Annotated in this window: 54 protein-coding genes and 1 CRISPR repeat array (2 of these 55 only partly in view); of the genes, 20 read left to right on the top strand and 34 right to left on the bottom strand. The window is 68.2% G+C overall.

From position 1 onward, the window contains the following. The 13 genes from HNR67_RS16855 to HNR67_RS16795 all read right to left on the bottom strand — a co-directional run. Positions 1–72: the beginning of a glutaminyl-peptide cyclotransferase gene (locus HNR67_RS16855; protein ID WP_312987433.1), read on the bottom strand. Its footprint begins 684 nt before the window's first position; the window shows 72 of its 756 coding nt (coding positions 1–72); it begins with the start codon at positions 70–72; the stop codon falls past the left edge of the window. A gap of 212 nt (positions 73–284) precedes the next feature. Continuing rightward, complete coding sequence (locus tag HNR67_RS16850) at positions 285–743, bottom strand: hypothetical protein (RefSeq protein ID WP_185003194.1); 459 nt, start codon at positions 741–743, stop codon at positions 285–287. A gap of 264 nt (positions 744–1,007) precedes the next feature. After that, on the bottom strand, positions 1,008–4,505 hold the full coding sequence (locus tag HNR67_RS16845; protein WP_246493258.1) for a sugar transferase: 3,498 nt from the start codon (positions 4,503–4,505) through the stop codon (positions 1,008–1,010). Between the two features lie 290 nt (positions 4,506–4,795). After that, positions 4,796–8,566 carry a serine-rich protein gene (locus HNR67_RS16840; protein WP_185003191.1) on the bottom strand — a complete coding sequence of 1,257 codons (3,771 nt, stop codon included), beginning with the start codon at positions 8,564–8,566 and terminating at the stop codon, positions 4,796–4,798. 11 nt (positions 8,567–8,577) lie between these two features. Beyond that, positions 8,578–9,138: a hypothetical protein gene (locus HNR67_RS16835; protein WP_185003189.1), complete on the bottom strand. Its 561-nt coding sequence runs from the start codon at positions 9,136–9,138 to the stop codon at positions 8,578–8,580. After that, positions 9,135–9,311, bottom strand: a complete 177-nt coding sequence (locus HNR67_RS16830) for a hypothetical protein (RefSeq protein ID WP_185003188.1) — start codon at positions 9,309–9,311, stop codon at positions 9,135–9,137. The genes HNR67_RS16835 and HNR67_RS16830 overlap by 4 nt, the downstream gene beginning before the upstream one ends. A 51-nt stretch (positions 9,312–9,362) precedes the next feature. Continuing rightward, entirely contained in the window at positions 9,363–10,475 is a 1,113-nt protein-coding gene (locus HNR67_RS16825; RefSeq protein WP_185003186.1) for a hypothetical protein, read from the bottom strand. 224 nt (positions 10,476–10,699) lie between these two features. Then, the gene (locus tag HNR67_RS16820) at positions 10,700–11,269 is read right to left on the bottom strand and encodes a hypothetical protein (RefSeq protein ID WP_185003185.1); all 570 of its coding nucleotides are present in this window, start codon (positions 11,267–11,269) and stop codon (positions 10,700–10,702) included. A 126-nt stretch (positions 11,270–11,395) separates the two neighbouring features. Continuing rightward, positions 11,396–12,109: a Crp/Fnr family transcriptional regulator gene (locus HNR67_RS16815; protein WP_185003184.1), complete on the bottom strand. Its 714-nt coding sequence runs from the start codon at positions 12,107–12,109 to the stop codon at positions 11,396–11,398. Positions 12,110–12,122: 13 nt separating this feature from the next. After that, positions 12,123–12,860 (bottom strand): Crp/Fnr family transcriptional regulator, encoded by a 738-nt coding sequence (locus HNR67_RS16810; RefSeq protein WP_185003182.1) that lies wholly within the window; start codon positions 12,858–12,860, stop codon positions 12,123–12,125. 174 nt (positions 12,861–13,034) lie between these two features. After that, a complete protein-coding gene (locus tag HNR67_RS16805; RefSeq protein ID WP_185003181.1) occupies positions 13,035–13,259 on the bottom strand; it encodes a hypothetical protein in 225 nt (74 codons plus the stop codon). A 36-nt stretch (positions 13,260–13,295) separates the two neighbouring features. Further along, complete coding sequence (locus HNR67_RS16800) at positions 13,296–14,288, bottom strand: ParB/RepB/Spo0J family partition protein (protein ID WP_185003179.1); 993 nt, start codon at positions 14,286–14,288, stop codon at positions 13,296–13,298. Positions 14,289–14,293: 5 nt separating this feature from the next. Next, complete coding sequence (locus HNR67_RS16795; RefSeq protein ID WP_185003178.1) at positions 14,294–15,034, bottom strand: ParA family protein; 741 nt, start codon at positions 15,032–15,034, stop codon at positions 14,294–14,296. An 86-nt stretch (positions 15,035–15,120) separates the two neighbouring features. On the opposite strand from HNR67_RS16795, the gene HNR67_RS16790 reads away from it, so the two are divergent. Next, entirely contained in the window at positions 15,121–16,206 is a 1,086-nt protein-coding gene (locus tag HNR67_RS16790; protein ID WP_185003176.1) for a hypothetical protein, read from the top strand. A 352-nt stretch (positions 16,207–16,558) separates the two neighbouring features. On the opposite strand, the gene HNR67_RS46680 is transcribed toward HNR67_RS16790, so the two are convergent. From HNR67_RS46680 to HNR67_RS16720, 14 genes are all read right to left on the bottom strand, one after another. Then, positions 16,559–17,008 (bottom strand): LppA family lipoprotein, encoded by a 450-nt coding sequence (locus HNR67_RS46680; RefSeq protein ID WP_185003175.1) that lies wholly within the window; start codon positions 17,006–17,008, stop codon positions 16,559–16,561. A 41-nt stretch (positions 17,009–17,049) separates the two neighbouring features. After that, on the bottom strand, positions 17,050–17,622 hold the full coding sequence (locus HNR67_RS16780) for an LppA family lipoprotein (protein ID WP_221489930.1): 573 nt from the start codon (positions 17,620–17,622) through the stop codon (positions 17,050–17,052). After that, positions 17,615–19,222, bottom strand: a complete 1,608-nt coding sequence (locus HNR67_RS16775) for an alpha/beta hydrolase (protein ID WP_185010737.1) — start codon at positions 19,220–19,222, stop codon at positions 17,615–17,617. The genes HNR67_RS16780 and HNR67_RS16775 overlap by 8 nt, the downstream gene beginning before the upstream one ends. Next, on the bottom strand, positions 19,222–19,518 hold the full coding sequence (locus tag HNR67_RS16770) for a hypothetical protein (protein WP_185003171.1): 297 nt from the start codon (positions 19,516–19,518) through the stop codon (positions 19,222–19,224). Before HNR67_RS16770 ends, HNR67_RS16775 begins: the two co-directional genes overlap by 1 nt. Positions 19,519–19,541: 23 nt before the next feature. After that, entirely contained in the window at positions 19,542–20,303 is a 762-nt protein-coding gene (locus tag HNR67_RS16765) for an ESX secretion-associated protein EspG (protein WP_185003170.1), read from the bottom strand. Next, entirely contained in the window at positions 20,300–21,499 is a 1,200-nt protein-coding gene (locus HNR67_RS16760; protein ID WP_185003168.1) for a hypothetical protein, read from the bottom strand. Before HNR67_RS16760 ends, HNR67_RS16765 begins: the two co-directional genes overlap by 4 nt. A gap of 29 nt (positions 21,500–21,528) precedes the next feature. After that, a complete protein-coding gene (locus HNR67_RS16755) occupies positions 21,529–22,077 on the bottom strand; it encodes a DUF3558 family protein (protein ID WP_185003166.1) in 549 nt (182 codons plus the stop codon). A gap of 37 nt (positions 22,078–22,114) precedes the next feature. Beyond that, on the bottom strand, positions 22,115–22,498 hold the full coding sequence (locus tag HNR67_RS16750) for a hypothetical protein (RefSeq protein ID WP_185003164.1): 384 nt from the start codon (positions 22,496–22,498) through the stop codon (positions 22,115–22,117). Between the two features lie 100 nt (positions 22,499–22,598). After that, positions 22,599–22,892, bottom strand: a complete 294-nt coding sequence (locus tag HNR67_RS16745) for a hypothetical protein (protein ID WP_185003163.1) — start codon at positions 22,890–22,892, stop codon at positions 22,599–22,601. A gap of 401 nt (positions 22,893–23,293) precedes the next feature. Next, positions 23,294–23,761: a hypothetical protein gene (locus HNR67_RS16740; RefSeq protein ID WP_185003161.1), complete on the bottom strand. Its 468-nt coding sequence runs from the start codon at positions 23,759–23,761 to the stop codon at positions 23,294–23,296. A gap of 463 nt (positions 23,762–24,224) precedes the next feature. Next, positions 24,225–24,515 carry a hypothetical protein gene (locus HNR67_RS16735; RefSeq protein WP_185003160.1) on the bottom strand — a complete coding sequence of 97 codons (291 nt, stop codon included), beginning with the start codon at positions 24,513–24,515 and terminating at the stop codon, positions 24,225–24,227. Then, entirely contained in the window at positions 24,512–24,991 is a 480-nt protein-coding gene (locus tag HNR67_RS16730; protein WP_185003159.1) for a hypothetical protein, read from the bottom strand. The genes HNR67_RS16735 and HNR67_RS16730 overlap by 4 nt, the downstream gene beginning before the upstream one ends. 5 nt (positions 24,992–24,996) lie before the next feature. Continuing rightward, entirely contained in the window at positions 24,997–25,323 is a 327-nt protein-coding gene (locus HNR67_RS16725; RefSeq protein ID WP_185003158.1) for a sigma factor, read from the bottom strand. Positions 25,324–25,348: 25 nt separating this feature from the next. Next, a complete protein-coding gene (locus tag HNR67_RS16720) occupies positions 25,349–25,537 on the bottom strand; it encodes a hypothetical protein (protein WP_185003157.1) in 189 nt (62 codons plus the stop codon). A 391-nt stretch (positions 25,538–25,928) separates the two neighbouring features. Between HNR67_RS16720 and HNR67_RS16715 the strand changes: the two genes are divergently transcribed. Both HNR67_RS16715 and HNR67_RS16710 read left to right on the top strand, forming a co-directional pair. Then, on the top strand, positions 25,929–27,263 hold the full coding sequence (locus tag HNR67_RS16715) for a hypothetical protein (RefSeq protein ID WP_185003155.1): 1,335 nt from the start codon (positions 25,929–25,931) through the stop codon (positions 27,261–27,263). Between the two features lie 16 nt (positions 27,264–27,279). Beyond that, positions 27,280–27,906 (top strand): 2'-5' RNA ligase family protein, encoded by a 627-nt coding sequence (locus tag HNR67_RS16710; RefSeq protein ID WP_221489929.1) that lies wholly within the window; start codon positions 27,280–27,282, stop codon positions 27,904–27,906. 13 nt (positions 27,907–27,919) lie between these two features. Here HNR67_RS16710 and HNR67_RS16705 read toward each other — a convergent pair whose 3' ends face one another. Together HNR67_RS16705 and HNR67_RS16700 are read right to left on the bottom strand one after the other, a co-directional pair. Beyond that, positions 27,920–28,552 carry a hypothetical protein gene (locus HNR67_RS16705; protein ID WP_185003153.1) on the bottom strand — a complete coding sequence of 211 codons (633 nt, stop codon included), beginning with the start codon at positions 28,550–28,552 and terminating at the stop codon, positions 27,920–27,922. 47 nt (positions 28,553–28,599) lie between these two features. Then, entirely contained in the window at positions 28,600–28,896 is a 297-nt protein-coding gene (locus HNR67_RS16700) for a hypothetical protein (RefSeq protein ID WP_185003152.1), read from the bottom strand. A gap of 87 nt (positions 28,897–28,983) precedes the next feature. On the opposite strand from HNR67_RS16700, the gene HNR67_RS16695 reads away from it, so the two are divergent. The 4 genes from HNR67_RS16695 to HNR67_RS16680 all read left to right on the top strand — a co-directional run bounded on the left by HNR67_RS16695 (position 28,984) and on the right by HNR67_RS16680 (position 32,874). Continuing rightward, positions 28,984–29,241, top strand: a complete 258-nt coding sequence (locus HNR67_RS16695) for a hypothetical protein (RefSeq protein ID WP_185003150.1) — start codon at positions 28,984–28,986, stop codon at positions 29,239–29,241. Between the two features lie 78 nt (positions 29,242–29,319). Further along, entirely contained in the window at positions 29,320–29,676 is a 357-nt protein-coding gene (locus HNR67_RS16690) for a hypothetical protein (RefSeq protein ID WP_185003149.1), read from the top strand. 67 nt (positions 29,677–29,743) lie between these two features. Next, positions 29,744–31,060: a toprim domain-containing protein gene (locus HNR67_RS16685; protein ID WP_185003147.1), complete on the top strand. Its 1,317-nt coding sequence runs from the start codon at positions 29,744–29,746 to the stop codon at positions 31,058–31,060. A 185-nt stretch (positions 31,061–31,245) separates the two neighbouring features. Further along, a complete protein-coding gene (locus tag HNR67_RS16680; RefSeq protein WP_185003145.1) occupies positions 31,246–32,874 on the top strand; it encodes a DNA polymerase in 1,629 nt (542 codons plus the stop codon). Positions 32,875–32,938: 64 nt separating this feature from the next. Here the strand turns inward: HNR67_RS16680 and HNR67_RS16675 are convergent, their stop codons facing one another. The 4 genes from HNR67_RS16675 to HNR67_RS16660 form a co-directional block, all read right to left on the bottom strand. Further along, complete coding sequence (locus tag HNR67_RS16675; RefSeq protein ID WP_185003144.1) at positions 32,939–33,661, bottom strand: sigma-70 family RNA polymerase sigma factor; 723 nt, start codon at positions 33,659–33,661, stop codon at positions 32,939–32,941. Next, positions 33,658–33,969 (bottom strand): hypothetical protein, encoded by a 312-nt coding sequence (locus HNR67_RS16670; protein ID WP_185003142.1) that lies wholly within the window; start codon positions 33,967–33,969, stop codon positions 33,658–33,660. Before HNR67_RS16670 ends, HNR67_RS16675 begins: the two co-directional genes overlap by 4 nt. Before the next feature lie 127 nt (positions 33,970–34,096). Then, the gene (locus HNR67_RS16665; protein WP_185003140.1) at positions 34,097–35,848 is read right to left on the bottom strand and encodes a hypothetical protein; all 1,752 of its coding nucleotides are present in this window, start codon (positions 35,846–35,848) and stop codon (positions 34,097–34,099) included. Beyond that, positions 35,845–36,474: a hypothetical protein gene (locus HNR67_RS16660; protein WP_185003138.1), complete on the bottom strand. Its 630-nt coding sequence runs from the start codon at positions 36,472–36,474 to the stop codon at positions 35,845–35,847. The genes HNR67_RS16665 and HNR67_RS16660 overlap by 4 nt, the downstream gene beginning before the upstream one ends. A 263-nt stretch (positions 36,475–36,737) precedes the next feature. Here HNR67_RS16660 and HNR67_RS16655 point away from each other — a divergent pair, with 263 nt between their 5' ends. Next, positions 36,738–38,387 (top strand): DnaB-like helicase C-terminal domain-containing protein, encoded by a 1,650-nt coding sequence (locus tag HNR67_RS16655; RefSeq protein ID WP_185003137.1) that lies wholly within the window; start codon positions 36,738–36,740, stop codon positions 38,385–38,387. 487 nt (positions 38,388–38,874) lie between these two features. Here HNR67_RS16655 and HNR67_RS16650 read toward each other — a convergent pair whose 3' ends face one another. Then, a complete protein-coding gene (locus HNR67_RS16650) occupies positions 38,875–40,245 on the bottom strand; it encodes an FG-GAP-like repeat-containing protein (RefSeq protein ID WP_246493252.1) in 1,371 nt (456 codons plus the stop codon). Positions 40,246–41,591: 1,346 nt separating this feature from the next. Here HNR67_RS16650 and HNR67_RS16645 point away from each other — a divergent pair. The 12 genes from HNR67_RS16645 to cas2e all read left to right on the top strand — a co-directional run bounded on the left by HNR67_RS16645 (position 41,592) and on the right by cas2e (position 57,020). After that, positions 41,592–41,906 (top strand): hypothetical protein, encoded by a 315-nt coding sequence (locus HNR67_RS16645; RefSeq protein WP_185003134.1) that lies wholly within the window; start codon positions 41,592–41,594, stop codon positions 41,904–41,906. Positions 41,907–42,131: 225 nt separating this feature from the next. Then, entirely contained in the window at positions 42,132–42,521 is a 390-nt protein-coding gene (locus tag HNR67_RS16640) for a hypothetical protein (protein ID WP_185003133.1), read from the top strand. A 222-nt stretch (positions 42,522–42,743) separates the two neighbouring features. Then, complete coding sequence (locus HNR67_RS46250) at positions 42,744–44,240, top strand: AAA family ATPase (RefSeq protein ID WP_185003131.1); 1,497 nt, start codon at positions 42,744–42,746, stop codon at positions 44,238–44,240. Beyond that, complete coding sequence (locus tag HNR67_RS16630) at positions 44,237–45,991, top strand: vWA domain-containing protein (RefSeq protein WP_185003129.1); 1,755 nt, start codon at positions 44,237–44,239, stop codon at positions 45,989–45,991. Before HNR67_RS46250 ends, HNR67_RS16630 begins: the two co-directional genes overlap by 4 nt. Before the next feature lie 2,113 nt (positions 45,992–48,104). Continuing rightward, positions 48,105–50,888, top strand: a complete 2,784-nt coding sequence (cas3, locus tag HNR67_RS16625; RefSeq protein WP_312987419.1) for a CRISPR-associated helicase Cas3' — start codon at positions 48,105–48,107, stop codon at positions 50,886–50,888. After that, a complete protein-coding gene (gene casA / locus HNR67_RS16620) occupies positions 50,875–52,509 on the top strand; it encodes a type I-E CRISPR-associated protein Cse1/CasA (RefSeq protein ID WP_185003127.1) in 1,635 nt (544 codons plus the stop codon). The genes cas3 and casA overlap by 14 nt, the downstream gene beginning before the upstream one ends. Beyond that, the gene (gene casB / locus HNR67_RS16615) at positions 52,506–53,150 is read left to right on the top strand and encodes a type I-E CRISPR-associated protein Cse2/CasB (RefSeq protein WP_185003125.1); all 645 of its coding nucleotides are present in this window, start codon (positions 52,506–52,508) and stop codon (positions 53,148–53,150) included. Before casA ends, casB begins: the two co-directional genes overlap by 4 nt. Before the next feature lie 17 nt (positions 53,151–53,167). After that, a complete protein-coding gene (cas7e, locus tag HNR67_RS16610; RefSeq protein ID WP_185003123.1) occupies positions 53,168–54,307 on the top strand; it encodes a type I-E CRISPR-associated protein Cas7/Cse4/CasC in 1,140 nt (379 codons plus the stop codon). Continuing rightward, complete coding sequence (gene cas5e / locus HNR67_RS16605) at positions 54,304–55,032, top strand: type I-E CRISPR-associated protein Cas5/CasD (RefSeq protein WP_185003122.1); 729 nt, start codon at positions 54,304–54,306, stop codon at positions 55,030–55,032. The genes cas7e and cas5e overlap by 4 nt, the downstream gene beginning before the upstream one ends. Further along, on the top strand, positions 55,032–55,700 hold the full coding sequence (cas6e, locus tag HNR67_RS16600; RefSeq protein ID WP_185003120.1) for a type I-E CRISPR-associated protein Cas6/Cse3/CasE: 669 nt from the start codon (positions 55,032–55,034) through the stop codon (positions 55,698–55,700). Before cas5e ends, cas6e begins: the two co-directional genes overlap by 1 nt. Then, positions 55,693–56,664, top strand: coding sequence for a type I-E CRISPR-associated endonuclease Cas1e (gene cas1e / locus HNR67_RS16595; protein WP_185003118.1), 972 nt, complete (start codon positions 55,693–55,695; stop codon positions 56,662–56,664). Before cas6e ends, cas1e begins: the two co-directional genes overlap by 8 nt. Further along, positions 56,661–57,020 carry a type I-E CRISPR-associated endoribonuclease Cas2e gene (gene cas2e / locus HNR67_RS16590; protein WP_185003116.1) on the top strand — a complete coding sequence of 120 codons (360 nt, stop codon included), beginning with the start codon at positions 56,661–56,663 and terminating at the stop codon, positions 57,018–57,020. The genes cas1e and cas2e overlap by 4 nt, the downstream gene beginning before the upstream one ends. 66 nt (positions 57,021–57,086) lie before the next feature. Beyond that, positions 57,087–57,438: a CRISPR direct-repeat array (repeat unit 28 nt; unit sequence GTCGTCCCCGCGCGAGCGGGGATGGTCC) (it continues 1,445 nt past the right edge of the window).

The raw sequence follows: 57,438 nt of genomic DNA, 5'->3' as shown, positions 1-57,438 counted from the left end.
GATCTCCGGTTCGAGTTGCTCGGGATCGCGGGCCGGCGGAGATGTTGTTGGTGTCGCGGGCTTCGCGGTCACCGTCAGCTCGCCAGGCGACGTGTCGTCCGGGATACCGCAGCCCGCCGCGAGTAGAACGCCTGCGGCCAGGATCACGACTCGGTGGCGTGGGCGCGATCGGGTGTGGGGCAGCGCGAAATTGGTCTTGTCCATGCCGAGCCAGATAACGCGCGCCGTGGCCGCTGGGGGTGGGTGCGTGCCGCAGATGCCTGCAGCACGCACCCGATGGTGCATCAGGATTTCGCGGTCGACGGACCAACCGGGCCCTGCGGCGGCGGTGCCGGGGCGGGCCTCGGCGGCGTCGGAGTGCGGACCGTGGCGCCTGCGGCCAGAACCAACGCCCGGCTCAGCTGGGTCTGCATCTCGTCGAGCTGACGTGCCAGCCGATGTTGCTGGTCGCTGAGGTGCCGTCCCAGCTGGTTGATCGCGTCCACGACCCTGCCGACGGGGAACTGGTGGTCATCGTGTGGGCGTTCGCGCTCCATCCGACCGGTTGCCAGTCCCCGCTCGTAGGCGTCCCGGGCCACCTGCATGTCGATCTGCTCCCGGGTTCGGCGAGCAGCTCGATCCGAATGCACGGCCCGCCAGAGCAGCACCGCCGCGGCAGCGAGCAGGACCAAGCCGATCATGGTGCCGATCAGCACGGCCGCGATCGATCCTGGCGACATGGGCGGGTACAGCGGGTTGTCCATGACCTTCTCCTCCGCGTAAGGCGTGTGGCTCTCCGGTGTGGAACGCCGTGGCGGAGCAGGTAACGCGGTTCTTGTCCCCGAGAGACCCCGTACACAGTACGCTTACCATGCGTAATTACATCTAATACAAATTACCTCCACTGGATGCGTTGATCAAAGATGAAGGCAGCAATCTCTAGGAATAACCTATTGACTATCAGCACTATATGCACTGACGACCAGCGTCGAGACCATGTCAGCTACGTTAGCCGTGACTCTGGCCGATCAATATGCACCCCTGCCGACGACGATCGCCCTAACAGTCATCCAGGCGATCGCCAGATCTAAACCGAAGGATACGTCCTCAACGTACCTAAGCTCCAGCCTAATCGACTCTTCCCAGGACAGGTCGCTTCGACCACTCACTTGCCACAACCCGGTGACTCCCGGTTTGACGAGGAGCGTGCGCGCGGCGTCTTGGCCGTACTGTTCGACCTCCTGCGGCAACATGGCACGCGGTCCGACGATGGACATGTGACCTACGAGCACATTGAACAGTTGCGGCAGCCCATCCAGGCTGTACCTGCGAAGGACCCTACCGACGCGGGTGACCCGCGGGTCCGTGCGCATTTTGAACAGAGGGGTAGCCCTGTCGTTTACGCCCTCCTGTTGCATCCGGATCGCGTCCGAATTGACGTACATCGTTCGAAACTTAATTACACTAAAGGTCTTACCTTTTCGACCATAGCAACGCTGGACACAGAAAGCGGGCCCACTGGAGTCAAGTACGACAAAAACGGTGATCATGAAAAACAATGGGGTAATTAGCAGCAGCAATGCGAGGGCCATAATCCGATCAACAAACGGCTTCAGATAGTGCCAAGGGGTGCGCTTCAGAGTGTGCCCAATCTCAGCCAGGTAGTGACGAACGGAGGTGACCCCGCCCTCATGCTGACCGACACGGACATAGCGGAATGATTCGAGCGGTGGGATCGCGCCTGTGACCCTAGCTTCATGCAGGAGCAACTGAAGATATAAGGCTCGCAGGTAATCATGCAACAGCGAAATCGCCATTATGCCAATCAGCTGCCGATCTTCCTCGCGGTTCGGCTCCAAACGGCGTAGGACGCGAGTCGGGTCGGTGAATTTGTTACCAACCCAACGATTTCGTAGCGCGGCCGCCACGTTCGCCATCGCCACTACCATAATTCGCGCGGCTTGCCGCGCCTGCCGTGCATTGAAGTCTTGTCGAGCCCGGCGTGACTCGCGATCGAAAGCTTGCCCGGCCACTTCAACTAGCCCGGCACCCATGCGGGCGAGCTCCCCGCTGATGTCCGCATTCAGGTCACCGGGGTACACAAGGTCGGCGTACGCATCCGCAATTCTGGCCACCTCGGCCACTTTTCTTGTGACCTGCCGCAGGTCGCAGTTGGTCGGCAACGGAGTAGTCGAATCTATCTCGCTAGGAAGCAGTTCATCACCAATGAGCGTAACAGCGAAACTTCCACTTCCGGGCACATCGATCGACAGCGTCAGACCGTCGGCAAGTTCGTCCACCCGCACCAAGTCCTCATTCGCGATTCGCAAAAATTCACCACGCCAGCGCTCGTAGTCTGCGCTCGGATACGGCACGCGTTCACGTTGTTCATTGTAGGCGCGAAAGAGGCGCGAGACTCGACGGTCGCTGTGTGCACCGAACGCGTTTGCGCTCCAGTAGATGGTGCTACTCTCGTTGTTGCCGAGAATGACGTCCAGCTCACGGGTCGACGGCAGCCGGTACTTGTGCTCGGCCCCCAGTTCCGTGGTCAACCACGTGCAGAATGCCAGGGCATCGTCGTGACGCATGCCAGTCGCCGCCTCGTTCTGGGCCCCTTCTGGGAATACTGGGGCGGCCCAGTGGTCAGGAACCCGGCAGTCATCGATGGAATCGAGGAAGTGTTGGTACTCCAGCCAGGTGACGGGGGGCCCGATGTAAGAATCGCGCGATACTCGTTGTTCGCGGGTGGCCCGCAATAATAGGCGCGCCCGGGCAGCGTTTCGTCTGCTCGCCGGGTTGGCTCGGAGGCCGGGCGGGTTAAGTCGTTGTTCAACCAAGCTCCGGGTCTCCGGCGAAAGCTCCCGAGCCTCCTCAACACACTGCACGGCCAGCGCCAGCAGCTCTGCTTCACGCTCACCTTCAGCGCGCAAGCATGCTGATATAATTTCGGTGGCATCCGCGTTCGCCGCGTACAATAACGTCGTCTCGCGCCACCAGTCGTGCTCCACGAAACCGATCAGCTCGCGCCCCAGCTTGTTCTCCCTGATGTGCTCAGCAGCCAGGAATTCCTGCAATGTCAAGTGCGCGAACATCAGCAGGCCACGTTCGCGTTCTAGCAACAGGCCGCTGGACTCCTCAACCCGTCGTAGGAAGTCGGCCGGACTGATCCTGGTTGCTACCCTGGTCAACGCTGGTTCAACCAGTTCGGCCGCATCGGCTACAGAGAGGTCTCGCACTCCGCGCAGCATCATGGCGAACGCCAATTCCTGCAGAACCATCTTCTTGCGCGCTGCGGGCATATCGAGCACGACCCCGCGCGCCTCATGGCGCTTGCCGAGGAACACATCGCAGATCTCTCGGTACAACTCGGCCCGACTTCCTGGCAGTGCGTCCCGGTAGTGGTGGACCGTAGCGATCATGGTTAGCAGTAGAGGATTGGAGGCCAGGTCATGCAGCGCGCGGGTTTGACCAAGGCGCGTGGACAACTCTGCAGCGCCGCGAGCCGCGGCGATGCGAGCCGACTCGTTGTCGCCGCCATAGGACCGGATGGAGGTAGCACGGTACCACTGGGTGATGAAGGCATCGATCTGTCCAGCGGTGAACGCCTGAACATTGACCACCGTGGCACCAATGATCTCGTTGTCACGGTAGCCGAATGGCCGGCTGGTGATCAGCAACAGGTTGCCCGCCTGCGCGCTGGCCTGCGTCTCGATCCACGAGGTCATCGCTCTCCTAGTAGCAGCGTCCGGAATCTCGTCCAGACCGTCGATCAAGAGCAGAAAACGACCCCGGCGTAGGTTCTTCTCGATCCATTGCGGTGGCCGGGGCCTGCCGCCGATGGATGGCAGGGCCCGCATTATCAGGTCGACGAGGTCTGCAGGCGTCGAGAAGGTCCAGTCCTTGTGATCACGCAGGTACACGATCACAGGAATCTTCTGCGGCGCCTTGAGCCTGGATGCGGTACGCCCACCGCTCGCGATGACGAACGCTATATGTCTAAGCAACGTAGTCTTTCCCCGCCCCGGCGGGCCGAGGATCACAATGACGGAGCCGGTCCCCTGTCCGTCGCGTAGCCATTCCCAAACTTCCGCACCGTTCCCAGTTCGCCACGGAGCGTAGTCGACCGGATTGGCGCTGGATTTCCAGGCCGGGTCGGCGTCCAATGCAAGGCGGACGTAGATATCCTTCATCTCCAGCGTAAACTCTGCCCTGGATGCGACCCCCTTAAGATCAATGTAGCGGGTATCCGCTGCCACGTAGCGCAGATAGAAACGCGTGTAGCCGGAAAACTGCCGTTGCACGGCCCCATCGAAGGCATCGGCAATGCGAACGCTCCATCTGCTGTGGAGCTGAGCCAGCACGGCGGATCCGACCCCTGCGAGCAGCACACCGAATTCATAAGCAAAGATGAGCGCCACGGTGATCAACGGGTTGTCACGCAACGCAGGGATGGAGGCGACGCAGCCGACTGGGATGCCCACGGCCGCAAGCACCGACAGGACAGCTCTAGGCAGACTGGAGAACATCAACTATGTCTCCTTACGGCGGTACCCGATTACCACCCAGTATCGCGAACCACGTTGTATCCGTTACTGTCAGACGATGAGGTGCCCGAAATCGGCGAGGATCGTCGGGAGGGATGCAGATCCCCTGCCTAGAAGCGGCCTACTCGAATTCTCCAGGTAAATCAGATAGTCCGCCTAGTCGCAACCGCTTGCACTCCCCGCTCGCGACCGACAGCAAGTTTCGTGACAACATGAGATTCCCCTGTAGCTCGGACCAAACCCTCCGCGTTGTCAGGGGAACCTCAACAAGTTTAGTAGGTCAGTCCAAGCTCGGCGTCGCTTGGCTGCGAGAAGTCCACTGGGTCGATCGCGATGAGCACGGGTGCGCCGTCGATCCAGTCACGGGTAGGGCGAGGTTTGATGACTGCCCAGCCGGTGGGGATTTCGGAGAGGAACTGGGAGAGGTCGCGGTGGTCGTAGCGGCCGTCTTTGCCGAGCTTGGCCATCATGCGTTGTTTGGATTCGTAGCTGTCGGCGGAGTGCACGGCGACCAGGCCGGCGCAGTTGATGGCCTGCTGGGACAGTTTTTCCGGGCTCTGCACCACCAGCATCAGCGCCAGCCGCAACGAGCGCCCCATGGACAGGGTCTGGTCGAAGACGGTCTGGGTGACCCCAGAAACGTCCTGTTGGTCGCGGGCATCCGGCAGGTAGTCGTTGGCCTCCTCCAGCACCACCAGGGTTTCGGAGAGTTTGCCGATGTTGTCGCGGGCGTAGGCGAAGGCGGCGGTGAACACCGCAGCCAGCACCAGCGCGCCGGATTGGGCGTCGAGGTGGGCGGCTTCCAGCACGACGCAGTCGCCGCGGCCCATCAGGTCGCTGACCTCGATGGTGGCGCTGGTGGCGGAGCCGGGTGGGTCGGGTAGGTAGATGCCGGAGCCGTAGACGTCGCGGTGAAAAAATTGCAACCTGTTCTGGATAACGTTGTAGCCGGTGACCAGCTCTTTGCTGGTGGTAGCCCGGCGGGAGATAGCCTCCAGGTGGGCGTCGACCCACTCGGCAAGGTCGACCATGCCGACGAAGCGGGACAGTGCGGGGCGTTCGTAGACGGTGGCGGTGTCACCGCGCTCTGGGTCGGGGCGAGCAGTGGACCAGAGGGTGTGCAGGGCTTGCCAGAGGATGCCGCGGCCGCGGGGCCCGAGGGAGCCGACTTTGGCCATGGTGTCGCAGATGGCGTCGCGGTAGACGTTGGGGCGCACGCCGGGTGGGATGCGCAGCAGGTTGTAGCGCAGGTACGGACCGGTGCCGGTGATGGGCGGGCGGTGGCCAGGAGGTGGTTCGCTGCTGAGGTCGTAGAAGCGGAACCGGCCGGTTTGCTCGGGTGGGAGGCTGTGGGCCAGGCGGCGCCAGTCGCTTTTGCGGTCCAGGGCGAGGACACCACGCGGGACTTGGCGGTGGGTGGGCAGGCCGGTGGTGGCCTCGATGTCGCGGATGCTTTGGGTGGTCTGCAGCCACTCGTGGGCCAGGCGTAGGCCGGTTTCGGTTTTGCCGCGGCCGGTGGAGCCGGTGATCAGCGGGTGCAACAGGTCGTTGTGCACGTCGTCGACGAGGAGGGAGAACTTTTCGCGGGAGACCACGGCGCGTTGGGTGTCCACGACGTGGCCGAGGTGGATGGGGCCGTTGCGGGCTTGGGGGAAGACCAGGGTGGGCAGGCGGGTGGCGGAGGCGGCCACGATGCCGGGCACGTCGATGCGGGGCGGGGTGCTGAGTACGGCGACCTCGTTGGAGAGCAAGGCCGTGCCGTAGTAGTGGGGTTCGATGACCTGTGGCCGGCGGTCGGCGTGGGCGCAGGGACTGAAGGCGCGGGCGTGTTCGATGAGGTGGTCGGTCTGGGTGGTGGTGAGGGTGGTGGAGACGCAGAAGGGTTGTGGCACTGGGGTTTTCTTGCCGGTGCCCCAGAAGCTGGAGGTGAGCAGGCCCGCTGCGGCTGCGGCGGTGGCGGCGTCGGGGACGAGCATGTAGCCCTGGGATAGCCACATTCCTTCTTCCAGGCCGAGGGCGAGGCGGTGGAGTTGGGCGGTGTAGATCTTGCTGACCTGGTCGGCCATGGCGTCCAGGGTTTGGCGGGAGGCGCCCATGCCGAGGGTAGGGACGAACGAAAGGCTTCCGGCGACTTGGGAGTTGCGGGCGGCGGAGGCGGAGAGGGCGTCGGAGCGGCCGTAGGTGTCGCCGAGGCTGCGGCCCTGGCTGTCGCTGGTGCCGTTGGCGATGCTGTGGTTGCGGCCGGCCTGGTGGGAGGTTGATTCCTGGTTGGCCACGCTGTGGGTTCGGGAGGCGGCGGTGGACTGCTGGGTGCCGGTGTTCTGGCCAACACCTTCGGACCAGCCGCGGTTCGTGCCGGTGGTGGCGCTCTGCCCGGCCGAGGTGGTGTCCGAAGTGGACAGGCTCTGGCCGGTGGTGGTGCCTTGGGTGCGGCCGACGGTGTTGCCGATCTGCTGGCTGGTGCCCTCGGAGACGCCAGTGTTCCAGCCCTGACTGGCGGCCAGGGAATTCCCGCCGGTGTAGGAGGTGTTGGTGCCGTGGGATGTGCTGGTACCGCGGTTCTGCGATTCCGACGCGGTGACTCCCTGGCTGCCGCCGAGGGCGGTGGACGTGCCGTGGCTCTGGTTCGCGGCGTGGCTGATGGTGTCACTCGTGCCGGAGTTGGTGCCCACGCTGGCAATTAGGGATCCTCCCAGGGAGCGTGAGGAGTTCTCGCCGTGCGCGGCCGTGGTGCTGGAACCGGTCTGCTGGCTGGTGCCCTCGGCCCAGTTGCGGGAGCGGGATTCGGCAGTGCCAATGGTGTGGCCGGTGGACTCGCCGTAGGAGTCGTTAGTACCTACGGAGGTGGAGTCGCTGCGGGTGCCGGTGAGGCTTCCGGTGCTGCCGACGCTGTGTTGCTGGGACTGGCCGATGGTGTTGCTCTGGCTGTGGGAGAGCTGGTCGCTGGTGCCGGTGGAGACGCCGCGGGTGGTGCCCTGGGACTGCTGGGTGGACACGCCCTGGGTGTCGGACTGACCGCCGGAAAGCCCCTTGCTGAGCGTGGTGCCCTCGCTGGTGCCGCGGGTGTCGGTGAGTCCGGTGCCCTCGGTATGGGTGGTGCCGCGGGTGTTGGTCACCGCCTCGGAGACCCCGGCGGTGGTGGAGGCGGTGGTGCCCTGGGTTGCGGAGAGGCTGTCGGTGCTGCCGGAGTTGACGCCGAAGCTGTGCGCGTTGCCGTAGGCGTCCCCGGTGGCGGTGGAGAACATCATCGGCAGCCCGACCCCGGCGGAGATGCTGCGCTGCCCGTGCACCTGGGAAGCCACCGTGGACAGTTGCTCGGCGGCGGAGGAGAGTCGGGAGGTGATCTGGTCGAGGGAAACGGGGCTGGCCATGAGGACCAGGAGGTAGCCGGGGCCGCCGAGCAGGCCGCGGATCAGTTCCTCGATGCCCTCCTCGAACTCGCCACCGGACTCGTGGGTGCCGGCCAGTGGCATCCGCAGGTCCTCGCCCACATCGCGGCGCGGCATGGGGATGCCGCGGATGGGCAGCACGTGTGACCACTGCTGTTGCTTGTGCAGCAACCATTCCGCTTCCGGCGGAGTGAGTGCACGGAATCGGATCTGCGGATAGGCGCCGACCAGTTGCGCGGACAGGGCGGCGAAGTGCTGGTCGGCTTGCGCGCGGGCTTCGGCGTGAGTCGCGCCGACGCCTTGCACACCCATGAGGTTGAGCACGCCGTGGCCTTCGGTGCCGGTGTCGCCGAGCACGCAGACGTAGTGGATCTGTTGGGACCACAGGGCGCGGACGAGATCGCGTTGGTCGTCGTACTCGTTGGCGCGTTTGCGTAGCATCGGGTTGAGGACCGGCATGCGCACGATGCGCAGGAACCGCACCGACTTGATCAGCGGTTGCCAGTCGGGGTCGCCGTGATCGCAGACGCTGAGCCGGTAGTCGAGGTAGTGGATCGCGTTCGGGTCGCCGCGGTCGGGGACGGCATCGGCGGAGTGCAGTTGCATGTCGGGGAACTCGGCGAGCGCGTCGCCGGAACGGACTGCGTGTGTCACGGGCTTCTCCTTCAGGGTTGGAAGTGGTCTTGTCGTCGGGCGTGCCGGACAAGGGATTCGTAGCGGTGGGTTCGGCCGTAGAGGCGCCACTTCTGCACCAGCCAGAGGCTCCAGCCGAAGGGCACGGCGATGACCGCGTAGACGAACAGCGAGGGCAGGTGGCCGCCGAGCAGGTTCCCCGCGGTGGTGGAGAACTCCGCGCCGAAGGCTTCGCTGACGCCGCGCGGGCCGGATCCGGCGATCACGGCCAGGGTGAGCTTGACCGCGGTGGTTCCGGCGCAGAGCACGGCGACCCAGCAGCGGGTTTCGTGCCGGATTTCCGCCGCGGCGTTGACCAGCAGGCAGGACGCGGCGATGCCGGTGATCAGCAGGTACAACGCGACGTGTAGCACGGCCGGCGAGCTGGTGAACGCGGAGACCGCCCACACCACCGTGCCCAGCACGATGTGCTTGCACCATGTCGATGGAGCGTTGATCGCAGGTTTGGCCGGGGTGCTCGGATGCTCGATGCGACGCAATGCGCGGCCGAGCAGGCGAAGGGGTAGCTCGGCGCGGCGGCGCGGGCTGTTCATCTCCGTCCCGCCGTGATCTTGGTGGCCGCGCGGCGAGCGGCTCGGAGTTCCAGCAGCGCCAGGCCGACGCAGCACCCGGCCAGCACGACGACCGTGATGTGGCTGAGGGCCAGGAGCAGGGCGGCGAGCAGCCCGTTGATGATCAGCACACCGAGGGTGTGTACGGCCTGCATAGCTGCCTCCCGGTCTGAGCCGTGTAGTCGGCAGGCCAGGTAACGCGGCGGTCAGCCGTTCGGTGACAGCCAGAGCCGTTTGACCTCTGCGGGGTCGTACCCGGCGGCTCGGACGAGCGGCCCCCATTGCGCGTCATCGCCGCCGTCCTCGTGCTGCTGTACCGCGACTATCAGGCCGACGCTGTTGTCCTTGCTCTGTCCGCGATTGAGCAGGTTGGTCACCAGTTCGGGTTGGTCCGCCAGCCAGGGAAGCAGCCACCGTGCCGGCAGTCTGGGGCCGGTGAGCGGCCGGACGCTGATCAGCGGCAGTTCGCGTGGTTTTCCGGGGTGGACGTGGAAGTGGTTGTCTCGTCCTGCCCTGGAGAGGGCACGGAGCACGGCGGTTCGGATGCCCGGCTCGGCCGTGTTCATCGTGTCGAGGACTCGTTTGGCCACCGACTGCCGCCGGGCCCCGAGCCTGGCTCCGACGGCGACGGCGAAGTCGCCCAGCTCGTCGTGAACGGTCAGCACATCGGCGTGTCCAGGGTCGTGGACGGCAAGAAGCCGGTGTTCGATGAGCTTGTCCAGCAATGTTCTGCGCTCGGCTGCTGTTGAGCTTCGACCGAGGTGGGCCAGCGCCCAAAGTTTGCCGTGCCACAGGTCCTGAAGAACTGTTTCACCCCAACGGTCCTGGTAGCTGTGGCTCAGGTCCGGCCAGCGTTCGGGCTTCGGCGCGGATGTGGGTGTGGGTTTCGGCTTGTCCGGCGGAACGGCTACCGGCTTCTTCGGCGGCTTGGTTGGGCCGGTCTCGGCCCAGCGGCGGTACCAGTCCGGACGCCGAAGCAGGGTGGGCAAGTTGCCGCCACCCGCGGTGATGTGGCTGGTGAGCCGGACTACACCGCACGAGAGTTCGCGGCGATCGTTGGCACACTCGCTGAACTGGTCAGTCAGTTTCTGCACCTGCTCCTCATAGTGGTGCAGCCGGTCGAGGTAGACGGCCTGGTCGGCGTTGCGCTGTTCGGTGTGCTTGGCCAGGTGGGTTTCCAGTTCGGCGTTGCGGGCTCGCAACGCGTGCAACTCGTCCTGGACGACGCGCTCGGCGCGCTGCCTGGTTTCGCCATCGCGCATCTGATCCCACTGAGCCATGGCGGCCAGCAGGGTTTGCTCCGGGGTGTTGGGGCCCAACGGAACTCCGTCCTTCTTGAGCCGTTCGGTACGCAGTGGGTGGCGGCTCTTGAGGTAGCCGATGACGCCGTGGCGGAAGGCGGCCAGCGCGTCGGCGTGGGAGACGCCGGCCTCGTAGAAGGCACGGCGGGCGAGGACCTCGCGATTGAGCAGCAGGGCGTAGTCACGACACCCGACGCATTCGGGATTGTGCCGGAAGGTGGCCGGGGGGTCGGGGACTGTGTTCACCGGGGTGTCTTGTCCAGGCGGAAGCCCGCGGAGAGGAGGCGTTGCTGGTAGTCGCGGAGGTAGTCCATGAGCAGCTCGGCGTACCGGGTGTCCAGGGTGCGGGCGGCCAGCAAAGCCTGCTGCTGGTCGGTGGCGTTGGTGGCGGCGATGGCGCGCTGCATCGCCTCGTAGTGCTGGTTGAGCGTGGCCACGACGGTGACCAGCTTGCCGTGGCTGGAGCCGAACGGTTCAGGAACCCGCTTGTCCTCGCGCATCCGGGCGAGTTCGGAGCTGGTCGCGCCGAGCAGTTGCCGCATCGTCGCAAGCGACCGTCGAACCGGGTCCACGGCCAGGTTGCGGGTGTTCTGGCTGAGCACGGCGCGCATGGCGGTGTCGTTGCCCAGCAGCTCCTCGGCGACCGCGTCGATTCGCTTGACGTAGTCGGCACTGCCGGACTGCGGCGAGGTGAGCACGAGCGCCTGGCCGTTGAGATCGCGGGTGACCACCGCGCCGGTGGCGGCGGCGATGGCCATGACGAAGGCGGCGGCACGGACGGCGAGCCAGCGCCGTCGTTGGCGGGTTGGCACCCGGATCACCTCCGCGCGGTTGGGTTGCTGATCACCACGACCTGCCAGCTAACGCGCTCATGGGGAGGGACACCGGAGCCGCAGGTCGCGAACTCCGATGTCCCTGGAAACACTCGTACCGATCGGTCAGCGTGCCCTTCGCAGGAGCAGGTCCGGCTTCAACAACCACACCCCGCCTTCGGTCGGCTGGATCCAGCCCCGGGTGGTGAACTGCTGGATCGATTTGCAGACGGTTTCCCGACTGCTGCCGATCAGGTGGGCCAGCTCATCCTGGGTGAGATGGTGCTCGACCCGGACCACTCCCTTCTCGGTGACGCCGAAGCGCTTCGCCAAAGCCAGTAGCAGGCCGGCCAACCTGGCCGACGCGTCCAGCAACGCCAGGTGCAACGCTCGCGTCTCGAACTCCCGGGCGCGGGCGTGTCGTTCGCGGGCGAGGTCGAGACCGATCGCCGGGACTTGGTCACACCAGGTCCGCAGCTGCTCCCAGGTGATGCTTGCCGTGGTGACCTTCGTGACGGCCACCGCGGTCAAGTCCCGCGGCCCTGAATCCAGGAAGGACGCCACGCCGACGAGGTCGCCGGGCCCCAGGAGAGCACGCAGGTAACGCGGCCGGTCGATGATCGCCCGGCTGGTCTTCACCGTGCCGCTGCAGATGAAGTGCGCCCGGTCGCCGTGTTCGCCTTCGAGAAACATCAGTTCGTCCGGCTGGTAGGTCGCCAACCGCAGCTCCCGCTGGAGCTTGACGGCCTGAGCGGGACTGAGGCTGCGAAACAGCCAGGAGGAGGCCAACCTGTGGTGCAGCGGGGCCGCGACCACTCCGCCGTTGTCGATGATCTGCATGGCGTGATCGCCTTCAGTCAGCCAGGTGGGCAAGCACCTGTGGGTCGAGCAGGTTGACTCCGCGGCGTTTCCGCGAGATCACCCCGAAGCGGATCAGCTCGGCAATGGCTCCGTGCACCGCCTGGCGGTCGGCACCGATCAGGTCACCGAGTTCGGAGTGGTCCAGGTGGTGTTTGAGGCTGATCGCGCCGCCGACCTCCCGGCCGAATCGTTGTCCCAGAAGGAGAAACAGCTTCACCAGCCTGGACCTGACGCTGAGCATGTGCCGCTCGTCGCGCCGAGCATGAAACTCGATCGCACGTCCGGACAACTCGATCAGGATCTCCCGCTCTATGTTCGGCGCCACGACGAGCCACTCGTTCAATCGCGAATATCGGATATGTGCGGCGGTGATACCCGTCGTCGCGGTTGCCGTGGCGGTGTGCAGGCCGCTTTCAAGCTCGAACGCGGCACCGAACAGGTCGCCTGGCCCCAGGAGGTGCTTCAGCCGCTGGGCATCGGTACCCACCGACTGACTGATCTTGACCTTGCCAGTGCAGATCACGTACAGGTGGCCGCCGAGGGTGCCTTCGCCGAAGATTCTCATCCCGGGGAGGAACTCGACCATCGTCAGCTCTGCTGCCAGTGCCTGCGCCTGGCCCTCCGTGAGTCCGCGGAGAAGGGAAGAGGACACCAGGGCCGGATGGATCTGGTTGACGGTTGACGTGTTGTTGTTGTCCTGCATGGTTTCCCTGGCGAGCCAGGGCTCCACTGCACCGGCTTCAAGGCCGGAGCGGTAGAGCCGCCAGGGGTTTCCACCACCTTCGTGACAAGATCGTGGACGCTCCCTGGCCCGGAGCTGGCTGGAGGTGCGGTCCTGCCAGGACCGCCGAGCACGCTGTGGACGTGTCGAGGTACGTGTTCTCGGGGTGCCGGGAACAGCCGCTCAGGTAACGCTTCTGCCGCGCGCAGGCTGCCGGTCGAGGTGCCACACCCATTGCTCGATCAAGGCGAGCACGGGCACCAGCAGCAGGGTTGGCCACCCGAACCGTGGATAGGTGAACAGCCCGACGGTCACCGCACAGCCGAGGAAGATGAGTCCGGCCCAGAACCGGTGGGCGTGCCACTGGGCACCACCCGGAATGATCAGTCCAATGAGGACACCAAACACGGAATTCTCCTTACACGCAACGGGTTAGGTTGGTCGTCACTCCGGTGCCATCAACCTCGAAGCGGCGTCCGCGAGTGCGGCTCTGATCTCCTCCCTCAGCTCAGGCGGCAGGTCGGCCGCAACGTTGTGCAGCTCGGCAAGCAGGCGCCGGAGCCGTTGCAGCAGTCGCCGGCCACGCGCGGCGGAACTCTCGGCGCGTTCGGTCGGCGGTGTGGGCGCGGGAGTAACTCCCCGCGTGGTCGCTGGCGGCGGCTGTGGGGCGGGTGCGTTATGGGGGGCCATTTGGGTCCCCCGTTCGGGTGACCCAGGCGTCGTGGCCGAGACCGGTTCCGCGGAGGGCCGCGCCTCGGTTGTGGGATCAGCCGGTGCCAGGTCGGGCAGTTCGCCGGTGGCGGCGAACACGCGTTCCAGGCCCCGGTCGGCGGCGAAGGCGGCGGCCACCGCCCAGGTGGCGTTCGGCGTGTTGAGCCACGACCGGACCTGCGGCAGCCAGGGCAGGCCCCGGTCCCGGAGGGTGCGGTGGACCTTCCAGTAGCGCTTCAGCGTGGTCTCGGGCAGGCGCATGATCCGGCCGACCTGGTTGCGCCCGCAGGAGCACGGCGGCTCGGTGAGCCGGTTGATGGTGTTCAGCGTTTCCAGGATCGTCAGGTGTTTGCGGTGGGCGTTCTCCGACGCCTGGGCGCGGATGAACTCGGCCAGCAGCTCCTCGCTGGAGGGCCGCGGGTCGACGAACGCCGGGATGGTCTCCCGCTTGAGCTGGAGGAAGGCCAGGCGGCGGCTGTTGCCTTTGATCAGGGTGTAGGTGCCGTCGCCGTTCGGGTTGACCTCGATCGGGTGCAGCAGCCCGACGTCGTCGATGTTGGCCGCCAGCTCGGCGATGTCCTCGGGCTTGGCGTCGACCCCGCACACCTGGATGCAGCGAGTGATGGCTGCCAGAGGGATCGGGACGGCGACCCGGTCATCGTCGGCGGCGTCGGCGAAGTCGCCGAGTGCGGTACTGGTGTCTGTGGCGTCCAAGTTGATCGGCATCGGGTTCATGCCAGTCTGCCCTGCACCCAGTCGGCGAGTGCGGCGGAGGCCCGGTGGGTGGCCTGCGCGTTGCCGACGGCGAAGGGACTGCGGCTGTGGCGCACCGCGTGCGCGACCCAGCCGTCGTGTCCGATGTGGACGGGACAGATCCGGAACCGCTCCGCGTCGTCGTGCTCGATCAGGCTGTCGAGCAACATCATCTCGCTGCGGTCCTTGCGGATCCGGTTGACCAGGGTGTGCAGGGCATCAGGTCGCGCGCGCCGGGCCAGCTGTGCCTGGGTGTGCGCGAGGGTGCGGATGCCGAAGGCGTTGGCGACGACACACAGCACCAGGTCGGCCTCGGCCAGCACGGCCAGGGTCCGCGTATCGGGCAGCTTGACGGTGTCCACGACCACCCAGGTAATTCCCGCCTCGGCGGCGGCTCGGCGGAGCCGACCCGGGTCGTAGAGCGGCGCTCCGGTCGGGCGGTTGAGTTCCGGGTCGGGTGCGAGGTAGTAGCCGCGGGCGGCGGTGGGGATCTCGCGCAGCACTTCGGCGTGCGGGCGGGTGTCGAACAGGAAGTCCTTGACGGTGCCGGTGGCGCGCATGGGAACGGCCAGGATCTGCGCACCGTCGCCCTGGGGCTCCAGGTCGGCGAACAGGGTGGGCTCGGTGGCGGCCAGGCCGTGTGCCAACAGCGCGCACACGTGAGTGGCGCCGACGCCACCCTTCGGCTTCGTCACCAGGATGATCTTCGGGGTGTCCACTGTGGCTCCTCGGCGTTGGTCGAGCGGGTACGCCGGGAAAGGTCGGGACTGCCGCGGCGTCCGCGGCAGTCCCGACTACAGAGGAGGTGAACGATGCGCTCCGGCCAGGCAAGGCGCTGCACACCGCCGTCCGGATCGGGCTGGTGGAGGCGGGGCCGCAACCGGCGATCAGTCGCACCTGGCGGCCGGTGTGGTGGGCGTTGCGCGAGTTCGGCTGGCTCGACGAGACGCTGTTGGGCTGCTTGGATCGACTGCCGGACGCCTTCTCGCCGGTGCCGTGTCGTCGGCTGGTGCGGAGATTGAGGGAGATCGACTGGCTGGTCCGCGACCGTGCGCCGGGTCGGCCGGCGCGGCTGTTCCGGATCACGCCGAGGGGCGCCGCGGCGATCAGTGGGATCTCGGGCGAGGCCCCGTTGTGGACGGCGTCGAGCAGGGAGGTTGCTCGCCGTGCTGTGGCCAGGGCACTGCCGATCCGTGGGCAGCACGAGGTTTCGTCGGTGTGCAGGTCGGTCTCCGAGGTTGCCGCAGTCTGGAGCCGTCTGGTCCGGGATGGGGACGTGCGGATGGTGCTGCGGGACTGGCGCCGTACCGGTTGGATCGCCGACGTCGCCGAGTTACCCGGGCGGTGGGTGCTGACCGAACTTGGTCACCGATGCGGCCGTGCGATCGGGATCGCCACCGCAACGGCCCACCCACGTCGGCCTCGGCAGCAGGACCTGGAACATGATCGACTACTGATCGAAGGCATCCGGCGGCTGCTGGTGGCGCGGCCGGGGTTGGTCGGGCCCCTCCGGGTCGCTCGCCGCTGCCGACTCGGTGACCTGGGCGGCCCGAGGTGGATCCTCCCTGACGCCCTGGTCGGCTTCCAGGCCGCGGACCGCCGGTTTCTGCTGGCGATCGAGGCCGAGCGTCGCGGGCGGTACGAGGCCCTTGCCCGCCACCTCCGGCGGTACCGACAGCTGGCTGAACTACTGCCCGCTGACACCGTCCATGTCGCCGTGCTGTGCACACGCCGCAGCCCAGGACGGCTGAATGCCCTGACGGACGCGCTGGCGGAATCGGGCAGCCCAGCGGTGTTCCGCGCTGCGATGACGACGCCGTCGACGCTCGTGCGTCAGCTGGTCACGTGGGGAATCGACGGCCACGCCGAGCCGATTCCGCCCCCGTGGTGAGAGTGCAGAACTGTCCTGGCATGGAAGCCGGATACAACGTTCGGACCTGCACACAAGCACGAATTCGCAGCTGGCGCTTTCATCCTGATATGGGCCTTTGGCCCATATCTTCTCTTCGGCGGCCTTTGGCCGTCGTGCTGTTCGGGGGCGCGGCATTTTGCCGCGCCCCCGCCGCCGATCACAGTCAGTTACCGGTGAGCCTGGTCTCCTGTCGAGTTCGACATTTCCCTGCCTGCCACGGCTCGCTGGCCATTGAGGTCAGCGAGCCCTGCTGGAGAGCACCGTCCAGTGGCGCCGAAGCCAGGTAGACCGCGTTCCGAGTCAGCCGTCAGCGTTGGGCATCCGGTTCCCGCTATCGAACAAGGCGACCTCGCCGATGACCTCGACCCTCAGCGGCAAGGCGCTGCCGTTCAGGAGGTGGTCGTGGCGGGAGTGCCTTGGCGGTGAGGTGGCACCCGGTCCGTAGGGTCAGCAGGGTGTTGGCCGCGGTGCCGAAGGAAAACTTGGCGTCGTAGCCATCCTTGAAGATCGCCTTGTGATCCCCTGGGCGGTCCACAATGGACACGCGGCCCTCAAACCCGTACCCCGTGGCCACTTCACCCACGGCCTTGAGCGCTCGGCCCCAGTCGGTGTCCGCGAGGTATCCCTTGGCCATCGAGCCTGGCAAGCCCCGGTTCTCCCCGTCTGTGACACCCAGGCCGGGAAAGTCGAACCCGCAGGCCGAGGCTCCCTTGCTGCCGTCGTATTCCTTCCACACCAAGGTGGGGATCTCGTCGGCGAGGCGCTCACCCGTCCCCGCCAATCCGGCACGCCAGCTGACGCGGCACTCAGCAGAACTCTCGCCTATGGGGTGCTAGTGGCGGCTGGAGTGCCACGACGATGGGCTTCGGCAGTGAGGTGGCATCCGGTATCCAGGGTGAGCAACGTGTTGACCGCGGTGCCGAAGGACAGCTCAGCCGCGTAGCCATCCTTGAAGATCACCTTATGATCCCCGGGGCGGTCCACGATCGTTGCTGGGCCCTCAAAGCCGTAGCCCTTGGCGATCTCGCCCACCGGCACCAGTGCCCTTTTCCACTCCGGGTCGGGCAGGTTGCCCTTGGCCTCCCATGCCTCAAGGCCCCGCTTTTCACCGTCGGCGGTGTTCAGACCTGGAAAGTCGAAGCCGCACGCCGAAGCGCCGGCCCGGTCTTTGGACCGTTGCCAGCCCATGGCAGGGAAATCCGCGGCGAGCCGCTCGTACAGCTTGGACAGCATCTCCTCGTAACGTGCGACGGCCTGCCCGATGTCCGGGCGCTGGCGGAGCTGCTGGTACACCTCGTTCACGTTGTTCCTCCCTGGCCCTGCCGAACAACCGACGACGAACAGGTAGCAGGCGACGATCGCCACGAGCAGCCTTGGTTTCCTGGCTTCAGCCATGTGGCACCCGCCGATCCGCCAACCCGGCGATGACCACGGCCATGTTGTACTGGCTGGTCGAGTTCGGCTTCATGTAGTCACTGTGCCCAGTCACCCGTTCCAACCGCCGTCCGTCCGACAATGTCGCCTCGTCGCTGGACATCCGGTTCAGCCCCGCCATGTCAGAGGGATCCCCGCCGAAGCGGCCGAAGTCGGCGACGATGTCCCGGTCGGCCTCGACCATGTACGCGTGTCCGCCGGGCACCTTCATGTCGTTGATGTTGTCAGTGCCCAGACCGGGCGAGCCGTAGAAGACCACGTCGTCGACCCCGGTGTCCTTCTGCAGCGCCAGTCCGGTGGTCAGCGAGCCGTAGGAGTGCCCGAGCGCGGTCAGATGGGGATCGTCCTTGCGGGAGGCGTCGATGCCGTTGAGGAACGAGGACAGCTTCTCCGCGCCCCGGGTCGCCGAGCCCTCCAGCGCGACCGAGTTGCCGCTGAGGATCTCGCTGGTCTGGGGAGCCTCGTACCCGATCCAGGTCACCATCGCCACCGAACCGCCGTCCCCGTACCGCTTGGACTCGTCTCGGGTAACCCTGCGCAGTTCTTCCATCTGGTCGTCGTAGCCGCTGATGCTGTCCTTGACGTTACTGGTCATCCCCGGTGTGAACACCGCGACATGGTTGGCGGTGTCGACATTGCCGGTGGCGATGGCGGCCTTAAGTCGGTTGCCGCCCGTGTCCAGCACCAGTAGCTGCCGGTCCCCCTTGGCCAGGGTCTTCTCGACCTCGTCCAGCTCCTCCAGCTTGGCCCGGTAGCCCGCGGTTGCGACGTCGGCACCCGGGGCCATGGACAGATCCTTGATCTTGGCCTCCAACGCGGCCCGCTCCAGCGGGATCCGCGCCCGGTTGGCCTGGTCCCGCACCGTGGCGGGCAGTCCGTCGAGATTGCCCAGCAGGTCTGGGCGGTTCTTCAACAGCCCGGTGCGCTCGGCTTCGGACAGCGAGGCCCACCACCCGGCGTTGTCTCCCGGGGTACCGCCCTTGGGTGGCTCCAGGGTGCTCAACCCACCGGCGGTCTCACCCGCGGTAGCGGCGGCCGCCAGGCTGGTGGCGTTTCCGTCGCCGATCTCGCCGCGAGCCGCCTTGCGCAGCACCGCGGCCAGGTCGTTGTCGATGTCCTCGGCGCGCCGCAGGACTTGCTCGACGCGGTCGATGATCTCCAGCCGGGCGCGTTCCCGGTCGCGGGGGTCCGGGTCCTTCGGAGTGCAGACGACGCGGTTGTCGGTGAGGCTGCCGTCGTCGTTGATGCGGAACAGGTAGGTGCCCGCCAGCGTCTCGGCTTCGCCAAGCGCGCGGTGCAGCGCCAGGATGGCGTCGGAGGTCTCACCGACCGCCCGGCGCACGGCGCTGACCCCGGCCACGATGTGTTCCATCCGATCGGCCAGCTGCCGGTGCGCGACGGTCGCGCGCTCGGCGGCCTCACCGGTCCAGTCCGGCGGGGACTTGGCCGCCTCCAGGCCGTCGTTGAGCCCGAGCAGGCTGTCCCGGCGTTTACCCAGGGCGTCGAAGGCGGCGTCCAGTTCACTGGGGCGCCAGCGCCGGATATTGGCGAGCGCGACCATCACCGCGGCCTGTTCCGGTTCAACGAGCCCTCCGCGCTGTCCTCGGCCGCGTTGTAGGCGCCGTGGCTGTCGGCCAGTTTCCGGCCGTGCTCGGCGGCGTCGCCGGCCCAGGTCCGTTGGCTCGTTCGCCACGCGGTTCCCAGTTCGGTGGCGGCTCCGGCTGAGATTGCCCCCGGCAGCGCTTTGCCGATCATTTCCGTGACTCCGGCGAGGTCGATCGCCGAGGCGTTCTCCCCGACCTTTCCCGCAGCCTTGCCCGCGGCCTTCAGCGCCTCTGGGCTGTATCCGTATCCCACTCACCCTCCCCGGTGCTCGTGGTTCATCGGTGTGCCAGCAACCGGCGAAGCTGCCCGGCCAGCTGGGCCGACCCGCCCGGCGTGATGGTCACCCAGCCGTCGTTGCGGAGCTGGAGAAACTGCCCCGCCTCGGCGAGATGCCAGCCGAGCGCGTTCTCGCTGCCGCGACGGGCGCCATCCTGGTCGACGGTGACCACGCTGAACTGCCCCATCGCCACGATCCCGGTACAGGCATGGGCCAGGGCTCGGGCCTGATCAGCCGGTTCGCCGAGGTCAACCAACTGCTGAGTCATCTGCCGCAGGTCGTCGCCGGCAGACCGGAGCGCGGCATCCAGCACCCCGGCGCGCACATTGGCCGAAGCGACCCGCGGAGTGGGTGCATCGCCGGTGAGCGCGACCAGCTGACCCACCAACGCGTGGTCAGGCAACTGCCACAGCTCGACCTGGTTGTCCTGGTCGAGCAGGGCCAGCACGGCGCGTTCCCCGGCCACCGCACCCCGGACGCGGAGGGGCCGCTCACCGAACACGCGGCCGTCGATCGCCCACCGGAACCGGCTGAGCATGGAGATTGCTTCCACCAGCTCGGGCTCCAGCCCGCCCCGGTCGGCCAACCCACGTCCGGTGAGGTCCTCGATCACCCGGCGGAGCAGCTGACGGCGTTCCTCCCAGGTCCGCCCGGGGCTGGGCAGGTCGAGCACGTACGGCAGCTCACCGAGCTGCAGGTGCTCCCAGCACGCCTCGAACTCCACACCGGACAGCCGCAGAACGGAGCCGATCCGGCTCACTCCGGCCCCTCACCGATAACCGGCGGCATCACCTTGCGGTCGTCGGCGAACAGGCTGTCGTCCTTGACCCACAACGTGTTGGAGTGCTCGGTGTCCTCCTCACCGCGCCCAGCACCAGGCGCCGCGGACTGCATGAAGCCCTGCCCCGCGGCACCGGCCCGACTGGAAACACCGGCCGCCCCAGCGACAGGCCGAACACCGCCAGGCTGCTGGTTACCCACCCCGGCTGCGCCACCACCGCGGCCTCCCACACCACCGGTCCCGCCACCAGGTCCACCGCTGGCGCTGAAGCCGCCAAGCGGACCGCCTGCGACACCAGCCCCACCACCGGGAGGCACCGCAGTGGCGCCGCCGGGCGGCGGAAGCTGTCCGGGCTGCTGACCGAGGTTGGGCGGCGGGTTCGGATTGTCGAAGCTGCTGATGACCTGGTCGATTGGCTCTCGCTGACCGCCCGGCGGCGTCACCGGCCCGGGACGCACCGGGTCGTTCGACTGGGGCACACCGGGTTCGTTGCCCTGGTTGGAAGTCCGCGGAGGCTGGGAGCGAGAGCCGTCCCGGCCGCGCGGTCCCGGCGGCCGGGTTCCCGGCGGCGGAACGATCGGCGGTCCCGGCGGTGTGCCCGGTTCGGTCGGCGCGGCCGACCCGGTGAGCTTGGGCGGCTCGGGCAGCAGCTGGACCAGTGCGACGTGGGACTGCGAGCTGGACTGGTAGGCATACAGCGCCCGGTTGGCCGCGTCGTCGGCCGCGCGCTGCTTCTCCACCTCGCGGTCGAGGTTGCTGCTCATCCCGAACACCCGCAACGGGGTGCTGAACGCATCCGCCAAACCGTCGCCGAAGCTGTAGGTGACCGGCGGCTGCGCAGGAACCGCCGAACTTACGACGGACACCGCATCCGCCTGGGCCACCACTCGGCCCTGGGTGGTCGTGGCCGCCGACCCGGACTCCCCGGCCCATCCCGCGGCCTGCTGCATCTGCGCGCCGGCCTGTGCCCCGGCGACGGAGTTCCATTCCCCGCCAAGATCGCCGACCACCTTGCGCAGCTTGGCGTCGGTCTCGGCGAGGGCCTTGCCGAGCCGGGTCACCGCGGCCTGCGCCGCCACGAACTCGGCGGGGCCTTTGCCCTGCTGCATCCAGCCGTGCTTCTCAGGCAGCTCGTACCCCTCGAACCGGTAGCTGCCAACCGTTCCACTGCTCATCCCCGAACCCCCTGTTGACCTTGTGCAGCTCAGCTCCGCGCGGACAACGTCTGCATGATCAGCTCGGCGCCCTCCCGCGCCTTGCCGCAGACCTGGTCCGTGGTCATCGCGCCCACTGTCTTCAGCCCGAACTGCACGTCCAGGCTCTGCCCCGGGGCGACGTCGATGACGACGTTGCACGAACTGGTGGCGGTGTCGCCGATCCGCGTCTCGACCGCGCCGAAACCAGCCGCGGCGACCTGCTTGACCAGGACGTTGCGCTCCCCTTTGAGCCAGACCTCGGCACCTTCCTGCGGTACCGGGGTGACCAGGTAGGTGAAGCGAGGACTGGAGCCGACCTTGAAGAAGGTGCAGCCCCGGTTCCCGTTCTTGTCGGCCTGGCCGGGCCCGTTGCGCTCCGGTTGCTGGTCAAGTTGGAGCTGCTGTTGTTGACCTGTGGTCAGCACGGTGCAGGGATCGAGCGTGTCGATGGAGATCGCTTTCGGTCGCGCGGGAAGCGCCGCGGTTGAAGCGGGGCTCGTAGCCGGCGAACTCGACGGAGTTGCCGTACCACCCACGCCGCAGCCAGTCAGCACCACTGTCCCGATGACAAGCGCCAGAGGTAGAAGTCGGCGTTCAGACACGGGGACTCACCGGGCCGTTCAGCGCCGTGGTGATGTCCTGGTCAGTGAATCCGTAGGTCTTGGCCGCGGCCTTCATCTGCTCTACCGCCTGAGACAGCTCTTCGGCATAGGCGATCGCCCGGTTGATGTAGGAGTCCGGGTCATCAACCAGCTTCCGGTTCAGCGCCTTGGCCACGTCCTTGCTGACCGGGTCCTGCCGGGCCGGTTCGGTTTGCATGTCCCGCGAACACGCATCGATCTCGGCATACAACCATTTCGCCTGGTCCTGGACGGCCCTGGCGATCTGCAGGACGTTGTCCTCGTTGACCTTGAATCCGGCACTGCCTCCGGCTGCCGAAGGCAGACTGGTGCCCCCGGTCCCGTTCCCCTCGTGCACGACCCATCCCCTCGTACGCGTCCCCGTACAGCGAGTCACCGTACATGGGACCGTCCGAGCCGATGAAATGTTCCGTCCAAATGGAGGACAGCCAATTAGGTCACCCGATTGGGGGTATCGGGGTGTCCTGTCCTGGCCAGTTGCCGAACGACTCCCGAACCGCCAGGTGGCGCGCACACGCGTCGAAATAGACCTGGGCCGCTTCGTGCAAGATCGCTGCCTTGTCCAGATCGACGCGAGTGACGGTGGTCGCGTCAACCGGGTGGAAGGTCAGTTCCAACCCGGCGGTGGTGATCATCAGAGTGGGCACGCCGTTGGCCACCTGCACGGTGATCGTGACTTCGGGGGTGAGCGGGACGGAACGGGTGTTCTCAGAGCCTGGAGTGTTGGTCATCCGTGAAACCAGTCCTTGTTCTCGTCGGGTACTGGATACCGGGCGAATTCATTGCCATCGCGGCGGAAGAGCCGCTTAGGCAACCGGTTCACGCAACTCCCGCAAGTGCGGCGGAGCCCCCGCCTGGTTCCCTCGTCGAGCGACGAAGCTCGATTACGGTCCGATGTGGACAGTTCCGCACCTCGGGTGGCGAACACCGACACGCGTGCCGCTGGCTGGATTGATTCGCAGCAGCTTGAGGATCCGGCTGGTCGGTGGTCGCCAGGTGGACCGCAACTGTGCGAGCCTCACTGGCCTCGCCGGTGACTGAGGCAGCCCGGTCCCGCCACAGGCCGCAGACGACAATGCCGACGATCATGCCTGCGACGAACACCATGGCATGGTGGACAAACAGCATTGGATCAGCTCCTCCTGTCGCATGTGGACAAGATCGCGGCTCGACGACCGAACAATGCCACGGTGACCAACACGACGAGCACGAGAAGTACCCCGACGGTCCACTGTGTCTCCCGGCGCATTCGCCTGCGCATCTGGCTGGTACGCAGTAGTTCCCGAGCCAGCAGCCACCGGGCCCGCGGGGTGAGCATCGAGTGCAGTCCGAGCAGGCGCGCGAACTTCGTCGAGCCGGAGTCATCCGGCTGCCGGCCGGTCGGCTGGGCGTCGAGGTGCAGGCGAAGAACTCGCCCTGCGCCACAGTCGCAGCGTAGGCACTGGCAGCTGATCGAGATGAACCCGTTGGTGGGCAAGCGATGTTCGGCCACCTGCCAGTGGTGCGAGTCAGCCCGGCAGGGGCCGCACAGGAAGGGGCCGCCGAAAGGGCGCCGCTGGCCGAGTGTTCGCAGTGCTGCCCGGATCTTGTTGTTTCGCATGGCTAACCTGCCTTGTGCTCTTCAGTTCCACCGGCTCTCTCCTCGTCGGCGGAGCCGGGAGGTGCGACAGCCAGGTGTCGTAGCGGGCTGGTGGGGCGGGGTGTCGGCTGACCAGAACCCTTAGACGGACATTGCGAGTCCGGGCATGGCCTCGTGTACGGCGGGAAGTTGCAGTTGGCCATGACGAAACCCTTGTTGTTGCAGGTGAAACAGCGACGCGGGTCAGCCATCGTCCTCACCTCACTGGATTTCCGACCATTGTTTCTCGTTGCCGGACAAGAGAAACTGGGGCATCGCCGAACCTTCGACTCCTGCAGTCGTCGGTCATGCCTACTGCTCCTCGCGGTCAGGGACCGCGGCAGTGAAAGGGTTGGGATATCGGCGCAGGGCTTTGGCGATCGCGTCTGCCGTCCACGGCATCGGGTCATGGTGCTGTGCGAGAACATCAGGAACGGCTTGCCGTTCAGTCATTGCCGCCCGTCCGTTCTGCGAGGAAGCGGCGCACCTCCTGGGCAACGGACTCCTCCGCCGCGGTGAGCGCGGTGTCCATCGCGTCGAGCAATCGGGCCAGTTCGCGCTGCTTGATCTCGGCCATGCCAGGAACCGCGAGATCGCGGATGAGTTCTACCGCGTCTTCCGTGGACAGCAGCACAGCCGACATCGACTTCGTCCGGCTTGTCGATGAGCCAGCTCGGCCAGTCTTGGCGCCGTCGACCACATGCAAGCCCCGCCCGTCCCGACTGTTCCCGGTCATGGCGTTTCCTTGGCTGGCAAGGGGAACTGGTTCACGGGTCCGTGCTCCAGCTCGGCAACCCTCAGCCAGGCTTGCTGTTCTTCAGGCCCAGGCCCGGCGGTGAAGAACGGATCGGGATACTGGCGTAGCGCCTCGGCGATCTCGTCCTCGCTCCACGAGCTGAGATCAACTGCCAGGAACGACCGCACGGTCCGGTCCTGCCGTCTGACAAGCTGAGCCACCTCGGCCACGGAATAGCCTTGGTCATGGCGTAGCCGGTGGCAATGGGCCACCGCAGCGATGCGCTGGACTCCCTTAAAGCGCGGCGATCGGGGGTGGTGCAGCGGAACTTTCAGCTCTGCCAGCCGCAGATACACCATCCTGACTGAACAGCCGACCTGCTGGGCGATGGCCTGCGCGCCCACGCGCTCCTCGACATACAGCTGCCTGAGTTTGTCCTCCGGCAGCCGCTCGTCGAATGCCGCGCGGTTCGCCACGCCGATCACGACATGCCGCCAAGGCTCGCCTCGGCGGCAGCATGGTGCCGCCGGGCCGCGGCTTGGTCTGCCCGCCGCTGCTCGGCTCGGCGCCAGGCCCGGTCGGTCGCGACCCGGCGAACCATCGGCTTCAGGTAGAAGGCGAACGCCGTGCTGTTCTGTGGCCCTGAACCGTTCTTGACATCGCGGAACAGCCGCAGGAACGTCTCCGCCACGATCTGGTCCTGTTCGCCGGAGCATTGGCTGAAGTGGCGCGCGAACCCCCTGGCAACGCGGCGATACCTGTTCATCAGGGTCACTTCGGCCGCCTGCCAGCCCAATCGCACCAGCATGAACAGGTCGATCCCTGGTGGCACACTAGTCATTCCAGCTCCCGCCGCCGACGAATTGGCCAGCAACCGGCAGGGTCGGTGCCTCTCGACCTCGCTCGTCGCCGCGGAGAGTCGAGCGCGGTGGCTCGGCGGCCGGCGTGCCTGGGCACAGCAGGTGCACCGCGGCGACCGCCAGCGACATCGTGCCGGTGGTCAGCGCGATCGTCCGCTGCACGACGTGCCACCCGTCCATGTCCGTCCCGTCCGTTGCTGGGTGCGGCGGGGCACGTGGTTCGCGCCTCTCGTGCCCCGCCGCAGGTTCAGGCGAGTGGACGGGGCTGTGTGAAGCCGGATTCCCGCCCCGTCCACCCTGGCCAGGCACAACCAGCACCGCGGCAACTTGTCCGCCGACGCTTCCTGCGAAGCGCCGTCCGGTTGATGCGGTTGAGCCCGGTCAGGTCGGCGAACCCCTGGAGCGCCAGGGGCGGTGTTCGCCGCCATGGGTTCAGGGTCGACATCCGGTGCGATCGGCAATAGGGCAGGTGGCGGGGCTGCCTCGGGCAGATTGATCAGCGGTCGGTGACGTCGCGGCTACACTGCGAAGTGACCCGGCCAAGGTGGTGCTCATGACCGAGAGGCAGCCGAACCTGCTGCTCTGCGCTGCCCGCGAGCGCACCCCGTCGACGATGAACCCGGACGAGCCAATGTCCCGGCGAGAGCTGGCGGATGAGGTGAACCGCCACCTGCGGAAGGTCACGGGCAAAGTCTTCGGGCTCGATACCCACGCGGTGGCCCGCCTCGAACGCGGAGCCGTGCGCTGGCCCTGTGACGCCTACCGCCTCGGCTTCCGGCACGTGCTTGGCGTGGCCACGGACGCCGAACTGGGATTCCAGCGTCCTCGGCCGCGGGCTTCGGGCGCCCGGCCTGGCACGGTGTCGATGACCACACGCGCGGCCGTGCCCCAGGTCGAGGAGGTGCTGATGAGTGCAGCTGACGAGTCCGCGCGGTTCCTGTCCTGGGCGGAGTCGACCAACGTCGGCCAGTTCACCATCCAGGATCTGCACTCCGACGTCCGCAAGGTGGCCCGCGCGTACCTGAAGGAACCCACGCTGCCGCTGTTCGCCCGCACGAAGGCGTTGCGGGACCGGGCATTCACCTTGCTGACCGGCCACCAGACGCCGCAGCAGAGCCAGGAGCTGTACGCCGCCGCGGGATGGTCGCTGACCATGCTGGCGTGGATGTCGGTGGACCTGGGCGAGGTCGACGCCGCCGAGACACACGCCCGGGTGGCGTGGGTGTGCGCCGAGCGCGCCGACTACAACCCGCTGCGGGCGTGGGTGCTGGCCACCAAACACACCGCCGCGTTCTGGCAGCAGGACTACCTCGGCGCCGCGGGCTATGCCGCCGAAGGCCTGCAGTACACCGAGATCGGGACCGCCCGCCTCTACCTGTACAGCGCGCTGGCGATGGACCTGGCCCGCGCCGGTGACCGCGACGGTGCCGTTGCCGCGCTCCGGCGCGCCGAGCAGGCCGCCGAGGTGGCCACGCGCGCCGAGAACGAGTTGGCCGGCCCGTTCACCTGCTCGGTGGACCGGGCCGGTTCGCTGTGGTCAGACACCGAACTGGCACTGGGCCAGGCGAGCACGGCGCTGGCGAACGCCGACCGGGCGGTCGCCGTCTTCGAAGCCACGCCGGACGGGCAGCGCAACCGCGGCTCCGAACGCATGGTCCGGCTCCAGCAGGTCAAGGCCCACCTGGTGCTCGGTGACCTGGGCAGCGCGGAGAACGCGCTCGCCCCGGTGCTGGAGACGGCGCCGGAGCACCGCATCCACCCGCTGCTCAATCGCGTCCGAGAGGTGGACGAGATGGTGACCGGGGTCGGCGGGGCGGTGGCCGGCCGGGTGCGGGATTCCATCACCGCCTTCGGCCGTGAGACGGTGCTCAAGGAACTGACGGCATAGCCCGGGAGGCGAGCAGGTGCCCGAACTGGAGCCGATGCGGAACCACTGGTGGTGGCGACCTGGCTGGCGGGTCGGCCGTTCCTTCTACACCTGGCACGTGACCTTCGCCGACCAGCCCGAAGCGCAGCGTCTGGTCGGTGACTACGAGCCGGTGCTCTCCGCGCTGCCGACGCTCGACCCGATCCCGGTGCGCTGGTTGCACCTGACGTTGCAGGGCATCGGGTTCACCGACGAGGTGGCCCGCGGCGACGTCGACCGGATCGTCGCCGCGGCACAGCAACGGTGCGCCGGCCTGGCGCCGATCGCCGCGACCATCGGCCCGGCTCTGACAGATCCCGAAGGCGTCCAGATGCCGGTGCGGCCGTTGGCCTCGCTCGCCGAGCTGCGGCTGGCGATCCGCGCGGCGATCGGCGACGTCTGGGGTCAGGACAACGTTCCCGAGCCCCAGGAAGGGTTCCGCGCGCACGTCTCGCTGGGCTACTCCAACGCGGCGGGGCCTGCCGAACCGGTGGCGCGGGCGCTCGACGAGCACGGCGCGCACACCGCGGCCGTGACCATCTCCTCGGTGTCGCTGATCGACCTCAATCGCGACCGGCAGGCCTACGAGTGGACGGACGTGGCAACCACCCGGCTGGGCGGGTGAGGAACCCGGAGGCTCAGCGCCCGCCGTGTGCCAGCGACCGAAGGCGCCGGGACAGCACCTGAAGCTGGGCGGCACCCAGCAACATCCCGTACGGCAGCTCGGTGTCGCGGAGGCGACGAAGCACCGCCGCCGCGCCGACGTAGACGAGGTCCGGCCCACACACCAGCGCCGCCTGGCCCTGCCTGGCCGGGCGGGCCGACCTAGTCGGCCAGGCGAACGCGGCCGCGGCTGGTCCCGGGCTGCACCGCAACCGGGCGAAGTGCTCCTGCCCGTCGAGCCGGACCTCCTGGAGGGCGGCGCGCCCGAGAGCGCGGTGCCCCAACCGGTGTTCAACCGCGGCCGTGGTCAACGGGCCCGGGTTCCAGCCAACCCAGTGCCGCCCGCGGCGAACCGTGAGCTGCCAGCGCGGCTCACCGGCCTCGCCCCAGGTCAGGACCGGCAGCGCGTACTCGGCCGCCTCCGGGTCGGACACCGGGACGTAGTCCACCCACATCTCCAGCGTCGCCTCCACCACGGTGGCCGCGACAGCGGTGCCGGAGATCGCGTTCAGCGGGACCCGCACGAACCGCTCGTCGTGGTCGATCAGCAGGATCGGGTCGGCACCGTCCGGGTCGACGAGTTCGGCGTGCCAACCTCGGTCCCGCATGGCGGGGATCCATCGGGTGCGCAAGGCCCGTACAAACTGGTGCGTACTCATAGTTCCTCCTTCAATGCCGAGGCCAGCTCGGGGACCAACCCGGCGAGGCTGGCCAGCAGCTGTTGTTCGGCGACGGTCAGGCGAACCTCGATCAGATCGAGGTGGAGCAGCGGGTAAGGCCGGGAACGCACGCGGGCGAGCCCCAGTGCGGCGAGTAGTCCGTTCCAGGCCGGATGAGCGGTGGTCGGCGTGGGTGGGAGGCCGCGGCACACCTCGTGCGCGAGGCGGACCAGGTCGGCGGAGAGCCAGTAGCTGAGCGCGTGCTCCGGCGTAGTGGTGGCGCGGATGTTCATGCCTGGAGAGGTCGCGACTTCACCTGGCCGCGCGGCACCGGCCCGGTGTTACCGTGGAGGTTCACCTCGGACAGCGTTCCGAAGGAGATGAGCACCGTGGACCGCCCGCACGTCCCGCACGAGTTCCAGCCCTTCGACGATGCCTACTTCGGCATCGACCGCGGGCACCTCCGCGCGGGCGAGGAGTTCCTCCGGCTCGACCGCGAGCGGGATTGGTCGGACACGCGCCAGCGGGACGAGGAGATCACCGGCAGCATCGCCGAGGCCGGCGACCGGCAGTTCACCGAGTACGCGCAGCAGGATCTCACCGACCTCTCCGGTGGCTTCGACCCCGGCGGTTACTGACCAGCCACCAGCCCTTCCGCAGTGCGTTACCAGGACTCAGGTCCGAGTAACCACTGTCCATTTCGGAAGGACTGGAACATGCGTAGGTCGAGACTCATCCCGCTGGTCATCGCGTCCACCACGATCGTGGCCACCGGGATCCCGGGTGCCGCCGCGTCAACCCATGCGCCGAATCGCACCTTCGAGCAGGTGATCGCCTGCGAGTACGTGGTGCGGTGGCCCGGCACCCACAAGTTCGCCACATCGCAGTTCGACGTCGACGAGTCCATCGAGTACCTCCGCAGCGACGCGTTGGTCTGGGCCGACCCGCGCAACTTCGTCAACCGCCGACACCCGCGGGAGCACTTCACCGTCCGTGAACTCGCCGGGTCCGGCGGCGGATGGGTCATGGCCGCCAGCCTGGCGAAGACCTCGGCCAAGTGCCTGCCGCTCTAGCCCGGCACCGGCAGAGCGACTGCGTTACCTGAATCAGTGACCGGCAAAGCCAAGGAGGTGAACCACCGTGTCAACCGACCCGCCCCTGCGACAGGCCCTGAGCCGCCTGGGCATCATCGCCGCCGCGCGGCACATCGGCCGCTTCGAGCAGCCGATGCGCGTTGGTTGCCCGCGCTGCGGAGACCGTCTTCCGGCTGGTTGGTCCGGCCGGTGGAACTGCACGTCCTGCGCGTGTGGCGGCGACCAGGTCGACTACCTCACCTCGACCGGACTGTCCTTTCCCGCTGCTCGAAACCTGTTGCTGGACAACGCGACATCCTGGTCGAGCTGGGAGAAGGAGGCCCTGCGCAGAGCACTGCCGATGCCGTACCTGCTGGGACGGCTCGGGATCCCGTTGCGGCACGGTCGAATCCGCTGTCCGGACGGCTCGATGCATCGACGGGGCGACGTGACCCCGTCGTGCGCGGTGTACCCGGACGCGGTGCACTGCTTCGCCTGTGGGTTCCACACCGACATCTTCGGTGTGTGGGCACGGATGCGGTCCGTCGAGTTCCGGATCTCCTGGCTGGAGCTGCTCGCGCTCGCGCAGGAGCTGGACGGCCCGGTCACCGTGAACCCCGGGCTGGTGCGCGGTGGCGGGACTCAGGACGGCTCGGCGTACGCCGAGCTGTACGGGGCCGTGCTGGACTGCTGCGAGCCGCTCCCGGACACGCCCGTGGCCGGATACCTGGCAGGCCGGGCGATCAACCCGGTGCTGGCCGGGGAGTTCGGGGTTCGCTGGGTGTCCAACCCGGGGCTCGGCCGGATCCAGCGACTGCTCGGCCAGTACCCGGCCGAGTTCGTCGCCGCGGCCGGTCTGGTCGAGGGCGACGGATTGTTCGTGCTCCGGCAACACCGGTTGATCTTCCCTGCCCACCAGGACGGGAAGATCGTGTGGCTCCAGGGCCGGTCCACCCGGGAGGGTGTGGCCAAGCGGTGGCGGTGGCGGTCGCTGACCGGCATCACCCCGTGTCCGCTGGGACTGCCCCAGCTCCTGGACGCCACTGCCGAGGAACCGGTCCACGTAGCTGAAGGTCCGACCGACTGGCTGGCCATGGCCAGCACCGGGCGGACCGTGATCGGGGTGCCCTGGGCACAGGCGATCGCCACCTGGTGGCTTCGCCTGCTCGCCGGACGGCGCGTCGTGCTCTGTCACGACGCAGACGATGCCGGCGAACTGGGCGCGCAGCTGTGGCGCGAGCGCCTGCGACCGTTCCGCGCAACGGTCCAGCGACTGCCGCTGCCCCCGGGAACCGATCTGTGCGACTGCCTTGTCCTCCTCCAGTCGCAAGGTCGGCCCGGCGAACTGCCTGCGCCGGTTGCCCTGCCGGAGCCCGTCGAGTAGGTCACCTCGACGCTCCGGTCACCCTACGGTGGAGCGCGCTCACCCCCCAGCGCGCTCCACCCCTTCTTCCCGTTGTGTGCCAACCACCTTCTCCGGGCCGCGTTACCTGACCTCATGGGCGCCTCATTCGCTCCTCACCGTCAGCAGGCAGATTTGCCTTAGCCCTCAAGGAGGTTCGGTTCGTCATGGTTGACCTCGACGCACCAGCTCGCCCCGTCCGGACACTCAGCTGGCCTGAGCTGCTCGACCACCTCCGCGCCAACACTCCGACCGCCGGGGCGCCACAGGCCCTCGGGCTCGACGTCTCCGGCCTGGCCGAGGACGGTCAGATTCGTGTGGTGCCAATGGATCGCGCCATGCCCGTGCTGGTCGCCGATATCACTGACGCCGACCCGCGCGAGCTGGGCGCGTTGGACAGCTCGCGCCGGATCAGGTGGGTGGCCGCGGACCTCTTGGCGACCGCGACGACGCTTGCCAGAGCAGGAGTTCGGCTTCGGCGGGGCTACTGCGTCACCTCGGCTCGGCGACTCGTCGACGGCTACCACCGCGCCGACTCCGGTCAGCTCAACGGTGGTGACGTGAGCGAGGACTACCGCCAGGCTCAGCTGTCCCTCCGCGCCACCACGCACGCCAGTTCGCTGGACCGGTTGGTCGACATCGACTCGGCGAACGCCTTGGCCGCTGCCGATCTGAACGCCGACGGCATCCCGTGGGACGCCGCCCGCCACCACGAAGTCCTGGCGGCCCTGCTCGGTGAGCCAACCGAGTCCGGGTGCTATCCGCGGCTGTCCGAACTGGACGAACAGATCACGGCTGCCTTCGGTGGCGCTCGATTCCGGTGGCGCACCGAAGTGCCGGAAGCCTTCGACGGCGAGGGCCTGCAGGTGCGGGGGTCCAGGGTCTCGGACTTCGAGCATCTGGCCCACCCGGCGGTGCCACCGCTGACCAGCTGGCGGCACCTGGACATCCTGGCCAACCGGTTCGGCTACGAGTGGGCCGCTCGCTGGACCCATGACGGACGCTGGTGGCCGGTGTTCCACCCGGCCGCAACGTCAACCGGGCGCTGGACCGCCGAAGGTGGCGGTCTTACCTTGCCGCACTCGTTGCGTCGGTGTGTGCGTGTCCAGGCTGGTCGACGGTTGGTCATCGCGGACATCTCACAGCTGGAGCCCCGGATCCTGGCCTACCTGGCCGGCGACCGGACCTTGCTCGGGCTGGCCGAACGCGGTGACCTGTACGCCGAACTGGGTAACCGACTCGGCGTGGACCGGGCCATGGCCAAAACGATTCTGCTGGCCGCGCTGAACGGTCGGCGATCCGTCAAGGCCAGGGAAGCGTTGCGGCCGTTCACCTCGGCGTGTTCCGACACGATGGATCTGCTCGCCGAGTACGAGCAGCGGGCCCGGCATGGGGCGACGGTGCGCACCGAACTGGGGCGCACCATGCCGCTGCCGGACGTGCCCACTGTGGCAGCCATCGAGACCGCCTCAGTCAGGCGTACCGCCGAGCAGCGGTCCCTGGTGGCCCGAGCCGGTCGCCGAGGGCGCAGCTTCCCGGTGCAGGGCACCGCGGCGGAGGTCTGCTGTGCCACGCTGGCGATCCTGCGCACCCAGTTGCGGGACCGGGACGCCCGGCTGGCCGCGTTCCTGCACGACGAGTTCGTGCTCGACGTCGCCGAGGACTCCGTCGAGGAGGTCACCCTCCTGCTCCGGCAGGCCGTGCACCTCGGCGCCGCCTGGGTGCTGGGCCTGGAGGCCCTCAGCCTGCCGTTGAGTATTCGCACCGGTTCGGACTGGGGCGTCAGGGAACCCTGACCCAACAACGAGATTCAGTGGGCAGGGCGTGAACGAACGCCCTGCCCACTCCCGTACCCACGGATCAGCCGGGCGGGTCGAGGAGTTCGCGTACCCGCGCATACAGCTCGTTCTCCACCGCAGCCGCCGTCCGATGGTGGATGCCGCAGGCCGCGATGCGCCGCTGAGCTTGTCCGCACACCCGGCGGAGCACGTGCACGGCCACCCCACGGCACAGGCGCCGCGCCACAAACGGATCAGCGGTCTCCGGGGCGTACAACAGCGCCAACGTGGCCACGGTCGCCTCCGAGTGGGAGTCGACGGCGTGTTCGGCGTTGCCTGCTCCGTCAACCACATCGTTGGCAACGTCCAAAGTGGACTGCTTGCCGGGGAGCAGCGAGAGGATGCGGGCGACCTGGAGCTGGTCCTGACCGTTGAGGGGCTCGCCGTCTGCGGCGCGGAAGGCGCGGACCTTGTTCAGCGCGGTGTGGCCGACGGTGGCCCGCCAGTGGTCCGCGGCCTGTTGCCGGACGCGCTGGGTCAGGTGACCGGTCCACGTACCGCGTTCCGGATCGTAGGTCCGCGCGGCGGCCAGGATCCACAACCGCAGTTGCTGGGCGAGATCCTCCGCTCCGCCGAGCAGATCTCGCAACGGGCCGCGCTGGGCCCGGATGGCGTGGCGGGCCAGCCCCATCGCCTGCTCCAGCAACAAGGCCAGCCGTTCGGGCGGTATCCGGGTCAGGTCGCGGTGGCCGGAGTTACCGAGGGGCACCTCGGTCCACCAGGCGTCGACGGTGCAGGCGTTCATGAGACTTCTCCTGGTGTCGCGGTCAGCCTGGGGTCGAGATCCCACAACAACTCGGCGAGCCTGCGAGCGGACCGAACCCCGGCCAGGATGGCCTCCTCGCCTTGGAGTGCCTGCCCGATGGTGCCCGCGGACAGGGAGACGGTGATGAGAAACTCGTCAGCGAGGACGACCGCGACCGGCAGGCCGATCAGGCCGAGCTGGGTCAGGGCGGCCTCGATCCGCCGGGTCCCGCACTCCAGCCGCCACAGCGGCACCCGGAAGCGGATGTGCAGGGGAAACGGGGCGTCGGGGTCCAAGTCACCCGGCATTGGCGAAGAGGTGAGCATCGCGAGGTCCTCTCGTACGGGGCGACTGCTCGGACTCACTGACAGGTAACGCGCCGCGTTGTGGCTGGTTGGGGAGAGGGCGCCGGAGGTGTTCCGGCGCCCTCCGGGCCTACTTGGTGGCGGCCAGGGTGACCAGGTCCGGCCATTCCAGGAACGCGCGCCAGACGTGCTCGTCGGGCGCACCGGGGGTGAGCCACAACCGCCAGTACGACGCCAGCCCGGGGCTGCGCTGTTCGCGGACGGCGTTGCTCAGCTCCCGGTGCAGCTCGGCGAGCAAGGCCACCTCGGTCGCCGGGACCGCGGGAAGCCGCGCGGCGAGCAACCGGCGCACCTCGGCGCGGATTACCTCGACCGCGTGTGCGCGTGGGCTCGATGTGCCGAAGTCCGACGGGGCGGTGTCGGGATACCGCTTGTGGAACAACGCGAACTCCGCACTGCCCCAGTCGGTCGGGTCGGCCACGGTGAACCGCCGCAGGGCGTTCCGGTATCCGGTCAGCACCGCGGTCAGCGCGCCGAACGCCTCACCCGCCTCTTTCACGTCGTCAGAGTTGATCAGCCGCCCGTAGGCCGCGCCGATCTCCTGGTCGGCCGGGCGACCGAGTTCGGCGAGCCCGGTGCGCACCGTCTGCACCAGCTCGGCCAGCGGCTGCTTCACCTCCTCGGTGTACTCGGCCGGCCAATCTGCGACGGCGTCCAGGACCGCCTGGCGAACGAGCCTGAGTTCGGCGGTGAAGGTGGTCATCCGGTCCCACGCCTGCACGACATCCCGGTACCGCCGGGCCTGGTGCTCGGCGAAGTCGGAGAGCCGCCCACCGCCGGCCACATGCGCGGCCAGCGCCAGGTAATGCGCCCGGCGCATCGGCATGAGTCCCCGCAGATCGGGGATGTCCCCGCGCAGGATCTGATACCACCGGCCGAGTTCAGGCGTGTAGTGCAACGCGAACGCCCGAACAGACCGGTGCCGCTTGACCGGTGCGGCGATCAGCCAGCTGGGCGACATCCTGCGCGAGGTGTAGGAGGAACTCGCGACCGGCAGGCCGTTCTCGTCGATGGTCCTGCGCAGCCAGGCCCCGCAGCGCATCACCGCCGCCACGGCCGCACCGGCCGACAACGGTTCTGTGGTGGTGCCGGCCATCATGCTGGCTACCTTGACCGGGAGACCTTGCCGGATCGCGGTGTGCAGCAGATCGAGCTGGGCTGCGGTGAGCACCTCGTAGCTGATCGACGGGGTTTCCAGCTCCGCGGTACGCGGGTGGACTGGTCGTGGGTGGCGGTGCACCTGGAACTCCCCCGACGATTCGCCCAGCAAGGGCACCAGGCGGTCCGGCGCCCGGAGTTCGGGCACCTTCGCCAGCCAGGTCCGCAGTCGGCGCAGGTCCTCGTCGAAGTCGATCCGGCTGCGGTGGGCGTGGTTCCACACCGAGTCCGCGAGGTTGTCCGTGGTGCACAGCAGGTCGGCCAGCGCACCGTGGCGCACGCCGACCGAGGGCGGAATCCGCAACGGTGGCTGGGTGATGCTGTCCGGGGTGAGCGCGGTCGGGCGGATGGAGCCGTGCAGGATGCCGTGGACGACAGCGGCGGTGGTGGCCGCTGAGACCGTGCAATGGCTGTCCTGCAACACCGAGCGCACCCGAGCGAGCAGCAGGCGGTTGGGGGCCGCCCGTTTCCGTGCCGCGGTCGCGGTCTCCCACAGCGTCCTGATCGCGCTGCGCGCCCGCGGTGGTTCCTCCCGTGACTGACGGACCAGGTTGCCGACGGAGTGCACCACGGTGTCCAGCTCGGCCAGCTCGCGCAGATCCCGCTCCACACATCGCACCAGCCCTGCCCGGTCCACAATGGCCCCGACGGTCGGCGCGCTCATGGCTGTTTCCCGTCGACGTCCGCGGTCTCCGGGCCCGCGGTGGTCTCGTCGATACGGGTGGCGGGCTGGGCCCATCTGAGTCCGTCCTCGCTCGCCCACCCACACAGCAGGTGCGGTTCGGCGAGCCTGGTGCGGATCCGTACCAGGCCGGGATCGTCGACCTGGTGCAGGGCGAGGAGGTCGCCGTGCCGGGCCGAGACCCAGGAGTGCACGCCGCCGTACTGGGCGCGGAAGAGCACGTCGAGCACCGGAACCATCTCCGGCCGCGCCGGGTCCAGGACCGCCGCCGCACACCGGGCGAGTTTGGCAAGTACGGCCTCGACCTCGTCGATGTCGGCGGTGGCCACCGGCTCGCCCGCACGAAGGTCGGGCCGTCCCCACAGCAGGAACAGCGCGTGCCGTTTGCTGTCGAGTTCGGCCTGCGGCGGCAGGTTGCCGCCCTTGACCGGGACCGCCCACGTCGCCTTGTGATGGTACGTGCCGTGCCGCGGGTTGACCCCGATCCACTGCCAGTGCCGGGGACCGATCTGGTTGAGCCAGTGGTTGCCGTGGCCGCGGTCCGGCTTGCTGCCGATGCCGATGACCACCCCGGGATGCGCCCACGAGGGCACGTTCTTGTGGCTCATGGCGCTCCTCCCTTCCTTCCTGCGAATCACGTGTCGGTGGCGCCCGAGGCGGCGCACGGCAGTCCACCCGGCCGGGGCGGCTACGCGCTGCGGCGCCGGGCCGTCCCACCGGTCGGACGTGGCTCCAGGTAACGCGGCGCGCGTTACCTACCCGGGCAAGGGCCCACGCGGGTCTAGGACTGTCCTTTGGCAACTCCACAGCAGAGACGTGGCCGTCCGGCCGCGCCGCGGTCCCGGCCGTCCACAAGAGACGGAGACAGCGAATGCACGCCGATTCATCCGGGGACCGCGAGGAGCTGCTGCTGGCCGCCTGCCTCGTCCGCGAACCCTCTCTCGCCGAGGGCCGCACCGGGCTGGTGGTCCGCGGCGTGGAGGAGTTCGTCGACCCCAGCCTGGGCCGGGCCTTCGACCGCCTCCGCGAGATCCGGGCGACCCACCCCCAGCTGGCCACGGTCGGCATCCGCTACAACCTCGACCAGGGCCTGCACCCACACCTGGACCGGGCCCTGGCCGCCTGGGACAGCGAGGCCGAACAACGACATCCACAACTGCCGGCCTGCCCGGACGAGGTGGAGGTGCTGGCCGCTCTGGTCAGCCGCGGTGCCCGGCATCGCCGCTTCGACACCCTGATCCGCGCCATCGCCCACCACTACCGCTCCGGCGACAACGACCGCGCCGCCGAGTCCGTGCACGAGCTGCTCGACCTGGTGCGCACCGACGACGACCAGTGGGTCGCCGCCGACCCCTACGCCGAACACGGCGCCGAGGTGCTCCGGCGGGAGATGGAGGTCCACGGCACCGGTCGCGGCTTCCCCGTCCACCCGGAGCTGGACGCCCTGCTCCACCAACGCGCCGACTGGCAAGGCGAACTGGTGCTGCTAGGGGCCAGAACCAAGGTCGGCAAGACCGCCCTGGCCTGCTGGTGGGCCAGCCGCCTGGCCGGCTCGGCCGGCACGGTCGCCCCGGAGTCCCAGGTGGTGTTCTTCTGCACCGAGATGACCCGCGCCGAACTCCTGGCCCGGATCCAGCAGTACCTGCCCGACCCCGAGCAGATATTCAGCCCCACCCCGCTCGGACGGCCGAGGTTCCTGCTGTTCGGCAAGGAGTTCTTCGCCCGCACCGGCAGCGACCCGGACAAGCGACTGGCCGCGTTCAAGGCCGAGATCCGCCGCTTCGCCGTGGCCAACCTTCGCTGGTCCGAACAACACGGCCTGCCGGTGGCGGACTGCTGGCTGGCAGGGGTGTTCGTGGACTATCTGACCTCGATGCTGGCCGCGGGCAACGACTTCACCGTGTGCGAGGAGTTCATCCGCGGCGCCGACACCAGCCTCCGGGTCTTCGACCCCGGCTGGTTCGGCCTGGGCGGCCGTCAGTTCGCCGACCTGGCCGGACTGCCCAGCAACGTCATGGTGTGCGAGCAGGTCAACGCCCGCCGCGAACCCATCCCCAAGATCACCACCGACCTCCGCACCGGACAGACCCACCGGCCACCGCTGGAACCGCCGGCGCCGACCGAGGTCAACGGAGCGCGCTCGACCTTCGAGACCGCCAGTGTGTTCTGCATGCTCGCCCGCGATCACGAAGGCCGGGTTCACCCGCCGGAGCAGGCGGTACTGCGGATCTCCGGCCGCTCGGTGGCCACCCGCCAGCTACCACTGCGCTTCGTCGGCGGCAAGTTCGAGTTCCCCGGCGACCCGGCACCCACCCGCGAACAGGTCGCGGTCGACCAGGTCGAGGAGGCGCCGGTGGACCAGGCAGACGAGCACGCGGCCCGCCTGTGGTTGCTGCCCAGCTACGTGGTCTCCCCACCGGCCACCGAGCATGCTGATGGCACGCTGGTGGTCGCCCGGGACATGTGGGTCCCACTGGACCCGCAGGTCGACGGCTGGCAACCAGAACCCCTCAAACCCTGACCACGCTCTGCTGCAGCGCCCATGAACAGCTCCACCCCGGGACGCCGCCTGCCACCCCTGCCGGTCGGGCAGGGGGGCAGGCGGCGCCCCTCTCCCTTGCCCCGCGGCAGGCCAACCGCGCCGAGACCGGGGTTCCCAACAACATCACGCAAGCGCTGACCGTTCCCCTCTGCACTCCTTCAGGAAGCTAGGACTGGCCGTACAGGCCGAATTCGGCGACCTGATCGCCGCCAACCAGCCCACGGCTGACGAGACCCCGGGGGCGGAGATGCGCAGCCGACTCGACCTGCTCCTCCGCGTTGTCTGCCAGACCTACAGCCTCTGCCCGGATCCGCTGCTATCAGCTCATTGGCTCATGTCTCCCTTCTACGTCAAGAGAGATCCGAGAAATAGCGTTCTTCGGCATGAAGATTTGCCCATTCGGCACCGATCCCAAATCGTCTGTCCAGTTGAAGTGCCGACTTCGTAACAGCAGCGGGCTTACGGGCTACGAGTTTGCGCCGTGGCCTGTGGCCCACCGAGCCGGCGACCAGAACCCGCTGCCGGACGAGAGCGAAACCCACCAGTCACCGTTGACGCGATCGAACGTAACGATGTCGTCTCGACCGTCACCCTCGACATCGGCGAGAAACTGCTCATGCGTGCCGACACCGTGACCATGCGCCCACGCAGTAGGTGACCAGAACCCGCTACTGGAAGACATGCCAGCGTCCCAGTGACCATTGCTCGCAAAGAAGTAGGTCGCATCCGCTCGGCCGTCACCGTCGATGTCGCCGACGAAACGAGAGTTGCTACCCATGCCATGTCCGACTGACCACAGACTGTAGCCGGCGAAACTCGACCCTGATGACGGTGCGACATACCACTTGCCGTTATCCGCGAAGTACACGCCAGCATCTGCTTTGCCATCGCCGGTGAAATCGGCGATCTGCTGACTCGCACTGCCCGCTCCGTGTCCCACTGTCCATCGACTGGGCGGCCAGAATCCACTGCCGGCGGACAGCGAGACCCACCAATCACCATTATTTTTGTCGAATGTCACCAGGTCAGCCCTATGGTCACCACTGACGTCGACAACCCACTGCCGATGCGTGCCGATACCGTGTCCGCTCGCCCACGAAGTTTCCTGCCAGAACCCTGACCCGGACGAGAGGTTGACATACCAGGTTCCAGTGGAGAGGTATCCGGCCACCAGATCGGCCCTTCCGTCACCCTCCACATCAGCAACGAAGTACTTGTCCGCTCCGATCGTGTGTGCGTAGGACCAACTCGACGCCGTGGCGAACCCGCTACCTGTGGAAAGCGCCACCATGGCGGTGCCCGTGTCCTTGAACATCACGACGGCGTCGTCCTTGCCGTCACCGTTCACGTCGCCAGTCAGCCGAGTACCGACACCGCCCTGCGGAACGTCCTTGATGTGAATGAAGTTGCTCGGCCAGTCTGACTGTCCCCGTTGGTAGCGACGGCGGGCTGTCGTTCCATCCCAGCTGTCATCGGTTGTTTCGATCGCATCGGCGGTCACAGACTCGACGTAGGCGACGTGGTTGCTCTCCCACTGGGCGATCGCACCGACCACGGGATTTCCGTCGACCGTGAACCCCTTGAACCGCGCTTGATCATCCCACTGGTGCGCGTCGCCCAGGTTGTCGGGATTTGTGGCACCGTTACTCGCCAGGCGGAATGCTGCATAGTTGGTGCAGTTGTGACCCCGCGAGTCAACTTGATAGCCCCATGTTGGCTGCCCTTGATAGCCGGTCGAACTCACACAGCTGTATCCGTAGTTCGGACTTGAGCACATCACGGTCGAAGCCTCCGCAGTGCCGACGCCGCCGACCTGCGCCACAACCCCACCGAGCATCACCACCGCACCAGATAAGAGGCTGCGACCACGCCTTCGACTACTACTCAATTTCGACTCCATCAATCAGCCTCCAGAAGAGATCAAATAGCGGGCAACAGTTAGTCGCCAGAAGTGACACATGTGATACACAAATCCGACATAACCACTCGAATGCGCGCGCCTCTTCACATCAAGACATCGGCAGCACTGGTCTGGCCAGACTGACCACCAGCATGATCGCGGATTCATGCGGGGACAGCGAGATCCGGCGGAAGGTCCTGGCTGGAGAGTTGAACCGGGTGCCCGCCAAAGGATGACCTTCGGGACGCGGCTTGATCGCCTCGCCGGCTCCTGCCAGTGCCTTGTTCGCAGGGAGGAGTCTGGGCCGGAATCAGGTTCTCGGGCCTCGCGACAGCGCCTCGGGTTCGGGCCTTGGCGGGTGCAGGCAGCGTGCATCTGCTCGGCTAGTGAAGGTGGATCGAACGTTGGTCGTCACGAGGCTGTCCGACTATGCGACGTTGTTGTTCAGTTCTGCCCGGGGCAGCCCCGGTACCTGCCCTTTCCCAGCAGCCCGGCTTGCCGAACCTGGACTCGTTGCCGGAATCGCACCACCTCGGACGGCACCCAACCAGGGGGCCAGCGCACAGTCGCCGCGGTGAGATTCCAACGGCCACCGGGTGAACGGGGCAACTCAGCATCCCTTGCCGAGATCTCCGTCCACCCGCTCCAGCACGTGGTGGGCCCCTGATCGGCGCGGCCCCTCCTGGCCCCACCACGTCCTCCTCGCGGACGAAGTAGGCGCCCATGGACAACCAGTTCGTTGTGCTCGCCCCGCTCGGCCCGACCGTCGGCAGCACGATCGCCGTGGCGTTGGCCTGCCGGTATCGAAGGCGAGGTGCCCTCCGTGCCTGCCACCCTAGGGATTCGCCCGGCGTGCCAGAACACCGGCGGCAAGAACGTGTGGGGCCCCTCGCGAGCGGGCAAAGCGTGCACAGCCTGATCCCGTGCCCGCAGTAGGGCTGTGCGCACGTCGGCCAGTTCCGCGCGAGGCAGTCACTTCGCGGCCTCGAACCGAAGGCCGTCAACGTGATCCCGATCCGGAGAACAGGTTGATCGTGACGTCCACCCCGAACAGCGAGCCCTGCCCGATCTGCGCACCGGACGACCCCCACCGGTTCCTCCTGGCGGCGAACATCTCCTCAGCCACCGCCGCCGGTCCTGGCCAGCGCGTGCCGAGCCTGCGGCGACCAATGCCCGGCTCAGCGAGCGGTGGTTCTTGGCGAATGTCATCCGCACAGTGCGGCCGACCACGGCACGGAACTTGCCGTGCTGGCCGTCGTGACGCACCTGTCGGAGGCCGGCCGGTGGCTGCCCGATGCCGCCGTCGGCACTACGACGCCGCTCTGCACCGCCACTCCGCGGCCTACGGACGGATTGCCACCCTCCTCACGCGGCGCTGCGCGATCTCCTTGTTCATCGCCGAGTTGCTACTCGGCCTGATCATGCACGGCGCCGCCGAAGTGCTGGTCCTGCCACGCAAGATCGAGGACCTGTTCACCCTGACCGGCGTACTCGTGCTCACAGGGACGGGCGCGGCGCGCACCGCGCAGCTGGAGGACCGGTTGGGCGCCGTGCTGCTGGCCGGACCGTACGTCACCCGGAGTCCAGCCTGGCCCTGAGACCCGCACCTGGTGCACCAGGTCCACCAACGACCAGGAGACCAGCCCCATGTCCGAACCAACAACGCCTGAGCAGCCGGCGGCCAATGGCCCGATCCTGCCCATGTTCACCGAAAGCGAGTCCGCCGCCAACTTCCGCCAGCCGGGGTCGCGGTGGCGAGCGGCGCCCCACTCCCTTGCCAGCTACCCTCGACAGGCCTACCACGCCGAGACCAGGGGTGTCTGGTGGACTCCGACGACATCACACAAGCGCTGGCCACGACCCTCACCCACCGCGTCACCACCGCGTTGAACCTGGCACCCAGCAAGATCGACTCGCTGGAGGACCTCCTCTACCGCGCGATCAAGCCTCTCCAAGGGCAGGAACGCTCGCCGTTGCCCTCCTCGCTGCTGCAGGAGGCCCAGAACGGTCGCATGCAGGCCGAACTCGACGACCTGGTCGCCGCCAACCAACCCACGGCGGACAAGACCGCGGCGGGAGATCTGCGCAGCTGGATCGACGTGCTCCTTGGCGTCGTCGGTCAGGCCTACAACCTCTCCCCGAACTCGCTGGTGTTCACCACCGGGCGATTCGCCGCCGCTCTCCGCGCGATCGGGTTGCCGGAGTCACGGTGAGCGGTGACGGTCGGGTGGCACCAAGTTCCACCCCGGAGCGCCGGCACCGCTGACGGGCCCGCGTTACCTGAGTTGGTGTTCGCGCCCACCGCGTGAACCCGCACGTTGACAGCTCAACAACGCGTACCCGAACGGCGCCTGCGCCAGGGCGTTCCCGCAACCGCTGGAAGGCGGTGGCAACCCCTGGCTGCCCCGGATCGGGACCGATCGCGGGGCTCTGGCGTGCCAGGGATCATCATGTACGGAATCAAGTACCTGGCGCGACGGCGCAAGGCAAAGGCCCTGTGGCTCCACCTGGGCGATAGCTCAACCCGGCTGATCGAGACCGACACGGCCGCCAAGGTGGAACTGACCGCGACGTTCGCCGATCCCCAATCCAAACGGGACACGATCGTCCGGGTCGTGGTTCGCCACTCCCATGGCGAGCCCGCAACTGCCGAACTGGTGCTGATGTGGCAGCCCTCCGGGATCAGCCTCTACTGCGACGCCGACTGCGTCATCCAACCGTGCAAGCACCACGAGGCGTTGTTGGAGGCCGGCATGCAGCTCGACGGCGCCGCTGGCGCCGCCGTGCGCGAGGCGATGAACAACATCGACAGGTTCACCCTCAGCAGCGGCGTGTCAGAGGAGGCCGAGTTCACCGATGAAGATCGTCTGATCTTCATCCCGGTGCTCATGCGCTGGCACCCGGCAGCCGCCGCACTCCGGCCGGTCCAAGTCCCGCCACTGCAACCGAATGCCTGTTGGTCAAAGGAACTGTGCGAACGGATCCCGGATACCGGTTCACTTGCCCGAGCCGTCACCAACGAGGCGGTCGAGCAGCAGATGGAGAATCTCACCGCCCTGGAGCGTCGAGTCTTTCTGCTCTCCGGTCCTTCCGGCAGCGGCAAGTCCGCCACCCTGGCCAGGATCGCCGCCCGCCGCGGCGTTCCCTACCTGACCGTCAACAGCCCAGAGCAGGTCGAACTGTTCCGCGTCGGGCTGGAGAGCGGGGCCACGGTCCTGCACCACAGCCTGCTCGTGCAGGCGGTCCAGCAGCCGTGCGTGATCGAACTGGTGGACTTGCACCGATGGGCGGATCGAATGGACGTGCTCGACGCGATCGAGCCGTTGCTCAACCCGACCGCCACCCGCCTGCGGGCCTACTACCCGATCACCGGCGGCGCGATTGACGTTCCCCTGGATCCGCAGGCATTGATCGGTGTCACAACGAACCGGCCGAGTTTCGACTTCGGCGCGAAGTGGCTGGAACGCTGGACGGTGTTGCCCGTGCCGCAACTCAGCCAGAACGCCTTGGCCGAGGACGGATTCCGGGCAGGTAGCCGGGTTCTGCACGAACTGGTGCGCCGCGGCCTGGCCCCGTTGGACAAGAAGGAGAACGCGCTGAAGGAGTTGGCCGCCTTCGCCAACCTCGTGGCGACAACGGTGTGCCAGCTCAACAACGACCAGCTACTTGGCTCCCGGCATACCTGGGGCACTCGCACGGTGCGGGAAGCCGTCGAGCGACGAGCCTTCGGCGACCCACCGAACGAGATCGCCGTAGGCATCTTCGCCGGCAAGTTGCCGCGCGATCCCGCGCTTGCGCTGCACGCGCTGTCCCTGGTGCACGGGCACAGCGGCTGGGGCAAGCCCAAGGTGACGCAGTTCCCCTTCGGTTCGCTGGTGTCCGACCAGCAACTCCAGGCGGCCTTCCCCGAGATCGGCGGCAAGGTCGAATGAACGAGTACGAACCCGTACTGCGACGGGCCTTCAGCATTCTCGTGCCCGGCCACCGGGTGTTCATCCGGCCCGCAGAACAACCAGCGACCGGGCGCAATCCACTGGGCTTCACGGTGGACTTCCCCGTCGCATGGAACCTGGCAGCCCGTTTCTGCACGCCCGTGTGGGAGGAACTCACTGCACCGTTGCAGTACCAGATGATCGCCTACCTGGCCGGCCACGAGGCCATGCACGCCTGGGAAACTACCCAAGGCCATCAGCCGCTGCCGACGACCACGTTGCCCGGCATCGTGGGCAACATCCTGGCCGACATCCGCGGCGACTACCTGCCGGTGCTGGACAGCCTCAACAACTGGCCGCTCAACCGGGAACTGGCCTACCAGATCCTCCTGGAGCCCTGCGGCGAACCGGCCGACGCCGCCGCCGACAGCTCGGTGGTCGAAGACGCCGTGCGCCTGCTGTCCTGGGGATTGATGATCATGCGTTGCGGTCGCCTCCGCTGCGCCGACGGCACCGAAACCGACAGCCCGGCTGACGCCGTATTCGCCTCGGTGTGGCCACGGATGGCCTCGGTTCTGGTCCAGGCCAGGCACACCTCCTGGCGCCAGGAAGCACAACTGGCCGAAGAGCTGCTGGACATCCTGTGGCAGTGGGCACACGACCGACGGCAACACACAGAGGAAGGAGAATCTCTGACCCGCGAGGAGTTCGAGCGCCTACTGTTCGATCTCCTGCGCGACAGTCCCCGCACACCGTGCTGCATGAGCCGAGAACCCGTGCAGCACAGGCTGCCGCCAGAGGCCGTCCCCAGACAGATCGGGCGCGAAGCCCTTCGATTCGACTCGTACAGGCGTGCGGTTTCGCAGTACCACCGGGATCTGGCGAACGTTCCAGCACGCAACGAACTGGTCAGCCAGCCAGAGGAGTGGGCCAAGATCCTCCGCACCCCGGACTGGTCGGATATTGTTGTGCGGCAGGAACATCTCGTTCCGCTGTTGGCTCAGCACTTCGTCGACATCCTACGACCGCTGCTCACCGCGCCCGCGCACCAACGGTGCCGCAGCACCTCGGGATCCAGCCTAGACCTGGAGCGGCAAGCCGGCCGCATCTTCGTCAACGCCCACCACGCGGTCGAGCACGCACCACCAATCTGGCTGGCGAACGTTCCCAGCGCTCGCCGGCCTTACCGCATCCAGTGCGTAACGCTGGTGGACTGCTCCGGATCAATGCTGACGGATCTGCCCGAGTCCGCGCCGATGGCCTTCGCCACCGCGGCGGCAATGCTGGAGACCGCAGCCAGGCTCGACGGGCTGATCGACTTCGGCATAGCCGGATTCGCCGACGAGGTCATGGTCATCCGCAACCTCGCCGACGCCAGTCCTGTTGCCACCGCCCGGAAGTTGTTGGTGCACGCCCAGTCCATCGGCGACGGCACCTGTCTGCGGCCAGCGATCACCTGGGCGCGCGACCAGTTCGCCGCCGTGCAGGCTGATCGCCGAACCCGCCGACTGCTCCTGATCATCACCGATGCCCGTCTAGATGAGCACCTACCGGCCGCCGCGGCCGAGGTCGCCAAACTCGACGAGGACGTGCTGGTGCTGGCCGTCGGTCTCGCCGAGGCCGACCACGAACTGCTCAGCGAGGTCGTGCCTGCCGTCGTGGCGGTGCCGCCGGAGCAACCGGAACTGTTGCCGCACCTGGTGCGGCAGGTCCTGGAAGACGTAGTCCGCCAGGACCGGGTTCTCGGCTAGCGGTTGCGGGTGAGGTGCGCGTAGAGCTGGTGCACCCCTGGGTGTTGCCGGGCCAGTTGGCCCGGCAACACCCACCCTCATGCCGTGCCTTCCGTCGGCCACCTCTGCAAGCTCCTGCTCGTCGACCGCGCTTAAGGTTCGCTTGGTCCGAGCAGCAGAGCCGCGATGCGGCCGCGACGTCGCGTGAATCGGCCCGGAACGAAACCGATGCTGAAATGGGTCCGGGCGCGGTATCGTCCCTGGTCAAGAAGTGTCGTCCCCGCGCGAGCGGGGGTGGTCCCGAGTGGGAACGCGCCAAAGTTTTCCGGTACCGGTCGTCCCCGCGCGAGCGGGGGTGGTCCCTGTCGCGAGCAGCTGAGGCCGCACGCGCGGAAGTCGTCCCCGCGCGAGCGGGGGTGGTCCCAGGTTGCCGTAGTGCAGGTCGCAGTGCGCGGGTCGTCCCCGCGCGAGCGGGGGTGGTCCGGCGGAGGAGAACCTGCGCCGCCGGTTCCCGGAGTCGTCCCCGCGCGAGCGGGGGTGGTCCGGTCGCCGGTCGGCCGGTGCTTGTTCGCCAACCGTCGTCCCCGCGCGAGCGGGGGTGGTCCGCAGCTCTCCCCGGCGGCCAGACAGGTCGCCGTGCCGTCCCCGCGCGAGCGGGGGTGGTCCCGTCACGGTGACCACGGCTTGCACTGTCTCGGAGTCGTCCCCGCGCGAGCGGGGGTGGTCCCAAGTACGAGGATGAGCTGATCAAGGCTAACCCATCGTCCCCGCGCGAGCGGGGGTGGTCCGACTGGGAGGAAGACGTCCTCCAGCGAGTCGACGTCGTCCCCGCACGAGCGGGGGTGGTCCGATCGGCGCTGTGTCGATGACCGATCCGAAGTCGTCGTCCCCGCGCGAGCGGGGGTGGTCCCCCGGAACGCGTCGGGGTTCGCAGGCTTCAGCCGTCGTCCCCGCACGAGCGGGGGTGGTCCAACGTCCCCGGGGGAGGCGGACGATGATGAGGAGTCGTCCCCGCACGAGCGGGAGTGGTCCCGAGATGAGGGACAGGGCTAGGGCGCCGAGCGTGTCGTCCCCGCGCGAGCGAGGGTGGTCCCGCCGCCGCGCCCTGGCTGTCGACGGCCGAGCCGTCGTCCCCGCGTGAGCGGGGGTGGTCCCAGCAACGAGGTCCAGACGGTCACCATCACTGGGTCGTCCCCGCACGAGCGAGGATGGTCCGATCCGGCAGCACTGAGCCGTCGTCCCCGCGCACGCGGGGTTGTTCCCGCGCACGTACCCGGGCAGGACAGCGACGCCGAGCGTCGTCCCCGCGCACGCGGGGTTGGTCCCCCGGTGCCGGGGTTGAGGTTGAGGTACGGGTTGTCGTCCCCGCGCACGCGGGGTTGGTCCCTGTGCGTCTTGGTGGTACAGCCGTTCCTGCGCGTCGTCCCCGCGCGAGCGAGGTGGTCCGGGCTACAGCACGCTGCGGGTCCTGCTCGTGGTGTCATCCCCGCGCGAGCGAGGGTGGTCCCTCCTGGGCATCGGCAACGGTCGTGGCGACCTCGTCATCCCCGCGCGAGCGGGGGTGGTCCGGCGGTCGGAGCAGGTCTTCTGCCCGAGATCGTGTCGTCCCCGCGCAAGCGGGGGTGGTCCGGCGGTTGGTGGTGAACCCCCGCGTTCCGGCCAGTCGTCCCCGCGCGAACGGGGTGGTCCCAGCAGGGTGATGCCGACCTTGCGGGCCTTCATGTCGTCCCCGCGCACGCAGGGTTGGCCCGTTCCATGGTGACCTGCTCGCCGCCGTCCGCGCCGTCGTCCCAGCGCACGCGGGGTTGGTCCCGGCCCAGGAGATCCGCGTCCTCTGTGAAGCGGGTCGTCCCCGCGCAAGCGGGGTGGTCCCTCCTCTTCGTCCAGGGTCCAGATCACGCCCTTGTCGTCCCCGCGCGAGCGGAGTTGGTCCGAACGGCCGCGGCTTGCTGGATGTGATGACCGGTCCGGCGATCCGCCCATGACCCATTGCCAGGCGACCTGCCTTCTGCCCTTCCGCGCGGGCAGTACCACCGTCAGCACTGCGGCGCAGGGAAACGCGTCGGTAGCAGCTGATCGTGCGAATCGCGGCTGCCGCCGCTAACGACAAAGCGTGTTCCGTCTACACACAAGCGTGTCCCAATCCCTCCGGCCCACCAACGACCACGCCGCACCCGCCGATGCCAAATTGCTTGCGGTATGGGCAAAATCCGTCCGCGACGAGCACGGCGCCTTGACCCACTGGCTCCCACTGCACCAGCACCTCGACGACACCGGCGCGGTAGCCCGACGTCTGCTGGAGAGCTGGGTGCCCCGCCAGGTCCTCGACACCGTGGCGCGGGATGTCCGGGGCGATCTCGACGAGGTGCGGGTGCTGCTGGAGTGGCTGACCCGCGTGCACGATGTCGGCAAGGCCAGTCCCGCCTTCGCGGTGCAGGTTCCTGCTCTGGCTGACCGCATGCGCGGCAGTGGACTGAGCGCTTCTCCTTTGCTGGCCCACGATCGTCAGCGCAGCGCGGTCACCCACGCCCTGGTGGGGCATGTGGCGGTCCGGGAGTGGTTGGCGGGTCGGCATGGACTGCCGCGGCGGGGATTGGCCGCGCAGCTGGCCGTGATCGTGGGCAGCCATCACGGTGTTCCACCCGAAGAACGACAACTCCAGCTCGTGCGGCAACGTCCGGAGCTGGCCGGTACCGGGGTGTGGAAGCGGGCCCGGGAGCACTTTCTGGAACGGGCCGACGCCACAATCGACTGGGCGCGGTGGCGGGATGTGCAGTTGAGCCTGCCCAGCCAGGTGTTGCTCACCGGGCTGGTGATCGTGGCCGACTGGATCGCCTCCAACACCGACCTGTTCCCGTTGCTGGCCGCACACGAGCCTCCCCGCCCGATGGACACCGCGGCGCGGCTCGAACACGCCTGGCAGCAGCTGGATCTACCGGGGCCGTGGAGTGCGGAGCTGCCGGGTGTGGACGCGGAGGTGTTGTTCGGCCAGCGGTTCGCCCATCCCAACGCCCGTGCGCGTCCGGTGCAGGTGGCCGCGGTTGAGCTTGCCCGGCGGCAGGAGCGGCCCGGGTTGCTGATCATCGAGGCACCGATGGGCAACGGCAAGACCGAGGCAGCGCTGCTGGCCGCGGAAGTCCTGGCCGCCCGTTCCGGTGCCGGGGGCTGTTTCGTGGCGTTGCCGACCCAGGCGACCACCGACGCAATGTTCTCCCGGGTGCACACCTGGCTGGAGCACCTGCCCCGCCCCGGCGGTGAGGTTAGTGTGACGTTGGCGCACGGCAAGGCCAGCCTGAACGAGGAGTTCGCCGGGCTGGTGCGGGCCGGGTACTTCGCCAGCGTCGACGAAGAGCAGGACAGCGGTGCGATCGTGGCGCACCAGTGGCTGCGCGGCCGGAAGAAGGGGGTGCTGGCCTCCTTCGTGGTGGGCACGATCGACCAGATCCTCTTCGCCGGGTTGAAGAGCAAGCACTTGATGCTGCGGCATCTGGGGTTGGCCGGCAAGGTCGTGATCATCGATGAGGTGCACGCCTACGACGTGTTCATGTCGCAGTACCTGCTGCGGGTGCTGGAGTGGTTGGGGGCCTACCGGGTTCCGGTGGTGTTGCTCTCGGCGACGTTGCCCGCGGCGCGGCGCGCCCAGCTCCTGGCTTCCTATGACGGTCAGGCCAACCCCGCGGTGGCTGCAGAGCTGGGTTATCCGGTGCTGGTCAGCTCCGGCGGGCTGGCCCCGGTCACGGTCCCCGCCGGCGGGGAGGACAGCACGGTGGTCCTGAATCACCTTGCTGATGACCTGGACACGCTGGTGGCCTACCTGCGCGTGCGCTTGGCGCAGGGCGGGTGTGCGGTGGTGGTGCGCAACACCGTCACCCGGGTGCAGGAGACCGCGCAGCGCCTGGAAGAGGAGTTCGGTGCCGGGCAGGTCACGATCAACCACTCCCGGTTCCTGGCCTGCGACCGTGCCCGCATCGACCAGTCCCTGCTCCGGCAGTTCGGTCCACGGGGGCAGCGGCCTGGGCTGCACATCGTGGTGGCCTCGCAGGTGGTGGAGCAGTCCCTGGACGTGGACTTCGACCTGATGGTCACCGACCTGGCGCCGATGGATCTGGTGTTGCAGCGCCTGGGGCGGTTGCACCGCCACCTCCGCGACCGGCCGGACCCGTTGCGGCAGGCGCGGTGTGCGCTGGTCGGAGTCGGGGATTGGGATGCCGCGCCGGTGCAGGCGGTGGCGGGGTCCCGGCGGGTCTACGGGGACCACACCTTGCTGCGCGCGGCCGCGCTGTTGGCCGGGCGGGCCGAGGTCGTGCTGCCCCGGGACATTTCCCCGTTGGTGCAGCAGGCCTACGGCGAGCAGCCGCTGGGCCCGGTCACCTGGCAGGAGCACATGCAGGCCGCTGAGCACCAGGCAGCAGCGGCCGAATCCCGGCGGACCGCAGCAGCAGGGGACTTCCGCCTTGGGCCGCCGACGGATAGGTCGTTGGTCAGCTGGGTGGCGGCCGGGGTCGGCGATGCTGATGACGATCACACCGGGCTGGCGCAGGTGCGTGACGGGGCGGAGTCCCTGGAAGTCCTTGTCGTGCAACGTGATTCCGCCGGTGGCCTGGTGACCCCGGAGTGGATCGCCCGCGGTGGCGGCGAACCTGTTCCCGTCGACCTGGCGGTGCCGGCCCGGCAGGCTGCGGTGATCGCGGCCTGCTCGCTGCGACTGCCCTTGGCGCTGAGCCATCCCGGCGTCATCGCCGCGGTGACCCTGGCGCTGGAGACCAACTACTTCACCAGCTTCCAGCTCACCCCGCTACTCAAGGGGCAGCTGGTGCTGGTCCTGGATGAGAACCGCAAGGCCGTGCTCCGGCACGGCGAGATCGCCTTCACCCTGACCTACGATCCGCGACGAGGACTGATCCATGAGCGGGCCTGACCCGTTGTCGTTCAACCTGATCGACCACCCCTGGCTCCCCGTGCGCACTACGACCGGCAGACGGGAAGAGCTGTCCCTGACCGAGGTGTTCGGTCGCGCCCACGAACTGGCCGCCCTGCTCGGTGACGTCCCGACCCAGGTCTTCTCCCTCACCCGACTGCTGCTGGCGATCCTGCACCGCGCGGTCGATGGCCCCCGCGACCTCGACGCCTGGGAAAAGCTGTGGCAGCAACCCGAACTGCCCGCCCACCAGATCACCGGCTACCTGCACCAGCACCGGCAACGCTTCGACCTGCTCGCCCCGCAGGCCCCGTTCTTCCAGGTCGCCGGGCTGCACACCGCCAAGGGCGAGGTCTCCGAGCTGGCCAAGCTCATCGCCGATGTCCCCAACGGGCACCCCTTTTTCACCACCCGCCTCGGCGGGATCCCGTCGCTGTCCTTCCCGGAGGCAGCGCGGTGGCTGGTGCACTGCCAGGCCTTCGACCCCTCCGGGATCAAGTCCGGCGCCGTCGGGGACAAACGAGTCAAGGGCGGCAAGGGCTACCCGATCGGCATCGGCTGGTCCGGGCACCTCGGCGGTGTGCTCCCCGAGGGCGCCACGTTGCGGGAAACGTTGCTGCTCAACCTCATCGCCTACGACCACCCCGGCCTGACCGGCACCCCCGAGACCGACCTACCGGCGTGGGAGCGGGACCCGGTAGGCGTGGGTGAGGAGCAGGACGGCGGCCGCGCGCCGACCGGTCGGGTGGACCTCTACACCTGGCAGAGCAGGCGGATTCTGCTCTCCTACACCGCTTCCGAGGTCACCGGGGTGCTCATCTGCAACGGTGAGCGCCTGACCCCGCAGAACAAGCACAACCACGAACCGCACACCGCCTGGCGGCGCAGCACCTCGCAGGAGAAGAAGCTGGGCCTGCCGCTGGTGTACATGCCGCGGGAGCACCTGCCCGACCGGGCGGTCTGGCGTGGGTTGCAGTCGCTGCTGCCGGGTGCGGAACGCCCACAGAGCCAGGGCGCGGCCAGCGCGCTGACCCCGCAGGTCCTGGAGTGGATCGCCCGGCTGGGCAACGAGATCGACCCGGATCTGCCGGTGCGGCTGCACACCATCGGCATGACCTACGGCTCCCAGAGTTCCACCACCGAGGACATCCTCGACGACCAACTGCCCCTGCACGCCATCCTGCTGCACCGGGACGCCACCGGCCTGGCCGCTATCGCGGTGGCCTGTGTGCAGGCCGCGGAGGAGACCGCGAAGGCGGTGGGCCGGTTGGCGGGCAACCTCGCTGGCGCGGCCGGCTGCGGACGAGACGAACGCGACGGACCGGTCAGCCGGGCCCGGGAGCAGCTCTTCGCCGCCCTGGACCCGCTGTTCCGGTCCTGGCTGCGCGAGCTGCGCGCCGACACTGACCCCCTTGCAGCCCAACAGCTCTGGCAGCGCCAGGCGCGGGGGTGCGCGCACACCGTGGCCAAGGACTTGCTGGAGCGGGCGCCGATGACCGCCTGGCGGGGCCGGACCGTCGACAAGCGCCTGATGAACACGCCGTTGGCCGACAAGTGGTTCCGGCTCGATCTTCGCACTGCCCTGCCGTTGGCGGCCCAGACCATCGAGGTGTTCTCATGACCGCAAGCCCCGCCACTGCCACGGCCGCGCCGGAACTGGGTGCGGTCGGCGTGGAGGTTGATCGCCGCATTCTCAGCCTGCAGCAGGGGGTGCTGGCCAACCGCTCCGCCGAGGTCGCCGCGCTGGCCCGGTTGCGCCGGGCAGTCGGCAAGCCCGCCGGGAGCGTGGCCGACGTCCAGCGCTACACCCTCTCCCCCGCCTTCGCCAGCCCCGACGCCGGAGACGACCCCACTCCCGGGGAGATCGCCGCGCACACCGCGCTGACCCTCTACGCCACCCACCAGCAGTCCCGGGGCAAGCGGATGCACCAACGAGGCCGCCGCCTCGGTGCGGCCGTGCGGCAACTGCACCCGCAGGAACCCACTGACCCGCCCTCTCCGGTGCTGCGGCGCTTCCAGACCCTGGGCACGTCCGAGAGCTTCACCGAGCTGCTGCACCACCTGCGCGGCCTGGTGCAGCTGTTGCGAAGCCAGGACATCGCCTTGGACTACGGGCTGCTGGCCGAGGAACTCCTGCGCTGGCAACGCCCCGACGGCGCGGCCAGCGTGCGACTGCGGTGGGGCCGGGACTTCTACCGCACCACCACCAGCACCACGACCACGACCGACATCGACACCGAGCGGGACGACACCACCGCCTGAACAGGGGGAGCATCCCTATGCCACGCACCATCCTCGACGTGCACATCATCCAGAGCGTGCCGCCGAGCAACATCAACCGCGACGACACCGGCAGCCCCAAGACCGCCATCTACGGCGGCCGCCGCCGCGCGCGGGTGTCCAGCCAGGCATGGAAACGCGCCACCCGCAAGGCTTTCCCCGCACACCTGGACACCTCCGAACTCGGCAAGCGCACCCGTCAGGTCGTCGAGGTACTGGCCACCGAGATCACCCGGCAGGCACCAGCATTGGACGGGCGGGCCGCGGAGCTGGCCACCGAGGTGCTCACCGCTATCGGCATCAAGACCAAGGCCGCCCGCAAGGACGGGGCGCTGCCGGAGTCGGAGTTCCTGCTCTTCCTCAGCCACCGCCAGATCGAGTCCCTCGCCGAGCTGGCCGTCACCGCTGCCACCGAAGCCGGCAGCGGGAAGGTGAGCATCAACAAGCAGGAAGCCAAGACCCGCGCCGATCGCGAGCACTCGGTGGACATCGCGTTGTTCGGGCGGATGGTCGCCTCGGCCACCGACCTCAACGTCGAGGCCGCCGTCCAGGTCGCCCACGCGCTGAGCGTGCACGCGGTGGACAACGAGTACGACTACTTCACCGCGGTGGATGACAACAAGGAGAACAACGACGACGAGGACGCCGGGGCGGGGATGATCGGCACGGTGGAGTTCAACTCCTCCACCCTCTACCGCTACGCCGCCCTGGATGTCGACGCCCTGTGCGAGAACCTCGGCGATGCCACGGCCACGGTGCGCGCGGCGGAGGCCTTCACCCGGGCCTTCATCACCAGCATGCCCACCGGCAAGCAGAACACCTTCGCCAACCGCACCCTGCCCGATGCCGTGCTGCTCGTGGTGCGCCAGCGCCAGCCCATCAACCTCGTCGGGGCCTTCGAGGAAGTGGTGGCCGACGACGCCGAGCACGGCCGGGTGCACACCGCCATCGGCAAGCTGGCCGAGCACGCCCGCGACCTGCACGCCGCCTTCGACGAAACCCCGGTGGCGGCCTGGACCTTCGGGATCGGGGAGAAGAAGATCGCCCCCTTGGCCGAGCTGGCCACCCACACCACCTTCGAGCCCGCCGTGCGCGCGGTCGGCGAACTCCTCGGTCAGCGGCTGGCGGCCACCTCGTGAGCTGCCTGCTGCTGCGGCTGGCCGCGCCGTTGCAGTCCTGGGGCACCAGCAGCCGCTTCACCCGCCGCAACACCGACCGCGCCCCCAGCCGCAGCGGAGTACTCGGTCTGCTGGCCGCGGCCACCGGCCGCCGCCGCACCGACCCCCTCGAAGAGCTGCTGGAACTGCGCATCGGAGTCCGCATCGAACAACCCGGCCAGCTGGAACGGGACTTCCAGACCGCCCGCAGTCTGGACGGGCAGACCTCCATGCCACTGTCCTACCGCTTCTACCTCGCCGACGCGGTCTTCGCCGTGGCCGTGTATGGCCCCGACCCGCTGCTGGAGACCCTGACCCAGGCGTTGCGGGCACCGGCGTTCCCGCTGTTCCTGGGGCGCCGATCCTGCCCGCCCGCCGGGGTACTGCTGCACGGGGTGCACGACGGGGACGTCGCCCAGGTGCTGGCCGATGCGCCGTGGCTGGCCTCGAAATGGGTGCAGAAGCAGCACCGCGCACCGACGGTCACCCTGGACACCGTCGCGGACTGCCCCGCCACCGAGGCCCGCGCGGAACTGGTGCGCGACGAGCCGATCAGCTTCGATCCCCGGCACCGCCAGTACGCCTGGCGCAGCGTGCTCAAGACCCCGGTCACCATCCCCAACCCGATGCACCGCTCCCCCATGCCGACCGCGGCCCAGGCGGGTGGCGGACATGATCCGATGGCCTTCTTCGAGGAACCATTCTGATGTATTTCACCCGTTGCGCCCTCAACCCGGCCCGCCGCGGCGCCCGCGCGCTGCTGGCCTCCCCGCACAAGCTGCACGGCGCCGTCCAAGCCGCCTTCCCACCCCACGCCGCCTCGGCTACTGGGCAGGGCAGGGTGTTGTGGCGGTTGGATCAGACCGAGCACCAGGTCCAGCTCTACCTGGTCAGCCCGGACCGCCCCGATCTGACCCACCTGATCGAGCAGGCCGGCTGGCCCACCACCACCGGCTGGGACACCCGCGAGTACCAGCCGGTCCTCACCCGCCTGGCCGCGGGGCAGATGTGGGGATTCCGGCTCAAGGCCAACCCGGTGCACAGCGGCCGCAAAACGCCGGATGCCCAGCGCTCGCAACGGTTCCACCATGTCACTGTCGCTCAGCAGACCGACTGGCTGCTCACCCGCACCGACAAGTTCGGCTTCACCATCCCTTTGGGGGAGAACAAGGAGCCGGATGTGGCGGTGCGCGGGCGGGAGGTCGTGCGCTTCGAGCGCAAGTCCGCCACGGTGTCGCTGTCCACCGTGGTGTTCGAGGGCCGTCTGGAAGTCGTCGACCCCGACCGGCTGAGGGAGAGCCTGACCAACGGGATCGGCCCGGCTAAGGGCTACGGCTGCGGCCTGCTCACCCTGGCCCCGCTGCGCCGTGGCTGATCTGCCCGGCGCCAAACCGGTCCCGCTCTCCCAGTTGCACCGAGCCCAGGACCGGCTGTCCTTCCTCTACCTGGAGCACTGCACCGTGCACCGGGAGGACAACGCGATCACCGCCACCGACGCCCGCGGCACCGTGCACATCCCCGCGGCCACCCTCGGCGCGCTGCTGCTGGGCCCGGGAACCACCGTCAGCCAGCAGGCCATGGTGCTGCTCGGGGAATGCGGATCGACCGCGGTGTGGGTGGGCGAGCACGGGGTGCGCTACTACGCCCACGGCCGCACCCTGGCCCGCTCCACCACCCTGCTGCAAGCGCAGGCGGCGCTGGTGTCCAACCGGAACTCCCGGTTGAAGGTCGCGCGGGCGATGTATGCGATGCGTTTCCCCGGCGAGGACACCAGCGGGCTGACCATGCAGCAGTTGCGCGGCAGGGAAGGAGCCCGGGTACGGCGCAGCTACCGCGAGCACGCCGCCCGGGTCGGCATCGACTGGCAACGCCGCGACTACGACCCGGCCAACTTCGAGGCCGGCACTCCGGTCAACCAGGCGCTGTCCGCGGCCCACACCAGCCTGTACGGGGTCGTGCACGCGGTGATCGTGGCCCTGGGGTGTTCCCCCGGGCTGGGGTTCGTCCACACCGGGCACGTCAAGTCCTTCGTCTATGACATCGCCGACCTGTACAAGGCACAGGTCAGCATCCCGGTCGCCTTCGACATCGCCGCCGCCGAGGTCGCCGACATCGGCTCAGCCACCCGCCGCGCGATCCGGGACCGCATGCGCGGCGGAGCGTTCCTGGAGACCTGCGTCCGCGACATCAAGACGCTGCTGACCCCGGAGGAGGAGCTGGTGGAGTACGGGCCGGAAGCCTTCGAGGACGCGGCGTTCGCCGGCGCGGATGTGGTGATGCTCTGGGACGACAACGGCCGGGCCGTTCCTGGTGGGGTCGCCTACGGGGAGGAGCTGTGACGGTGATCGTGGTCGCGGCCTGCCCGGTCGGGCTGCGCGGACATTTGACCCGGTGGTTGCTGGAGATCTCGCCGGGGGTGTTCGTCGGGCGCACGACCAGCCGGGTGCGGGAGTTGTTGTGGGTGCGGGTGGTGGAGATGGTGCGCACCGGGCGGGCGATCATGGTGCACCAGGCCGACAACGAACAGGGACTGGCGTTCCAGGTGCACGACCACAACTGGGTTCCGGTGGACTTCGAGGGCATCAACCTCATGCTCCGCCCAGCTCCCGGAACACGGTCGGTCGAGTCTGCGGGGACGGCGGGCAAGCCGGGGTGGAGTGATGCCAGCAAACGCCGACGCTTCGGACGACGGTGACCGACACCGCCAATGAAAGTGAAGGAAAACCCGACCAGCGGCCTGCAAACTCGCAGGTCAGGAAGTGTCGTCCCCGCGCGAGCGGGGATGGTCCCTGCCGGGGCCGCCGCAGGTAGGCATGCCAATGGTCGTCCCCGCGCGAGCGGGGATGGTCCACGTCGCGGACGGCAGGTAGTGGTGCTGCTGGGTCGTCCCCGCGCGAGCGGGGATGGTCCGTACGCCAGCTCCGGAAAGAGCTGGCGGAAGTCGTCGTCCCCGCGCGAGCGGGGATGGTCCGGCTGGTCTGCGGCCGCGGACCTGTGGTGCGGCGTCGTCCCCGCGCGAGCGGGGATGGTCCCCGGTGCGGCCGTGTTCAGGCGGGATCAATGGGGTCGTCCCCGCGCGAGCGGGGATGGTCCCTCGCACGCGGAGCGTGCCG

Source organism: Crossiella cryophila (assembly GCF_014204915.1).
In the GTDB taxonomy this organism is placed as follows: Bacteria; Actinomycetota; Actinomycetes; order Mycobacteriales; family Pseudonocardiaceae; genus Crossiella; species Crossiella cryophila.
This window is presented reverse-complemented; position numbering and strand designations above follow the sequence as displayed.

What these genes read in the sequence shown, in the direction of transcription:
- HNR67_RS16850 (WP_185003194.1), bottom strand. Translation starts at nt 743, where the DNA reads ATGGACAACCCGCTGTACCCGCCCATGTCGCCAGGATCGATCGCGGCC.
- HNR67_RS16845 (WP_246493258.1), bottom strand. Translation starts at nt 4,505, where the DNA reads ATGTTCTCCAGTCTGCCTAGAGCTGTCCTGTCGGTGCTTGCGGCCGTG.
- HNR67_RS16835 (WP_185003189.1), bottom strand. Translation starts at nt 9,138, where the DNA reads ATGAACAGCCCGCGCCGCCGCGCCGAGCTACCCCTTCGCCTGCTCGGC.
- HNR67_RS16830 (WP_185003188.1), bottom strand. Translation starts at nt 9,311, where the DNA reads ATGCAGGCCGTACACACCCTCGGTGTGCTGATCATCAACGGGCTGCTC.
- HNR67_RS16815 (WP_185003184.1), bottom strand. Translation starts at nt 12,109, where the DNA reads ATGCAGATCATCGACAACGGCGGAGTGGTCGCGGCCCCGCTGCACCAC.
- HNR67_RS16800 (WP_185003179.1), bottom strand. Translation starts at nt 14,288, where the DNA reads ATGCCGATCAACTTGGACGCCACAGACACCAGTACCGCACTCGGCGAC.
- HNR67_RS16780 (WP_221489930.1), bottom strand. Translation starts at nt 17,622, where the DNA reads ATGGCTGAAGCCAGGAAACCAAGGCTGCTCGTGGCGATCGTCGCCTGC.
- HNR67_RS16775 (WP_185010737.1), bottom strand. Translation starts at nt 19,222, where the DNA reads ATGGTCGCGCTCGCCAATATCCGGCGCTGGCGCCCCAGTGAACTGGAC.
- HNR67_RS16760 (WP_185003168.1), bottom strand. Translation starts at nt 21,499, where the DNA reads ATGAGCAGTGGAACGGTTGGCAGCTACCGGTTCGAGGGGTACGAGCTG.
- HNR67_RS16745 (WP_185003163.1), bottom strand. Translation starts at nt 22,892, where the DNA reads ATGACCAACACTCCAGGCTCTGAGAACACCCGTTCCGTCCCGCTCACC.
- HNR67_RS16740 (WP_185003161.1), bottom strand. Translation starts at nt 23,761, where the DNA reads ATGCGAAACAACAAGATCCGGGCAGCACTGCGAACACTCGGCCAGCGG.
- HNR67_RS16735 (WP_185003160.1), bottom strand. Translation starts at nt 24,515, where the DNA reads ATGACCGGGAACAGTCGGGACGGGCGGGGCTTGCATGTGGTCGACGGC.
- HNR67_RS16725 (WP_185003158.1), bottom strand. Translation starts at nt 25,323, where the DNA reads ATGCTGGTGCGATTGGGCTGGCAGGCGGCCGAAGTGACCCTGATGAAC.
- HNR67_RS16715 (WP_185003155.1), top strand. Translation starts at nt 25,929, where the DNA reads ATGACCGAGAGGCAGCCGAACCTGCTGCTCTGCGCTGCCCGCGAGCGC.
- HNR67_RS16705 (WP_185003153.1), bottom strand. Translation starts at nt 28,552, where the DNA reads ATGCGGGACCGAGGTTGGCACGCCGAACTCGTCGACCCGGACGGTGCC.
- HNR67_RS16700 (WP_185003152.1), bottom strand. Translation starts at nt 28,896, where the DNA reads ATGAACATCCGCGCCACCACTACGCCGGAGCACGCGCTCAGCTACTGG.
- HNR67_RS16695 (WP_185003150.1), top strand. Translation starts at nt 28,984, where the DNA reads ATGAGCACCGTGGACCGCCCGCACGTCCCGCACGAGTTCCAGCCCTTC.
- HNR67_RS16690 (WP_185003149.1), top strand. Translation starts at nt 29,320, where the DNA reads ATGCGTAGGTCGAGACTCATCCCGCTGGTCATCGCGTCCACCACGATC.
- HNR67_RS16680 (WP_185003145.1), top strand. Translation starts at nt 31,246, where the DNA reads ATGGTTGACCTCGACGCACCAGCTCGCCCCGTCCGGACACTCAGCTGG.
- HNR67_RS16675 (WP_185003144.1), bottom strand. Translation starts at nt 33,661, where the DNA reads ATGAACGCCTGCACCGTCGACGCCTGGTGGACCGAGGTGCCCCTCGGT.
- HNR67_RS16670 (WP_185003142.1), bottom strand. Translation starts at nt 33,969, where the DNA reads ATGCCGGGTGACTTGGACCCCGACGCCCCGTTTCCCCTGCACATCCGC.
- HNR67_RS16665 (WP_185003140.1), bottom strand. Translation starts at nt 35,848, where the DNA reads ATGAGCGCGCCGACCGTCGGGGCCATTGTGGACCGGGCAGGGCTGGTG.
- HNR67_RS16660 (WP_185003138.1), bottom strand. Translation starts at nt 36,474, where the DNA reads ATGAGCCACAAGAACGTGCCCTCGTGGGCGCATCCCGGGGTGGTCATC.
- HNR67_RS16655 (WP_185003137.1), top strand. Translation starts at nt 36,738, where the DNA reads ATGCACGCCGATTCATCCGGGGACCGCGAGGAGCTGCTGCTGGCCGCC.
- HNR67_RS16650 (WP_246493252.1), bottom strand. Translation starts at nt 40,245, where the DNA reads ATGCTCGGTGGGGTTGTGGCGCAGGTCGGCGGCGTCGGCACTGCGGAG.
- HNR67_RS16630 (WP_185003129.1), top strand. Translation starts at nt 44,237, where the DNA reads ATGAACGAGTACGAACCCGTACTGCGACGGGCCTTCAGCATTCTCGTG.
- casA (WP_185003127.1), top strand. Translation starts at nt 50,875, where the DNA reads ATGAGCGGGCCTGACCCGTTGTCGTTCAACCTGATCGACCACCCCTGG.
- casB (WP_185003125.1), top strand. Translation starts at nt 52,506, where the DNA reads ATGACCGCAAGCCCCGCCACTGCCACGGCCGCGCCGGAACTGGGTGCG.
- cas7e (WP_185003123.1), top strand. Translation starts at nt 53,168, where the DNA reads ATGCCACGCACCATCCTCGACGTGCACATCATCCAGAGCGTGCCGCCG.
- cas6e (WP_185003120.1), top strand. Translation starts at nt 55,032, where the DNA reads ATGTATTTCACCCGTTGCGCCCTCAACCCGGCCCGCCGCGGCGCCCGC.